The sequence below is a fragment of the Streptomyces sp. NPDC025784 genome (genome assembly GCF_055558435.1).
The window spans coordinates 113467-169181 of record NZ_JBVHMN010000015.1; the positions used below are offsets into that span (position 1 = coordinate 113467).

Genomic DNA, 55715 nt, shown 5'->3' on the forward strand with positions numbered 1-55715 from the left:
GCCGGTGACTTGCCGCCGAGTTCGAGGGCGACCGGGGTGAGGTGTTCGGCGGCGGCCCGCATGACGATGCGGCCGACCGTGCCGTTGCCGGTGTAGAAGATCTGGTCGAACCGCTCGGCCAGCAGGGCCGTCGTCCCGGGGACGCCGCCCTCGACGACGGCGACCGCGTCGGTGTCGAGGTGGCGCGGCAGCAGCCGCGCGAGCGCGGCGGAGGTGGCCGGCGCAAGTTCGCTGGGCTTGGCGACCACGGCGTTGCCCGCGGCCAGTGCGCCGAGCATCGGGGTCAGCAGGAGTTGCAGCGGATAGTTCCAGGGGGCGATGACCAGCACGACGCCGAGGGGGTCGTACTGCGTCCAGGCCGTGGCGTCGGCGCCGAGGTGCGCCAGGACCGGGGCGGATTCCGGCAGCAGCCAGCCGTCGAGGTGTTCGAGGGTGTGGTCGATCTCGCGCACGGTGAAGTCGATCTCGGTACGGAAGGCTTCGGTGGAGCTCTTGCCGAGGTCCTCGCGGAGGGCGGCGGCGAGGTCCTCGCCGTGCGAGGTGAGCATCTCGCGCAGTCGGCGCGCCTGGTCCGTGCGCCACGCGACGGGCTTGGTGCGGCCGGAGCGGAAGGTGGCGCGCAGCCGGGAGACGACGTCGGCGGGCTGTTCGGGGGTCGACTGGTTCACGGTGCCTCGCTGGTCGGGGCGCGGGCCGGCGGACCGGCCGCGCGAACGTGCTCGACGGTTGGATGTATAACCCAACCGTATCTGGATGTAATGGCCAACCTTTCCGGCTCGCGGAGAAATTCCGGGGGCGACGGACTACTTTCCGTCACCGGCCGTGATCGCCAGGTGGAGGGCGGGCCCGGCTACGCGTCCGGCAGGGCCCGTCGGCGGCGTTCGAGGTGTGCTCGCTCGGCGTCGTTCGCGGTGAGCGCGACGGCCGCCTCGTAGGCCTGCGCGGCTTCCGCCGTGCGGCCCAGCCGGCGCAGCAGCTCGGCCCGTACGGCGTGGTGGGCGTGGTAGCCGTCCAGGTCGAGCGCGTCGACGATCGCGAGGGCCGCCGCCGGGCCGTCGGTCTCCGCCACCGCGACGGCCCGGTTGAGGGCGACCACCGGGCCGGGCGCGACGACCGTCAGCTGGTCGTAGAGGCGGAGGATCTGGCCCCAGTCCGTGGCATCGGCGGTCGGGGCGTCGCTGTGCACGGCGTTGACCGCCGCCTGGATCTGGTACGGGCCCGGCCGGTTCAGGCGCAGACAGCGCCGTACCAGGGCCTGACCCTCGGCGATCAGGCCCCGGTCCCACAGGGAGCGGTCCTGGTCGGCGAGGAGGACCAGGTCGCCGTCCGCTGTCGCGCGGGCGGGCCGGCGTGCCTCGATGAGCAGGACCAGTGCGAGCAGACCGAGCGCCTCGGGCTCGTCCGGCATGAGCTCGACGAGCAGCCGCGCCAGGCGGACGGCCTCCGCGCAGAGGTCCTCCCGGCCGCCGTAGCCCTCGTTGTAGATCAGGTAGACGACGGCGAGCACTCCCTTGACGCGCTCCGGGAGGTCGGCGTCGCGCGGGACCCGGTACGGGATGCCCGCGTCGCGGATCTTCGCCTTCGCCCGGACCAGCCGCTGCGCCATGGTCGGCTCGGGGACCAGGAAGGCGCGCGCGATCTGCGGGGTGGTCAGACCACCCAGGAGTCTCAGGGTGAGCGCCACCTGGGCCGGGGTGGCGAGCGCGGGATGACAGCAGGTGAAGATCAGACGGAGCCGGTCGTCACGCACGGGTCCCTCCTCGGCGGGTGCCTCGGGTGCGTAGAGCCGGGCCGCCTCGGCGTGCCGCGCGTCCCGGGTGGACTCCCGGCGCAGCCGGTCGACGGCGCGGTTGCGGGCGGTGGTGATGATCCACCCGGCGGGGCTCGCCGGTGTGCCGGTCTCCGGCCACGTGCGCACGGCCGTGGCGAACGCGTCCTGCACCGCTTCCTCGGCGAGGTCGATGTCGCCGAGGAAGCGGATGAGGACGGCGACCGCGCGGCCGTACTCGGCGCGGAACACGGCTTCGATCTCCGCCGCGGTGGCGCTCACGCGCGCCGCCCCGCCGTGGAGACGGTCATACGTCCTCGGCCTCGTGCGTGAACGGCCGCACCTCGATGGGCAGCGTCGTCGCCAGCGTCGCCTTACGGCCCCAGGCGAGCGCCTCGTCCAGGTCGGGTGCCTTGATCAGGCAGATCCCTCCCAGATACTCCTTGCTCTCGGTGTAGGGGCCGTCGGTGACCAGGACGTCACCGTCCCGGGCGCGCAGCACGGTGGCCGTCTCCGGCCCGTGCAGGCCGCCGGCGAACACCCAGGCACCGGCCTCACGCAGCTCCGTGTGGAAGACGTCCAGGTTGTGCATGATCTCTTCCAGGGCCTCGGGCGCGGGCGGCTCGCCCACCGGCTGCATGACGCTCAAGAGGTAGTACTTCATGGTGTGGCCTCCTCGGTGGTCTCTCCTTGACTACACGAACGGGAGAGCGCCGGATCGACACGCGCCAGGAAAGAAGCGGGAGAAATCTTCGATGACCACCCCACCCCATCCGCTCGTCACCTCCGCCCGGCGGCTGGCGGCCGAGGTGCTGGCGCCCCGGGCGCAGCTCGTCGACCAGGAGGGCGTGCCGGCGGACAGCATCGAGGCCGTCAAGCGGTCGGGGCTGCTCGGGCTGAGCGCGCCGGTGGCGTACGGAGGGGCGGCGGCACCGGCTGCGGTGGTACGGGAGGTCGCGGAGATCCTGGCGGGGGCGTGCTGCTCGACCTGGTTCGTCCAGACGCAGCACCACACGCCGGTCACGACACTCGCTCAGTGCGAACGCCCCCTGCGGGAGCGCCTGTTGAGGCCGCTGGCGAGCGGTGAGCTGCTGTCGGGGGTCGCCTACGCGCAGTTGCGTGCCCATCCGCGCGTCCCCGTGCGCGTGTCACGGGAGCGCGACGGCTGGCGCTTCGACGGCACGGTGCCCTGGTACACGGGATGGGGACTCAACGACGTGATGCTGCTGGCCGGTGTGACGGACGCCGACGAGGCGCTGTTCGCGTTCACCGAAGCCCGCGAGCAGCCCGGTCTGCGCCCCTCGCCGCCGATGCGGCTCGCCGCGCTCACCGCGTCCCGGACGGTGTCGCTGGAACTGGACGGCCTCCTGCTGCCGGACGACGCCGTCGCCCTCCGGGTCCCCTACGCGACGTGGGCGGAGGGTGACCGTCCGAAGAACACCAACGCCTCCCCCGCCGTCTTCGGCATCACCGAAGCGGCGCTCGGCCTGCTCGACTCCCCGGACGGCGATCCGGCCGCGCGAGCCACCGCCCAGGAATTGCGCGCCCGCCTCGACGAGGTCAGGCGGGTGGCGTACGGGCTGGCCGACCATCCGGTGCCGGGCGAGCGGATCGAGGAGCGGCTGGCCGCCAAGACGCGGGCGTACGACGTGATGCGCGCGGCCACGACCGCCGCGGTGGTGGCCGGCGGCGGCCGGGCCATGGGTCTGGACAGTCCGGCGCAGCGGCTGGCGCGGGAGGGGATGTTCCTGCTGGTGCAGGGGCAGACGGCCGAGGTGCGCCGGGCGCACCTCGGCTCACTGGGATCGCCGGCGCCGCTCAGCCCGTGAAGGGGACCTGTGCCGCGGGCGCGGGCGTCGGCGCGAACGGGTGCCGCCAGAGGCCCTGTTCGGCCAGCCTCGGCAGGACGCCCTCGCCGAACCAGTACGCCTCCTCCAGATGCGGATAGCCGGAGAGCACGAACTCGTCGATGCCGAGCGCGTGGTACTCCCCGATCCGCTCGGCCACCTCGTCGTGGCTGCCGACCAGGGCGGTGCCCGCGCCGCCGCGGACCAGGCCGATCCCGGCCCACAGGTTGGGGTGGATCTCCAGTCCGTCGCCGCTGCCGCCGTGCAGTGCGAGCATGCGGCGCTGCCCCTCCGACTCGCTGCGGGCGAGTCCGGCCTGCACCGCACGCACCGTCCGCGGGTCGAATCCGTCGAGGAGCCGGCGCGCCTCGGCCCAGGCCTGCTCCGAGGTGTCGCGGGTGATGACGTGCAGCCGGACGCCGAACCGGAGGCGACGCCCCTGGTCCGCCGCGAGTCCGCGGATCCACGCGATCTTCTCGGCGACCTGGGCGGGCGGTTCGCCCCAGGTGAGGTAGACGTCGGCGTGCCGGGCGGCCACCTCACCGGCGACGGGTGAGGAGCCGCCGAAATAGACCTCGGGGGCCGGGTCGGGCACCCGGGCCAGCCGCGCGTCCTCGACGTGGAGGTGTTCGCCGGACAGATCGACGGTCTTGCCGTCCCACAAGTCCCGGACGATCCGCAGGAATTCGCCGGTACGGCGGTACCGGGCGTCCTTGTCGAGGAAGTCGCCGTAGGCGCGCTGCTCGTGGCTCTCGCCTCCGGTGACCACGTTCAGGAGGAGACGGCCGCCGCTCTGCCGCTGGAACGTGGACGCCATCTGCGCGGCGAGTGTCGGCGACACGAACCCCGGCCGGAAGGCGACCAGGAACTTGAGTCGCTCGGTGTCCCGGCTGACCATCGCGGTGGTCAGCCACGCGTCCTCGCACCAGGCGCCGGTGGGGGTGAGCGCGCCGACGAAGCCGAGATCCTCGGCAGCACGGGCGATCTGGCTCAGATAGCCGATCGTCGGCGGCCGGTCCCGGCCGGACGCGGTGGCGGGTGTGCCGTGGCCGCCGCCGACGACGTCGCGGCTGTCGCCGTTGGTGGGCAGGAACCAGTGGAAGGTGAGGGACACGGCGGCGGTTCTCCGATCGTGGGGCCCGGCGCGCGTCAGAGCAGGCCGTGGCGGGGCGGCTTGGCGCCGTCGAGTACGTGTCGGCCGAGGTGCTGGAGCTTCCAGCGGGCCGGGTCGTGCAGGTTGTCGTCCTCGGCGCGGGCCAGGACGGGTATCCAGTCGGCGAACAGCGCGCCGGTGCAGTAGTGCTTGACACCGCTCAGCAGGGAGGAGCCGTCGGGACGGGACGTGAGGCGGGTACGGATGTCCTGCACGTGCCGGGTGCCTGCCTCCGACCGGGCGTTGCCGAAGCGGCGCCCGGCCAGGACCTCCCCGAAGAAGAACTCCCGCTGTCGGTCGGTGCCCTGAGCGCGGATCACATTCACGTACACGAAGTGGTGCTGCGGGATCTGGGCGAGGCCGGCGTCCGCCGACGCCAGCCGTCGGAAGATCTCCGCGAGGGTCTCCTGGTGTACGTCCGCGCCGCCGTGCCCGGCCGGCACCGTGACGGCGAGCAGTCCGGAGCCGGACAGGCGATCCAACTCCGCGCGTGGCAGCCTGCGTTCGGCGTCCCTCGCCGTGGCTCCGGTGCGGAACTCTTCGGCGAACGCCGTGGCGACGGCGAGGGCCTCGGCGTCGTCGGCGATCACTTTCGCGGTCATGGTTCAGCTCGCCGCGGCCAGGACGGGCCTGCCCGTCAGGGCGGCCGAGAACTGGTCCACCACCTGGGCGAGGGCCTCGGCCGTGGCCGGTGCCACGGTGATGCTGCCGTCCTCGCCCCTGGTGATGTCCTTGTCGAGGGTGAACCACCCCTGGACGATGTGCGCCGCCCCCATGGAGTTCAGTACGGGGCGCAGTGCGTAGTCGAGGGCGAGGACGTGCGCGGTGCTGCCCCCGGTGACCAGCGGCAGCACGGTCTTGCCGGTGAGGGCGTACTGCGGGAGCAGATCGAGCAGTGCCTTGAGGACGCCCGAGTAGGCGGCCTTGTAGACGGGGGTGCCGATGACGACGCCGTCGGCGCGCGCGAAGAGCTCGGTCGCCTCGACGACGGCGGGGTGGCCGAAGTCGGCGCCGAGCAGGGCCTCGGCGGGGATCGTGCGGACGTCGAGCGGGATCACCTGGTGGCCCTGTGCGGCGAGCCGGGCGTCCAGGTGGCGCAGCAGTCCGGCCGTGCGGGAGGAGGCGGAGGGGCTGCCGGAGACGGACAGGACGAGGGACATGGGTCCTCTTTCGTGAGCGGAGTTCGTGATGAGCGGGTGCGGGGCGGGGTGCCGAGCCGGTGACGCGCGCCGGTTCCGTGTCAGACGTGCACGGGGACGGACCGGGCGCGCCGTCCGGCAGTCGGGCCTCCAGCTCGCGCACCAGGGGCAGTACGCGCCGGCCGAAGCCCTCGACGGCCTCGGTGTCGGCCTGGGCGACGATCTCCCGGAGGATCTCGCGCGCCTCGGCCTCGGTGTCGCGGGCGATGAATTCGACAGGTGGTCGGCCGTGGCGCCGAGCTTGGCGAGCACGCCCGGGTGCCGCAGGCCCGGATGGACGGCGGCGATCACCTTGAGGCGTTGGGTGGCGAGCAGCAGGGCGAGGCTGAAGCTGGTCGACTCGTGCTGGAACTCGGCCCCGTAACTGGCCCTGTAGCGGACCTGGCTGAGCGCGTGGTCGAAGCCGTTGTTCTCGGCGGGGACGGCGAGTTCGCGGTGGTAGTCGTTCCCCCAGTCGGTGCGCTGCTCGATGCGGCTGGTGACCGGTCCGCCGCTGACGTTCGGGACCCAATAGGCGAATCGGACGGGTTCGGCGACGCCCGTGACGGATTCTGTGGCGGGCACGGAGAACTCCCGGTGTGCTGAACGAAGGCATGACGCATTACGGGCGCGGCGATTCCGTGGGAAATGCGCGGAGTGAATGAGAAACGGCGGTCCCGGGGATCACAGGGGTGCGCCGGGAGGAATTCACCGGGTCGGACCGGGCCTGTGCGAAGGGGACCCTACCGTGGGGCCGTCAGGCTTCGTGGCGACAGAAGGAGCTGGAGACACGCGCGAGATCGACATGGCGTCGCCGCGTGAGGTCCAGTCGCATCTTCATGCCGTCGATCGTCGCAGCCCCCGGTCCGGGCCGTCAAGGAATCATCGGCCGGTCTCGCATCCCGGACCGCCGAATTTCACGAAGGCATGACAGGGAAACCCTTGAACCGCGCCGCGCGGGAGACGCATTCCGCCGCGGTGGGAATTGAGCAGCTGCAATACATCGCGGCGGTCACCCGGCTCGGCTCGGTTCGCCGCGCCGCCGAGGAACTCCATCTCTCCCAGCCCGCGTTGAGTGAGACCGTGCGGAATCTGGAGCGCGAGTCGGGCGTGGACCTGCTGGAACGCAAGCGTTCCGGGGCGCGGATGAGCGCCGAGGGCCGGGAACTGCTGCCGCACATCATCAACGTGCTGGACGCGGTGGACCGGCTGCGCGCCGCGGCGTCATCACCTGCCGGCCGCTCACCGACTCCACCACCCGGGTGCGGCTGATGCTCCAGCGCCGCAGGACCGGCTCCGTGCCGCGCGCCGCGGGCGACCTGCACGACACGTTCGTCCGCAGGTCCCAGGAGCTCGGGGGCGGCGTGACGCCGTCGCTGTGATCGGTCGACCACCGGGGCCACGGCCTCTGTGACCATCCGAAGAGTCACTCGTTCGAAGGATCGCCGTGCCATCACGGCAGCTTCTTCGGAGGGCATTTGCTCCATGCCCATCCCCCCACGCCCGCGGACCGTCCTGCACACCCGGGCCGGACTGGAACGGGCCGAGAGCGCCCTGGTCGAGGAGTATGGAGGTCTCGTACGCCTGGCGTACCTCACGCTGTCCCCTCACTGAGCAGGCACCGGCGTGTTCTGCTCGCCCATTCCCTGGTAAAGCGGTCCCTGCCGGGTTCCCGCGGAAGGTCCGCTCCCCGGGTTCCGGCACCACGGGGGACGAAGACACGGAGGACACGGCCGGCCGTCGCCGAGAAGGACCGGCTGCGCTCGCGCGTGGTGTGCTCCCCCCTGGCACACGCCCGGCCGCCCCGCGGCTGGCCCCCGCCGGCTGCCTCCGCCGCGCACCCTGCTGCCCGTGCTGCCCGCGGTGTGGGGGCTGCGGCTGTTTCCCCGCGCGGGCGGCGCCGACGAGATCGCCCTGGGGCAGGCGGTCGCCGGTACCACGGCCGCGGCGCGCACCGCGTTCGTGCTGCGCCAGGTGGACCGGCTGCCCGACGCGTCGATCGAGGCCCTGCCGCGCACCGCCGGTGTCGCCGACCCCGCGAGCGCCCTGCGGTCGGCGACCCGGCTCCAGGAGACCGTGGGGACGGCGGCGCGCACCCTGCTCGCATCGCGGGAGTTCGACGCCTGCTCGGTGCAGACGCGCCCCACCGACCTGCTGCGCCGCAGACGCCGCGTGCACCTGTTGTGGGCCGCGCTGACGGCCGTCGTCATCACGGCCGTACTCCTCGCGTTCTCCTGGACAGAATCCGGTCCGTCAGGGCCTCGCGACGACGTGCCCGCGGGACTTCCCCGCCCCGCGGACCTGGTCCGCACGACCGGGGACGCCTGGACCCGCACGGCGCGGATCGACTTCACCGCCTGGCCCGCGCGCAGCGACCGCACCCACGACGACGACCTCCTGACCCGGGCGCTGTCCGCATGGGCCCACCCTTCGCACGGCCGGTACGACACGACGGCCGGCACCCACGGACCCGCCCCCGCGGGCACCGCGACTGCTCTACGCGGGGGACGTCGACGGCACCACGGTGGTCTTGCTGCACGACGGCGAACGCGTGGTGCGCTACAGCGAGCCGCTCGGCGCACCCGGTGAGGGCACACTCGTCCTGGCGCGCGCCGACGACGCGGACGTGACGACCGCCGCGGCCGTGCTCGTCGCGCGCGACGCGAAGGGCGTCCGGCATCTGCTCGCCCCGTGGGTCGCCGAAGCGGGGACGCGCGATCTGCTCGACCCCGACTCGCCCGCACACCCGCTCGACGTGGCCCGGGACGGGATCACCGCGCCGGTGCCCGCCCCGACGGGCGGCACGGCCTGCGACCACCGTCCCGTCCTGTAGCTGCGTTCGTCCGCCCGTATCGCGGAGAAACACGCCTTCCTGCTGACCGACCTGGGTGAGCTGTCGCCCGTGCACCTCACGTACACCCCGCTGCCCGGGCACGGCAGCCCAGGGAGGCGACGGGCGCGACCGCCCTGCTCGCCTGGGCACACCTGGCCTGTGGGCTCGAGGACCTGCGCGGGAGCGGCGTACGGGCGGTCAACACCTGGGACTTCGCCGAGCAGTACCTGCCGGAGGGCGGGGGGCACGCGGTGTGGTCGTGCAGGCGGGCCACCGCCTGGCGCGGGCCACTGGTATCTCCTCGCGGCCGGCAGCCGCGCGGTCACCCGGATCGACGTCAGCGGGGATGTGACCGCCCGGGCGAACGGTCGGACGCTCGCGGTCCGCGCCGCGCGGGACGCCCGGACCCGGGTGACGGCACGCCTCGACACCGGCGCGTCGCTGGAACCGGTCGGCGACGGAGCGGGCCGCTGAGCCCGCCCCGTGCCCGCACGGGCGAGGTCAGTCCTCGTCCCCGGCGGGGACGACCACGAGGAACGCGTCCGTCTTCAGATCCATGACCACGGTCGCGGGGACGCCCTCGGTGCGGCGCCGGGCCGCGTACTCCTCCGCGGTCCAGGATCCACGCGGGGCTCCGGCAGGAAATCGCTCCAGCACCTTCGTACCCATACCGGCAGACACCTCCACCTGTGGCCTCGGACTCGGGCCGACGAGTCCCATGACCTCCGCTTGCCCGCGTTTTCCGCGGACATGTCCCATCGATCGTGCGAAGATCCGCCGTTCGCATCCGCCGGTGCCGCTCGCGTGGAAGAGATCGGTGGAGAGTGCGGAAGGGGGGCGGCGAGCCGGAGTGACGGAGGGACCCCATGAGCGACGACGACGCCCGCACCGGGCTGAACTGCCTGGTGACGGGCGCCACCGGCTACATCGGCGGACGACTGGTACCCGAGCTGCTGGCCGAGGGGCACCATGTGCGCTGCCTGGCCCGCTCTCCCGACAAGCTGCGTGACCACCCCTGGGCGGGCGACGTGGACGTCATGCGCGGCGACGTCACGAACGTCGGGTCCGTCGCCGAGGCGATGCGCGGCATCGACGTCGCGTACTACCTCGTGCACGCCATCGGTTCGAGCCGCGACTTCGAGGACACCGACCGCAAGGCGGCCCTGATCTTCGCCGAGCAGGCGCGTGCGGCCGGAGTGCGCCGCCTGGTCTACCTCGGTGGCCTCACGCCGGCGGGGGTGCCGGAGGAGGAGCTCTCCCCGCATCTCAGGTCCCGGGCCGAGGTCGGCCGCATCCTGCTGGAGTCGGGGGTGCCGACCACGGTGCTGCGCGCCGCGGTGATCATCGGCTCCGGCTCGGCCTCCTTCGAGATGCTGCGCTACCTCACGGAACGGCTGCCCATCATGGTCACGCCGAGCTGGGTGCACACCCGCATCCAGCCGATGGGCGTACGGGACGTGCTGCGCACCCTCGTCGGCAGCGCCCGGATGCCCTCCGACGTCAACCGTGCCTTCGACATCGGCGGTCCGGACGTCCTGACGTACCGGGACATGATGCGGCGGTACGCGGCCGTCGCCGGGCTCCCCCGCAGGATCATCCTTGCGGTGCCGGTGCTCACCCCCGGACTCTCCAGTCACTGGGTGGGGCTGGTCACGCCCGTGCCCGCGTCCATCGCGCGTCCGCTCACCGAGTCGCTGCGGCACGAGGTCGTGTGCCACGAGCACGACATCACCCGCTACGTGCCCGATCCGCCGGGCCGGCCGATCGGCTTCGACGAGGCGGTGGCACTGGCCCTGCAACGCGTGCAGGACGCCCAGGTCACCACCCGGTGGTCGTCGGCCTCCTATCCCGGTGCCCCCAGCGACCCGCTGCCCACCGACCCAGACTGGGCCGGCGGCAGCCTCTTCACCGACGAACGCGAACTCATCGTGGACGCGCCGCCCGAAGCGCTGTGGAAGGTCATCGAGGGGATCGGCGGCGACAACGGCTGGTACTCCTTCCCGCTCGCCTGGGCAGTGCGCGGCTGGATGGACCGGCTGGTCGGCGGCGTGGGCCTGCGGCGCGGGCGGCGGGACGCCACGCGACTGCGGGTCGGCGACTCGCTGGACTTCTGGCGCGTCGAGGAGATCGTGCCGGGCCGTCTGCTGCGGCTGCGCGCCGAGATGAGGCTGCCCGGCCTGGCCTGGCTGGAGATGTACGCGGAGGTGACCGACGACGGACGCACCCGGTACCGGCAGCGTGCCCTGTTCCACCCGCACGGCCTGCTCGGCCAGTTGTACTGGTGGAGCGTGTCGCCGTTCCACGCCGTCGTCTTCGCCGGCATGGCCCGCAACATCGCCAGGACGGCGGCCAAGGAGACTCCCTCGCGCAGGGGACACAGTGCGATGTCACGTTGACGGCCGCATCCGAGGACGTCGCCCGAACCGAAGCAGGTGAACGCCGAACCCCTCGCAGCCCCCACTCGGAGCAACGCCATGACCCTCTCCATCGTCCTGTTCACCTCGGACCTGCGGCTGCACGACCACCCGCCGCTGCGGGCGGCCCTCGACGGCTCGACCGCCGTGGTGCCGCTGTTCGTGCGCGACGAGGGCATCGCCGCGTCCGGGTTCACCGCCCCCAACCGGGCGGCGTTCCTGGCCGACTGTCTGGCCGACCTCGACACGGGGCTGCGCGAGCGCGGCGGCCGTCTGGTGGTGCGGTCGGGCGACGTGGTCGAGCAGGTGTGCTCGGTGGTCGCCGAGGCGGACGCCGACGAGGTGCACATGGCCGCGGGAGTCAGCGCGTACGCCCAGCGGAGGGAGGAGCGGCTGCGCGCCGCCCTGGAGGCGGAGGGGTGTCGTCTGCACGTCCACGACACGGTGATCACCGCGATCGCTCCCGGCGATGTCACTCCGGCCGCCTCCGACCACTTCGCCGTCTTCACGCCGTACTACCGTCACTGGTCGCAGCAGCATCTGCGGGAGGCTCTGGCCGCGCCCCGGGTGGTCCGGGTGCCGGACGGCGTCGGTTCCGAGGAGGTGCCCGCCCGCGAGAAGGTCGCCGGGGTGTCGGAAGGGCTGGCCGCGGGCGGCGAGGGCGAGGGCCGGCGGCGGCTGACGGCGTGGCTGCGCGGCGGCATCGGTTCGTACGACGACCGCCATGACGACCTGGCCGGCGACGCCACCTCGCGGCTCTCCCCGTACCTGCACTTCGGCACGCTCTCGCCGGTGGAACTCGTCCACCGGGCACGCGCGGCGGGCGGGCCCGGCGCCGCGGCCTTCGTGCGCCAGCTCGCCTGGCGGGACTTCCACCACCAGGTGCTGGCCGCCCGTCCGGCGGCGTCGGACGCGGACTACCGCACACAGCACGACCGTTGGCGGTCGGGGGCGCGCGCCGAGCAGGACATCGAGGCGTGGAAGCAGGGCCGCACCGGCTACCCGGTGGTCGACGCGGCGATGCGCCAACTGCGGCACGAGGGCTGGATGCACAATCGCGGGCGCCTGCTGACCGCGAGCTTCCTCACCAAGACGCTGTACGTGGACTGGCGGGTCGGCGCGCGGTACTTCCTGGAGCTGCTGGTCGACGGCGACGTCGCGAACAACCAGCTCAACTGGCAGTGGATGGCCGGGACGGGCACGGACACCCGCCCCAACCGGGTCCTCAACCCGGTGGTGCAGGGCAAGCGCTACGACCCGGACGGCACCTACGTACGCCGCTGGCTGCCCGAGCTGGAGGGCCTCACGGACGCCTCCGTGCACGAACCGTGGAGGCTGCGGGGCCTGGAGCGGGCCGCCTACGACTACCCGGACCCGGTGGTGGAACTCTCCGAGGGACTCGCCCGGTTCAAGAACGCCCGGGGCCGCCTCTGACCGGATCGGGGGACGGTCTTTACCGGGGGCAGAGGATTCCTTTCCGCAGCCGTCCGTACTGGTGGGCGACCGAACCACTCGTACCCGACCCGTCCGCACCGGACCGGTCCACGACGCGGCCGGCCGCGGTGTCCGGCTCCGGGCCGCCGCACCGGCCAGGAGGCTTCATGCGCATCGCACGGAACGTGGGAACCCTCTTCGTGACCGGCGCGCTGACCATGACCCTGGCCGCGCTGGCCTATCCCGCGGTGCTCGGCCTGCAGACGACGGCAGGCGACCAGAGCCGCGTCATCGCGAACACGGCGGCGGGGCCGCTGACCGAGGCCGACCGTGACTTCGTGGTGAAGGTGCGCGCGGCCGGTCTGTGGGAGTACCCCTCCGGGCAACTGGCCCTGCAGAAGGGCACCGTCCCGGCCGTCAGGACAGCGGGTCAGCACCTCGTCAGGGGCCACGCCGCGCTGGACGCCACCTGCCGCAAGGTCGCCGCCCAGCTCGGCATCACGCTGCCGAACAAGCCGTCCCCTCAGCAGCAGGGATTCGTCGCGACGCTGAGCGGCGACAGCGGCAAGCAGTTCGACACCGACCTGGCCAACATCCTGCGGGTGACGCACGGTCAGATCTTCCCGGTCATCGCGAAGATCCGGGCCACCACCCGGAACACGCTGGTACGGCAGCTCGCCGACCAGGCCAACGACACCGTGCTGGACCACATCACGGTGATGGAGAAGACCGGACTGGTGAACTTCGGCCAGGTGCTGGTCCAGGAGACCAGCCCTCCGAAGCTGCCCCAGCAGAACCTGACGCCCCCGGCGCCGCAGCCGGGCGAGCCGACCGTCGTGCTCACCCCGCCCGTGGGCGGCTCCCCGTCCTCCCCGGCGTCCCCGTCGGCCGCCGCCTCCCCGTCCCCCTCCCCGACGGTGGGGTGAGCGGCCGGCGGCAGGACGCCGGGGAACCGTGTCAGGGCACCGGCACCGGCCGGTTCTCGCCGGGCGCGGCGAAGGAGTCGTACAGGCTCGCGAGCGTGGCCAGCGCCTCGCTCAGTCCCTGCGGGCGAAGCGTCCCCGGCACCTGCCGGCCCGCCCAGCCCGGCCCGCCGAGCAGGACGGTGGGCCGGGACCGCGCGCCCTTGACGCCCCAGCTGGTGCTCGCGACATGCCGGGCCAGCGGATGGTCGGCCGTGGAGCGTGCCTGCGCCCACAGCACGACCGCCACCGGGCCGAGGCGCCGCACGGCCGCGGTGAGCGCCTCCGTGGGGACGGCCGCGCCGAACATCCGCGTGGGCAGGCCCAGTTCCGTGAGGCTCGCGTCGAGCGCCTCCAGCGGCAGGCTGTGCTGTTCGCCCGGGACGCAGGCCAGCAGCACGGGACCCACGCCCGGCGTCGCGGGTACCACCGTGGCGATGGCACGGTGCAGCGCGCGGGAGATGTGCCAGGACAGCAGATGCTCGACCTCCACGTAGCGGTCCCCGGAGGACTCCCACTTGCGGCCGACCGCGTGCAGGGTCGGCACCATCACCTCCTCCCACGCCACGACGAGGCCGTGCCGGGTGACGAGCCCGGTCAACTGGTCGTCCAGGGCGGGTGCGTCGAGCCGGACCGCGGCGCGCGCGAGGCCCTTGCACTCCTTGCGCGCGTCCCCCAGCGGCAGCGCGCCGGGAGCCCGCGACCGCGGCCGGGCGGCGTTCGCGCGGTCGGCCGGCGGGCGGTCGTGCTCGGACGGTGACCGGTCGACGCCTTCCAGGGCGGCCCGGGCCGCCTCGGCGGGCGGAACTCCGGCCGAGGTCAGCCGGCACATCTCCTCGAGCATCGCCACGTCCTGCGGCGTCCAGCGCCGATGGTGCCCGCCGGAGCGCGCCGCCGGTCCCACGCCGTACCTCCGGTCCCACGAGCGCAGGGTGGTGGGCGACACCCCGAGGCGGCGCGCCAGGGCGCCCGTGGTGAGTCCCGGTTCGGCGGGTTGTGCGGCCGGTCCGTGCCGGTCCGCCGGTGGCAGGTCACCCATGCGGCGACTATACGACGCAGAAACGACGCGAGTTGTGGGGATGGTCGTGGGCTTCACACGATGGGGATCCGGACGTACCGGGGGCAGCGGCCGGCACTCGCCGGCCCGTGCCGGACGGGTCCGGCCGTCCCGGCCGCGGCCGGGACCGACCCCGCACGACCGAGGAGCCCCGGCCATGACCGCAGATCCGATCCCGGAGCCGTGCGGTGCCCCGCCGATCGTGTCCGACGGGCGCCGCGACGTGGTTCCGCTTCCGCGCCCGCGGATCAACGGCATCGCCTCCGTGCCGGCACGCTCCGCGCCTGTCGTGGTGACCGACCTGGTCGCGGACGCGTCCATCGGTGCGCGCCTGGTGGCGGGTGACGAGGCCGGTCTGGCCGCCGCCTACCGTCGCTGGGGCACTCTGGTGCACACCCTCGCGTGGCGCTCGCTGGGCGACACACACGAGGCCGAGGACGTCACTCAACAGGTGTTCCTGGCGGCGTGGCGGGGCCGGCAGGGCTACCGGCCCGAGCGTGGCACCGTCGCCGGCTGGCTCGTCGGCATCACCCGCCGCAGGACCGCCGACGCGCTGGCCGCGCGCACCCGCCGCAGCGAACTGATCGCCGCTGCCGCCGGCTCGTTGCCGGCAGGCGCCGACGGCGCCTCGGCCCACCCGGAGGCCGTGCTGGACCGTGTCCTCGTGCAGGACGAGCTGGCGAAGCTGCCCCCTCCGCAGCAGCACGTGCTGCGCCTCGCGTTCTACGAGGACCTGACCCACACGCAGATCGCCCAGCGCACCGGCTGGCCGCTGGGCACCGTCAAGAGCCACTGCCGCCGCGGTCTGCACCAGCTGCGCCGCTGTCTGAGGCCGGAGACGCCCGGCTGACCGGACGCGCCCGGCCGCCCGGACGTCCCCGACGCCTGAGCCCCCTGTCACGGCCCGTCGGTGAACCCGTCGCAGCTTCGCGCCGATCCGGCCAATCCGTCCGCGTACCGGTTCCGGATCACGTACGTACCGTCGCGCTCACCCGTCCTGGAGGACCACCCCGTGAAGGAAGCCGTGGAGATCGGGAAGAACCCGGCTACGGAACCGAATCTGCCGGATCTGATGGCCGACGTCGCCCGCGGCGACACGGAGGCCTTCGCCACGCTCTACGACGTCGTGGCGGGCTCGGTCCTGGGGATCGTGCGGAGGGTGGTGCGGGACGGGGCCCAGTCGGAGGAGGTGGCCCAGGAAGTGCTCGTCGAAGTGTGGCGGACGGCCGCCCGGTACCGTCCCGAACGCGGCTCCGTGATGAACTGGGTCCTCACCCTCGCCCATCAGCGGGCCGTGGACCGGGTCCGCTCGGTCGAGGCGGCGGCCGCCCGGGAGCAGCGGGCCGCCCTGCTGGACCGCACGCCCGAGTTCGACGAGGTGACCGAACAGGTCGAGGCGCGTCTGGAGCACGAGCAGGTGCGGCGCTGTCTGCGCACGCTGACGGAGCTTCAGCGGCAGTCGGTGACGCTGGCCTACTACCGCGGGCTGACGTACCGCGAGGTGGCGGAGTTGCTGTCGCTGCCGCTCGGCACGGTCAAGACCCGGCTGCGCGACGGTCTCATCCGCCTGCGCGACTGCCTGGGGGTGGCGGCGTGAGGACGGCCGATCTGCACACTCTGACCGGCGCGTACGCGCTGCACGCCCTCGACGACGACGAGCGCGCGCGGTTCGAGGCGCATTCCGCGGACTGCGACGCCTGCACGCAGGAGGTCCTGGAGCTGCGCGCCGCCGCCGCGCGGCTGGCCCTCGCGGTCACGGTGTCCCCCGCCCCCGCGCTCAAGTCCGAGGTCATGCGGCGGATCACCGCCGTGCGACAGGAGGCTCCCCGCACGGTTCCGCTCGCGCGGCCCGGACGTCTCGCGGCCCGCGCGCACCGCATGTCGCGCTGGGTGCCGGCCGCCTGCCTGGCCGCCGCGGCCCTGTTCGGCGGTGTGGCGGTGTGGCAGCACGACCGCGCCGAGGAGGCGCTGGACCGGGCGCGGCGGTCGGAACGGCAGGGCGACGAGCTCGCCTCCGTGCTGGCCGCCCCGGATGCCCGGACACGGACGGCGAAGCTGGCTGACGGCGCGACGGGCACCGTGGTGGTGTCCAAGGGTCTCGACCGGGCCGTGTTCATCGCCTCGGGGATGGCTGCACCGCCGGACGGCAAGGTCTATCAGCTGTGGTTCGACGACGGGGGCGGCATGCGCTCGGCCGGGCTGATGGACCCGGGGCGCACCGACGAGGCGGTACTGATGCGCGGCCCCGTGGACGGGGCGTCCGGTCTGGGCGTCACCGTCGAACCGGCGGGCGGTTCGACCGAACCGACCTCCGCGCCGGTGGCGCTGCTGGACTTCCCCGCCTGACCGTCCCGTCCCCCTCCGGCCTCCGGGGGCGGGACGGTCTTCCCCGCGTCGCCCGTCGGCCCCCTTCCGGCGGGCGGCGCCCCCTGAGCGGGGCCGGCCGGCCGGAAGGGGCCCTGTCAGGTTGAACTCGGGGGCGTGGGCGCAGGCCCACGCCGCTTCGGCGGCAGGGGAAGGAATCCGCTGGTCCTCGCGGCGTACTCGGCGAATCCCGGGCGTTCGGCCATGTGCCGTTCGAGCATGGGCTTTCCGCTGCCCTTGATGAGCAGGCCGCTCATCGCCAGGGGGGACACGGCGGCCACCGCCGCCGACGCGCCGGAGTCGCAGGCGAGCAGGTACAGACCCCACCAGACGCAGAAGTCCCCGAAGTAGTTGGGATGCCGCGTCCAGCTCCAGAGCCCCTGGTCCATGATCCGGCCCCGGTTGGCCGGGTCGGCCTTGAACCGGGCCAATTGGGCGTCACCCACCGCCTCGAAGAACAGGCCGAGTGTCCACAGCGCGGTGCCGGCCCAGGCGAACGCGGTGAGCGGACCGGGCACGTACTGGGCCGCCTGCACGGGCAGCGAGACCAGCCAGACCAGGGCTCCCTGGAGCAGGTAGACCTTGTACAGCGCGTACAGGTCTCGGTTGCCCGGCGCCTTGGCGAGCATCGCCTCGTAACGGGGGTCCTCACCGTGGCCGCGGCCCCGCCGCCCGATGTGTACGGCGAGCCGCAGCCCCCACACCGAGGTCAGTGCGGTCACCAGGAACCGGCGTCCGTCGTCGCCCGTGCCTTGGGACGCGGCGAACGTCACGAGGGCGACGGCGGTGAAGCCGAGCCCCCAGGCGATGTCGACGATGCGGTGGACGCCCTTGCGGACGGCGACGGCGAAGGTGGCCAGCATGACGGCGAGCGCGGCGCCTGCCGCGAGGGCCAGATTCTGGGCGAAGGCGCCCCAGGGGAAGCCGGTCACGGCTCGACCGGTCCGGTGTACCAGGGCCGCGGGGTGGCGGGCAGTCCACTGCGTCCGTGGGCGGTGGGCCGCACGGCGAGGATCTGGTCGACGCCCATGCGGCGCTCCTCGAACGCCAGGGCTCCGCCGACCAGATACAGCCGCCACACCCGGGCCGTCTCCTCGCCCACGAGCCGCACGACGTCGTCCCAGCGGTCCTCCAGCGTGCGGTGCCAGGCCTCGACCGTGCGCACGTAGTGTTCGCGCAGCGACTCCGCGGACCGTACTTCGAGTCCGGCGTCCTCCAGCATGCCGACGGTCTGCCCGAGCGGGCGCATGTGCATGTCGGGGGCGATGAACGCCTCGATGAAGGCGCCGCCGCCGGGAGCGGTGGTCCCTCGCGACATCTGCTGGACGAGGACGCGTCCTTGGGGGCGGACCAGCCGGCGCAGGGCGGCGGCGAAGGCCGGGTACTCGGCGTCGCCGACGTGTTCGCCCATCTCCACGGTGGCGACGGCGTCGTAGGCGCCTCCGTCGATGTCACGGTAGTCCTGGCACACCACGTCCACCCGGTGCTCCAGGCCGCGTTCGCGGACCTGCTCACGGACGTACGTGGCCTGTTCGCCGGCCAGGGTGACGGCGGTGACCTGCGTCTTGTGCTGTTCGGCCGCGTACAGGGTGAGGGAGCCCCAGCCGCATCCGATGTCGAGCAGCCGGGCGCCGGGGACCAGGCCCAGCTTGCGGCAGATCAGTTCCAGTTTGGCCCGCTGGGCGTCGGCCGGGGTGAAGCCGGGTTCGTCGGAGGTCCAGTAGCCGCACGAGTAGGCCATCGTCTCGTCGAGGACGAGCCGGTAGAACGCGTTCGACAGGTCGTAGTGATGACTGATGGCGGCCCGGTCGCGGGCCCGGCTGTGCAGGCCTCCGTGCAGCCGTGCCTGGGACGCGGGTGCCGGGGGCGGCGGGCCCACGACTCCGAGGCGCAGGACGGCGGCTGCCGCACGCGCGCGGTCCCCGGCGGTGAGGCGGGGCGCGTGCACTCCGCGTTCGCGCGCGGCGCCCCACATTCTGCGCAGCCCGTCGGCGAGGTCGCCCTCGACGTCGAGCTCACCGGTCACGTACGCCTGCGCCAGGCCCAGTTCGCCGGGCTGCCACAGCAGCCGGCGCAGGGCGCGCCGCGAGCGGACGACCACCACGGGCGCGTCGGCGGGACCGGCCTCGCTGCCGTCCCAGGCGCGCAGCCGCATGGGCAGCGGGCCGCCGAGCGCGTCCTCGGCCAGCGCCGCCAGCCGCTGGGCGGTGCCCTCGTGGGCGGGGCGGACGGTAGTCATCGGTTGAGGTCCTCCTTGGTGAGCAGGTAGTGCTGGACGTCGAGGTAACCGGAGCGGAATCCGGCTTCGGAGTAGGCCAGGTAGAACGTCCACATGCGGCGGAAGGTCTCGTCGAAGCCCAGTGCGTCGACGTCGTCGGTGCGGGCGGTGAAGCGTTCGCGCCACAACCGGAGTGTCTCGGCGTAGTGCGCGCCGTAGGCGTCCCTGCGGGTGACGCGCAGCCGGGTGTGGTCACGGACCGTCTGCTCGACGGCTTCGACGGAGGGCAGCAGCCCGCCCGGGAAGATGTACTTCTGGATCCAGGTGTGGGTGTGCCGGCTGGCGAGCATCCGGTCGTGCGGCATGGTGATGGCCTGGAGGGCGGCGCGGCCTCCGGGGGCGAGCCGTTCGTCGAGGGTGCGGAAGTAGACGGGCCAGAACTCCTCGCCCACCGCCTCGATCATCTCGACGCTCACCACGGCGTCGTAGGTCCCCTCGGCCTCGCGGTAGTCGCACAGCCGGATGTCGACCCGGTCGTCGAGCCCGGCCCGTGTCACGCGTTCGAGGGCGAGGTCGCGCTGTTCGCGGGAGAGGGTGAGCGTGGTGACGTGGGCTCCGCGGGCGGCGGCGCGTATGGCGAGTTCGCCCCAGCCGGTGCCGATCTCCAGGAGCTGGGTGCCGTCGGTGACCCCGGCGAGGTCCAGCAGCCGGTCGATCTTGCGGTGTTGTGCGGCGGTCAGCGTCGGCCAGGTGGCGGGGAAGCCCCGGAAGAGGGCGGAGGAGTAGGTGAGCGTCTCGTCGAGGAAGACGGCGAACAGGTCGTTGGACAGGTCGTAGTGGTGGCTGATGTTGTCGCGGGATCCGCCCGGTGTGTTGCGCTGGGTGCCGGGCTGCTTCAGGGCCCACAGCCGGCGCAGTCGTTGCAGCGGGGCCGGGATCAGGTCGGCCGCGTGGCCGGCGAGCACGGTGAGGGCCTCGACCAGGTCGGGCGCGTCCCATTCGCCGGCCATGTAGGACTCGCCGAAGCCGACCAGGCCGTGCACGCCGATGCGGCGGTGGAAGGCGTCCGTGTCGTGGAGGTCGACGCGGGGTCCGCCCGTGCCCAGTCGCGTCCCGTCGTCGCATCGCACCTGGAGCGGGAGTCGTCCGAGCGCTCCGCGCAGGACGGCACGCGTGAGTGCGATCCGTGCCCGGGATGCCTCCGGTGGCGTCACCGGGCCCGGGTGGCCGCCACGGTCCGCGTCCTCGTGCCGCGTGGCGAGGGCACGGGGCTCGGCTGTCGTCATGTCGCTTTCTCCTGATCTCGGTGGCGGCGGGGCTGGATGGGCAGTCCCCGCAGGAAGAGCCGGATGCCGTGGAGGCGGATCGCCGCCGAGACGGCCACGGTGGACCACGGGCGCCGTAGCGCCTCGCCGAGCAGCGCGCGTGGCGTCGCCTCGCGTCGTGTGCCGCGCAGCGTCGCGGTGAAGGGGCGCCCGCCGGAGCGCTCCAGACGGATCGTCAGATCGAGGTGTGGGCCGGGCGGGGGCAGGCGCATGCGGTAGTCGCCGTCGACGGGGAAGAACGGCGACACGTAGAACTCCTTGCGCGTGTGCGCGATCCCGTCGCCGTCGGGGCGGAGCAGGTAGCAGTGCCGTTCGCCGTAGGTGTTGTGGACCTCGGCGACCACGCAGCGCGGTGTGCCGTCGGGGTCGTGACACCAGTACAGGGTCAGCGGGTTGAAGACGTGGCCGAGGACGCGGGCGTGGGTGAGCATCGCGACCGGCCCGCCGCGCAGGTCGATGCCGTGGGCGGCGAGGAAACGGTCCAGTCCGGCCCGGACGGTGGGCTGGTCGCCGTCGAAGTGGTCGCGGGCGTCGAATCGGGCCAACGGGCGCAGGAGGAAGGGAAGTTCGGGGGGATGGCCGGGGTCCGTGAGCCACATGTAGGTGCGGTGGCGCAGCGTGTAGCGGGTCGGTGCGGTGCGGACGTGGACGACCGTGCACGGGTAGAGCGCGGGGGTGCGGATCACCAGACCACCCCCAGCGCGGCGGCCGCGGTCACGCCGGAGCGGCAGCCGTCCTCGTGGAAGCCCCAGCCGTGGTAAGCGCCCGCGAACGCGGTCACCGCGGTGTTCAGGGCGGGCAGTTGCCGCTGGGCGGCGACGGACTCCGGGGTGAAGACCGGGTGTTCGTACTCCATGCGCGCGAGGACGCGGTCCGGGTCGACGCGGTCCTCGCCGCCGAGGGTGACGACGTAGGTCTCGGGGGCGTCGAGGCGCTGGAGCCGGTTCATGTCGTAGCTCACCCGGACCCGGTCCGCGGCGGCGGCGCAGGACGGCATCAGGTAGTTCCAGGAGGCGCGGGCGCGGCGGGCGCGCGGCAGCAGGGTGGTGTCGGTGTGCAGGAGGGTGGAGTTGCGGGAGTAGCGGAAGGCGCCGAGCACCTCGCGCTCCCGTTCGGTCGGGTCCGCGAGCAGGCGCAGGGCCTGGTCGGGATGGACGGCGACGACGACGGAGTCGTACGAGGCGGTGGTGCCGTCCTCCGTGGTGATCTCGACGCCGTCGGCGTGCCGGCGCACGGCACGGACCGGGGCCGAGGTGTGCACGGTGTCGAGCTGTTTGGCCAGCCGGTCGACGTAGGAGCGGGATCCGCCGGTGACCGTGCGCCAGACCGGTGAGCCGCCGACCGACAGCATGCCGTGGTGCTCCAGGAAGCGGAACAGATGTGCCGCCGGGTGGTCGAGCGCCGTGGTGGCGTCGCACGACCAGACCGCCGACACGAGCGGGGTCATGAAGTGTGCGACGAAGTAGGGCGAGAAGCGCTCGCGCGTCAGGAAGGCCCCCAGGGTGAGGGTGTCCCCCGCGTCCTCGGTCCCCTCGGCGAGCAGGCGGCGGGCCGCCCGGTGGAAGACCGGCACCTCGGCGAGCATGCGCAGGTAGGGGCCGCGCAGTGCGCTGCGCGGGCGGGCGAGGAGTCCGCCGGGCCCGCGGGCGCCCGCGTACTCCAGGCCGCACCCCTCGCACCGCACCGACATGCTCATCTCGGATTCCTGGGTGGCGACGTCGAGTTCGCGCAGCAGCCGCAACAGGTTCGGGTACGTGCGCCGGTTGTGCACGATGAATCCGGAGTCGACGCGGTGCACGCGCCCGTCGGACGAGGCGAGGTCGTGGGTGTGCGCGTGACCGCCGAGCCGGTCGTCCGCCTCGTAGAGGGCCACGCGTCGTACCCGGCTCAGCACGTGGGCGGCGGTGAGTCCGGCCACGCCCGAACCCACCACGGCCGTACGTCGCCGTATGTCGTGCCGTCCCCGCTCCGCGCTTCCCCCGCCCACGTCAGGGGCGTTCTTCGACGCTCGCCGCACTGTGTCCTCCCACCCGGCTCCGATCAGCGTTCACCCCTTGTTCCGGAGCTACGGCGCTTTCGGATTGCCCGAACGCGACCTTCCTCCGATCGGATGACGGCGAGCCGGGCGAGGGACGTCGCCGTCAGCCCGTGCAGCGGGCCAGTTCCCAGGGATCGTGGGCGCTGAAGACGTCGACCTCGTCGCCGTGCAGCCGCACGAGTTCGCGCAGCCGGGCGTGGTTGGCGAGGCGCAGCGGCCGGTCCACCTCGGTGATCTGCTGGAGGATGTCCATGCCGGGGTGCCCCTGTGGGGCGTCGGGGTCGATCTCGCGGTGGAAGTAGTAGGCGTCGCCGCAGTGCAGGAGCCGGCGGCCGGAGTCCTCCACGGCGATCGCGCAGTGGCCGCGGGTATGACCGCCGAGCGGCACGAGCAGGATGTCCGCGTCCAGCCCGGCCAGCGGCCGCACCGCGTCGAATCCGTACCAGGGGTCGCCCGAGGTCTGCGCGTACGTCACCCAGTGCGGCCGGTGGGCCCAGTGGGCCGGGCGGTAGCGGACACGGTCCTCGGGGTGGGCGCCGGGCGCCGCCATGGCCGCCCGGTGTTCGTCCTCGGAGAGATGGACCTTCGCCCAGGGGAAGTCCGGCAGGCCGCCCGCGTGGTCGAGGTCGAGATGGCTGAGCACGATGTGCCGGACGTCCTCGGGGCGGAAGCCGAGCGCGGCGACCTGGCGGACCGCGGTCTCGGCGGGGTCCAGGACGGGCTGGGCGCGGCCGAGGAAGTCGGCGCCGAGGTTCTCCTCGGGCCGCGCCACGTCGGCGGTGCCGATGCCGGTGTCGACGAGGACGAGACCGTCGCGGTCGGTCTCGACGAGCAGACAGTGGCACACCGCGGGCAGGCTCCCGTCGTCGGTGTCGATCGTCCGCATGGAGCCGCAGTTCAGGTGGTGGACCTTCACGATGAGTCCTTTCGGCCGCCCCGGACGCGTTCTCGCACGAAGGGCGTGGGGACGCCGCGGGCGTCACGGGGCGACGAGAATTGGGTAACGAACGTTCGTAAGCTAATAGCGAACGGTCGTTAGGTTAAAGTGATGTCATGAGCCCGCGCAAGTCCGTCGCCGAGACAGCCGCCACCCGTGACCGGATCATCGAGAGCGCCTTGACACTGGCCTCCGCCGAAGGGCTCGAAGGGCTCACCATCGGCCGCCTCGCGACCGAGCTGGAGATGAGCAAGGCCGGCGTGATCGGCCACTTCGGCAGCAAGGAAGGCCTCCAGCTCGCCGTACTGGACGCCGCGACGGAGCGCTTCCGGCTGCGGGTTCCGGCCCGGGCCGTCGGCGCACGGCCCGGCACGGAGCGGCTGACGCGCGCCTTCCACGAGTGGATCGACTACATGTCGCAGGACGAGGGGCACGGGGGCTGCTTCCTCACCTCGGCGGCCGGCGAGTTCGACGGCCGCCCCGGCACGGTCCGCGACCGCGTGCTCGACGCGCTCGACGCCTGGTCGGCGTATGTGACGGCGGAGCTGACCACGGCGGTCGAGAACCGCGAACTCCCCGAGCGCACCGATGTGGAGCAGCTCGCCTTCGAGCTCAACGGCGTGGCCCTGGCCGCGAACCAGTCGATCCAGCTGCACCACGATCCGCAGGCACCCACGCGGGCCCGACGCGCCGTCGCACGCCTGCTCATCGCCCCCTGAGACGGCTCTCCTCCCCCCGCCCGAGGGAGCCGAGAACATCACTCACGGCCCTCCAGACCCGCGAGCCCTACACATAAAGAGAAAATAAGCGCAGAATGGGCGAAACGGCACTTACCGCATGCGCACCGGACGCGGTCGGGCCGTGGGGATCGAGAGAGATCGAAGGAGACGAGTCATGGCCAACGTCTCGCATACCAGGGGTGACATCACCAGCCACCCCGACGTATCCGAAATGCGGGCTCGGTACGACCGCGTACTCGGTGGTCGCGATGTGGCGCTCGTGGACGGGCCGGTGTTCCTGCTCGGCCTGTACTGCGCGGTGTCCCCGTGGATACTCCACTACACGACGAATCAGCCGGCGCTGGCGGCCCACAACCTGATCCTGGGGATCGCGATAGCCGCGCTGGCCCTCGGATTCACCATGATGCCGGAAAGGATGTACGGACTGAGCTGGGCCATCTGCGCAATGGGCGCATGGCTGATCATCTCCCCGTGGGTGGTCGGCACCAACCCGGACGCCGGAGTGGTCATCAACAGCATCATCATGGGCGCGCTGGCCGTGGTGCTGGGCGCCGTGTGCGCGGCGACGACCACCAGGGCCAACACCAGGGCGTGACCCGGCGGTTGCGCGGTCCCGGGTGCGCCCCGGCGACGGATCCTTCTCGGGCACGACCCGACGGCAGCACCTTCTCGGGCACGACCCGACGGCGGCACGTTCCCGGACGCGCCCGGCGACGGGAGAGGAACGGAGGTCGGCCACGGACGATCAGGGGCCGGCCCGCACCGAGCGGGCCGGCCCCTCCGCGTCCGCACCGGTCGGCGTCAGGGCACCAGCCACGGCTCCTGCGGCAGCGGACTGCCGGTCTCCAGCAGGGACTTGAGGTTGGACAGGACCGCCGCCCAGCCCGAGGCGGCGTCGCGCAGTTCGGACTCGTCGGCGAGGTCCTCGTGGGTCACCGTGAGCCGGACGATGTCGGCGTGCGGCTGGATGTCGAAGGTGACCCGGGAGTACCGGTCCGCGTCGCCCTCGTCCTCGGGTGCGGCCCAGGTGGTCACGAGGCGTGTCGGGCGGTCGCTCTCCACGACGGTGCCGATCACGTCGGCGACCTCGGAGCCGTCGGTACGGCGGTGTTCCCAGCGGGATCCCGGCCGCCAGTCCGAGACGTTGCTGTGGCCCCAGTACCGGGCGGTCAGGTCGGCATCGGTGAGTGCGTCCCAGACCTTCTCCGGCGTGCTCCGGATGTAGGTGACGTACACGAAGTCGGGCTTGTCGGTCATGGCTTCCTCGGCCTTTCGTCTGAGGGCGCTCAGTGCGCGCAGGCGCGGGCGCTCGAACTTGTCGATCCACCGCTCCTGGATGTCGTGGAGCGGCACCGGATTGAGGTAGTGGAGCTTCTCCCGCCCCCGCCGCGCGGTGCTGACGAGGTTGGCGGCCTCCAGGACGGCGAGGTGCTGCGTCACCGACTGACGTGTCATGTCGATGTGCTCGCACAGCTCCCCTAGCGTCTGACCGCTGTGCTCGTGGAGCCGGTCGAGCAGTCGCCGCCGGGTCCCGTCGGCCAGCGCCTTGAAGACCTGATCCATTTCGGAGTCACTCTCTGATCGCACACTCAAAGTTATGCAGGCAAGTACTTGCATGTCAACTTGCGTCCTGATCCGCCCGCCCTGCGGGCACCCTCCTGACCACGGTGTGCGAGGTCCGGAGCACCCCCGCCGCGCGAGGCCTCTTGGCCGCGCCCCGCCCGGCGCGGCACGATCAGCCGATGGACAACCGACCTGCCTTCGACTTCCCCAGACCGCTGCTGATCGACGGGCTGGGGCTTCAGCTGCGCGAGTGGTCCGACGACGACGTGGTGGACCTCGTCGCGATCTACGACGATCCCGAGATCGACCGGTGGACGCCGGTCCCGTCACCGTTCGACGCGGTGGCCGCGAGCGCCTATCTCGCCGCCGCCGAACAGAAGGGGATCGAGGGGCGGACGGTGCAGCTCGCCATCACCACGGACGGCGGGCAGGCGCAGGGCGAGATCCTGCTGTTCCGCAACGCGGTCGACGAGCGGGACCTCGAACTCGCCTACGGGGTGGGGCCCGCCCACCGGGGCAGGGGTATCGCGACCCGCGCGGTGCGGCTCGCGGTGGACTTCGCCGGACGCCGGGTCGGTCCGCGGCGCATGGTGCTGTGCATCGAGAACGGGAACACCGCGAGCGAGGGCGTCGCCAAGGCGGCCGGCTTCTCGCTGACGAACGACCGGCCCGTGGTCCGGGAGGCCAAGGGACGCGAGGTCGTCCTGAGGACCTGGAGCCACGACGCGAGCGACACCTCCGGGAGCGCGAGCTCCTGATCCGGTCCGCGACGCGCCCCGGGTCTCAGCTGCCGACGGGGCCCGCGGGCCTCACTCGCGGGAGAGAGGGCGCGGGCCGGCCGCGAGGTCGAGGGTGAACGCCACCCGGTCGAGTCCGGGGCCGTCGCAGTCGGCCTTCACGGCCGACTCGGTGAAGCCGAGCCGGGTGTGGAAGGCCCGCGACGCGGTGTTCTGCGGGCTGGTGACGCAGTGCACGTGGCGGCGGCCTTGCGACCGCGCGAGGGCGAAGAAGGCCCGGTACAGGGCGCGGCCGATGCCCTGCCCGTGCAGGCACGGGTCGACGCCGACGAAGTGCACGTATCCGGCGTCGGGCTCGGTCTGCGAGAGGAGGCCGACCATGGAGGCGGCCACCTCGCCGCCGTCGCGTTCCACCAGGAAGCCGGTCGCGGTGAAGTGCTGGAAGTACAACCGCGGCAGCAGCAGGGCGCGTTCGAGCGCACCCGCCCGTCCCTTCAGGCCGCCCCACCACGCGTCCAGCACCCCGAGCACCCCGAGCACCCGCGCATGGTCCTCCTCGGCAGGGTGCCGCGCCGTCGGTCCGGCCGGAAGGTCGTCGATCATCCGCGCAGTCCGCCATCCGCCTCCGGCACCCCACCACGCCCGGTTCCGGCCGCCGGCGCGTCGCGTGTCCGGCCGCACGGAACGCCGGCCCGGCCCTCGCCGAGTCCGGCCCGGCCGCCACCTGCCGATCAGGCGTCGCGCTGACGGTGACCGCCGGGGCCACCGCTCCGGCGGTCACCGTGCGCCACGCCCCGACGGGCGCACCCTGCTTCACGCCCCGACGGGCGCGCCTTGCGTCAACGCGCCCACGGCCACCCTGGGTCCCACGGCGGCAGGCACGCCGTGGGTCACGCGCCGGCGGGTTCCGCGTCCGGTGCCGGCGCGGCCAGGTACTCCTCGCTCGTCTCCTTCGGGCCGAAGGGCCACACCTTCTCCAGGCGTGCCCAGACGACGAAGGCGACACAGCCCAGCGCCACCCAGGCCAGGGACCATTCGATCGGGTGGCGGCCCGGCGAGTTCTTGTCCGCGTAGCCGTAGATGGTGAGCCAGCCCGCCAGGGCGACGAAACTCGGTACCGGGTAGAGCCACATCCGGTACGGCCGGTGCAGGTCGGGCTGCCGTTTGCGCAGCACCGAGAGGGCGACCACCTGGGCCAGCGCCTGGACGATCACCATGACTGTGGTCAGCAACTGGATGAGGGTGGCCAGGTCCGTGTGCCGGCCGATGAGGAAGCCGATCGCGGTGACCACGCCCATGGTCGCGAGGCCGAGCATCGGGAAGCGGTGCTTGGGGTGCAACTTGGCGTAGGGGCGGAAGAACACGCCGTCGCGTGCGGCGTCGTAGGGCACACGCGAGCCGCCGAGCAGTCCGGTGAAGACCGAGGCGAACGCCGTGACGAGGATGAGGACGGTGACCGTGTCGGCGGCGCCCTTGCCCCAGGTCTTCTCCAGGACCGCCGAGGCCACGGAGGTGGAGGCGATGTCCGAGGGGTCGGTCATCCGGTGCCAGTCGATGACGCCCAGCGTACCGATCTGGAGCAGCAGGTAGATCGCCATGATGCCGAGGATCGAGAAGACGATCGAGCGGGGCAGGACGCGGCCCGGATCCTTGATCTCGGCACCCATGTAGGCGGTCGTGTTGTAGCCCAGGTAGTCGTAGATGCCGATGGTCAGGCCCGCGGCGAAGCCGAGCCAGAAGTGACTGCTGGTCAGTTCGAAGGCGTGGGCGGGGTAGGTGAACGCGAGGTGCGCGCTGAAGTCGGTGGCCGCGGCGAGGATCACCAGGACCACCGAGGTGATCATCACGGCCCACATGACGGCGGTGATCCGGGCGATGTGCTCGATCCCCCGCCACAGCAGGAGCACGACGAGCGCGACGATGCACAGGCCGATGAGGTCACCGGTGGTCTGCCCCATGCCGGGGGCCAGATAGCCCAGGTACTGGACGAAGCCGACCACACCGGTGGACATGATCAGCGGGATGAACAGCATCGCCGTCCACACGAACAGGAACGGCATCAGGCGGCCCGTGCGGTACTGGAAGGCCTGGCGCAGATAGACGTAACTGCCGCCGGAACCGGGCATCGAGGCGCCCAGCTCGGCCCAGACGAGACCGTCCGCCAGGGCCAGCAGTGCTCCGGCGACGAACCCGATGACCGCCTGCGGACCGCCGAACGCGGCGACCATCAAAGGGATCGTCACGAACGGCCCGATACCGCACATCTGGCTCATGTTGATGGCCGTGGCCTGGAACAGGCCGACGCGGCGGACGAATCCGCCGCTCGGCGGGGGGCTACCGGACATGGGTCCTCCTCGGACGAGGCACGGGAGAGAGACGGGGGCGGCCTCCTCGTCGGCGGCCGACGGAGCGGAGCGGATCAAGGACGGCGGATCGACGGGCGGATCGACGGGCGGGTCACCGGCCGGAGCCGGTTCTCCCGCCGACTCGCCCGGCGACGCTGACTGGGCGATAAAGTTAAGGAGCCTTACTAGATGCGTCAAGAGGGTGACCCGCATGCGTGAGAATGGTGCGATGCCCGCCCGTGACGTCGCAGAGCAGTCCGAACAGCCTTGGAACCGCAGGCGGTTGCGCAGTACCAACGAGCGCCTGCTGCTGGACCGGCTGCGCACCGGCGGCGCCGCCTCACGCGCCCAGCTCGCCCGCGAGACCGGCCTGTCGAAGCCGACGGTCTCCAGCGCGCTCGCGGCCCTCGCCGGGGCGGGCCTGGTCCACGAGGTCGGCACGCACGCACCCGAGCGCGGCCGGGTGGCCGTCCTCTACGCCCCGGACCCCTCGGCCGGTCACGCGCTCGGCATCGACATCGGTCGCGGGTGGCTGCGCGTCGCGGTCGCCGACCTGGACGGCACGGTGGTCGCACGGACCGACGTACGCAACCGGGCCCGCACCTCCGGCGCACTGGCCGACCTGGTGGTCGCCACCGCCCACCAGGTCGTCGCGGGCTCGGGCGTCGGCTCGGACGAGGTGGCCCACGCGGTGATGGGCACGCCAGGCGTGTACGACGAGACGCAGCGGCGGGTGCGCTACGCGATGCACCTGCCCGGGTGGGGCCGCGCCGGTCTGTTCGACCGGATGCGCGAGGACCTGGGCATCCCACTGGAGGTGCACAACGACGCCAACCTCGCGGCCCTGGGCGAGTACACCTACGGGGTCGGCGCGGGCAGCCGGCTGTTCGCGTACATCATGATCGGGACGGGTCTCGGGATGGGCGTCGTGAGTGAGGGGCGGCTGTTCACCGGGGCGCACGGCGGAGCGGGGGAGATCGGCTTCCTGCCCTGGCCGGGCCGGCAGAAGCCGGAGACGCTGGAGGACGCGGTGTCCGGCGTGGCCGTGGTCGAGGCCGCCAGGCACTTCGGCATGACCGGGCAGCTCACCGCGAAGGCGGTCTTCGACGCGGCGCGCGCGGGCAGTCCCGCCGCGGTCGACGCGGTCCGGCTGGAGGGCGAGCGGATCGCCCACACGGTGGCGGCCGCGGCGGCGGTGCTCGATCCCGATCTGGTGGTGCTGGGCGGCGGGGTGGGGCACAGCGTCGACCTGCTGCTGCGCCCCATACGCGAGACGCTGCGCACGCTGACACCGCTGCGGCCGCGGATCGTGCCCGGACGGCTGGGCGAGGACGCGGTGCTGCTGGGGGCCGTGGCGACGGCACTGGGCACCGCGCGCGACGTGGTGTTCGAGCGCCGCTCCGCCTCCTGAACGAGCTCGTCCCTCCGCGTACCCCGCCCGGCGGCAGGCTTCCTGACGGATCCCCACCCCTGGTGGACGGAGCTTCCCCCGTACGGACCAACCCTCCTGACGACGCATCATGTCCGGGGTCAGGCGCCTGCCTCGCTCTGGGCCCGCTTCCTGACGACGACTCACGTCCCCGTGGAGGCGCCTTCCTCCCGTCGGGCCCGCTGCCCGACGGCGATGCGCATGACGCGGGAGGCGCATTCCCCGCAGGTGGCCGCCCTGCTGACGGGGGTTCACCGGCACCGGCGGCGGTGGTCCGTCCGCCGGCCCGCGCTCCGCCGCCCGGACGGCACCGGACCTCGCGGTGATTGACATGAATTACTCACCGGCCTAGCTTGTGGGCGCAGTTAGTAAAGTTTCCTAACTTGAGCTGACTCTCGCAGTGTCGCAGCGCGGATGCTCCCCCACCCCCAAGGAGACCACCGTGTTCCACCGCCGTGCCGCAAGACGGCGCCTCGCCACGGCCACTGTCACCCTGTGTGCCCTGTGCGCCCTGTCCACGTGCGCGTGGGCCGAGGGCGACCGGCCGGCGATCGTGCGCCCCGCGCAGCGGTCTCCCGTGACGAAGGTGGCCTCCACCCCCGGCAGCGCCACCGCGCTCGGCGGCTACACGATCCGGTCCAGCGCCCAGGTCACCGACTCACCGGGGAAGGTGTCGAGCCCCGGCTATCCGACGAGCGGCTGGGTACCCGCGGGCCCGCGCTCGACGGTGCTCGCGGCGCTGCTCGCCGACGGGAGGTACGCCGATCCGTTCCACTCCACGAACCTCAAGAAGATCCCGAAGTCCGACTTCGCCGTGCCCTGGTGGTACCGCTCGGACTTCACCGTCGACGACACCTCCGAGCGCAGCTATCTGGACTTCAGCGGCGTGATCTCCGCGGCCGACGTGTACGTCAACGGCCGCCAGGTCGCCAAGACCTCCGACGTGAAGGGCGCGTACACGCACCACGAGCTCGACATCACCTCGCTCGTGCGGGCCGGCACCAACACCGTCGCCTTCCGGATCCAGCCCAACGACCCGACCAAGATGCTCACCATGGGCTGGCTCGACTGGCTGCAACCGCCGCCCGACCAGAACATGGGCATCGTCCGGGACGTCCTGGTCCGCCGCGGCGGACCGGTCGCGCTCCGCGACGCGCACGTGGTCACCGAGCTGGACGTGCCCTCGCTCGCCTCCGCGGACCTGACCGTGAAGGCGCAGGCACGCAACGAGACGGACAAGGCCGTGACCGCCACCGTCTCCGGCAGCATCGGCCCCGCGGTCTTCGCCCGGACGGTCCCGCTCGGCCCGCACGAGACGAGGACGGTCACCTTCACCCCGGCCGACTCCCCCGGCCTGCACCTGAAGGCACCCAAGGTGTGGTGGCCGGCCGGCATGGGCGGACAGCCCCTGTACGGCCTCGATCTGAGCGTCTCCGTCGCGGGCGAGCGCTCCGACCGCGCGCACGAGGACTTCGGCATCCGCGAGGTCAAGGCTCCCCTGAACCGCGACGGGGCGCGGCAGTACAGCATCAACGGCCGCAGACTGCTGATCAAGGGCGGCGGCTGGTCGCCGGACGAGTTCCTGCGCTGGGACCGGACCTACGTCGAGGACCGGCTGAAGTACGTGCTCGATCTGGGGCTCAACACGGTCCGGCTGGAGGGGCACATCGAGCCGGACGAGTTCTTCGACCTCGCCGACAAGTACGGCGTCCTCACGCTGCCCGGCTGGGAGTGCTGCACCAAGTGGGAGGGCAACGTCAACAGCGGCGAGGCCGGGGAGCCCTGGACGACCGCCGACTATCCCGTCGCCAAGGCGTCGATGGCCGCCGAGGCCGCGCGGCTGCGCTCCCATCCCAGCGTGATCTCCTTCCTCATCGGCAGCGACGCCGCGCCGGACGCCACGATCGAGAAGAACTACCTGGACGCGCTCCACTCGGCCGACTGGCCGACGCCCGTGGTCCCCGCAGCCAGCGACAAGTCCTCCCCCGTCACCGGCCGTTCGGGCATGAAGATGACCGGGCCCTACGAATGGATCCCGCCGAACTACTGGTACGCCAAGCGCGAGGGCGGCGCCACCGGCTTCAACTCCGAGACCGGCGCGGGCCCCGACATCCCGACCCTGGACACCTTGCGCCGCATGATGTCGCCCGCCGAACTGGACACGCTCTGGAAGGACCCGGGCGCCAAGCAGTACCACCGTTCGCCGTCGTCGACCTTCGCCACCCTGAAGATCTACGACAACGCCCTGGCCGGACGCTACGGCGCCCCCACCGGCCTGACCGACTACGTACGCAAGGCGCAACTCGCCCAGTACGAGAACGTGCGGGCCCAGTTCGAGGCGTACGGGCGCAACGCCACGGACGCCTCGAAGCCCTCGACCGGCGTCATCTACTGGATGCTCAACAGCGGGTGGACGTCACTGCACTGGCAGTTGATGGACCGTTATCTGGACCAGGGCGGCGCCTACTTCGGCGCGAAGAAGGCCAATGAGCCGCTGCACGTCCAGTACTCGTACGACGACCGCTCGGTCGTCGTGGTGAACAACCGGCACGAGCCGGCCTCCGGACTGACGGCCCGGGTCACGCTCTTCAACACCGACGGCACACAGAAGTACGACCGGACGGCGACCGATGTGGACGTGGCCGGCGACGGGGCGCGCAGCACCGCTCTCACGGTGCCGTCCTCGGTGAGCGGACTGTCCCCGACGTATCTCGCCCGGCTGGTCCTGACCGACTCCCGGGGCAAGGAGGTCAGCCGCAACGTCTATTGGCTGTCGACCAAGCCGGACACCCTCGACTGGGCCCGCACCGACTGGTACTACACGCCGACCACGAGCTACGCGGACCTCAAGGGCCTCGGCTCGATGGCGCAGGTCCCGGTCTCCGCGACGGCGTCCACCGAGACCGGGCCCGACGGCATCGCGACGACCAGGGTCACCCTGCGCAACACGGGGACGGGGAAGACCCCCTCGCTGCTCACCGATGCGCACCTGGTGGACGCCGAGGGCAGGCCGGTGCTGCCGGCCGAGTGGTCCGACAACCAGGTCAGCCTGTGGCCCGGCGAGTCCACGACACTCACGGTGACCTATCGGGCGGCCGATCTGCGGGGCTCGGCTCCGCGGGTCCGCGTCTCGGGCTGGAACACACCCGAGACCACGGTCCCGGCGACCTAGACGGGAAGCGCGGGAAGATCGCGAGAGGCGGAGGAGCAGGAGAAGGGCGGGCCCGGTGCCGCGGGCCCGCCCTTCCGTCCGCCGCGGATCAGCTCACGTTCAGGGCCGTGTCGTCGATGACGAACGACGTCTGGAGCATGGAGCCTTCGGTACCGGTGAACTTGATCGTGACCGTCTGCCCGGCGTACGCGGTGCCGAGGCCGAAGGTGCGCTGGGTGTACCCGGAGGCGGCGTTCAGGTTCGAGTACGTGGCCAGGGTCGACAGCACGGTTCCGCCGCTGTTCAGCACCTGGGCCTTGAGTGTGTCGTACGCCGTGCTGGTGGTCGTCTCGGCCGTGTCCACATGGAGGTGGAAGCTCAGGGTCGCCGAGCAGCCGGACGGGATGGTCACCGACTGGGAGAGGGTGTCGGTGTGCGCCGAGCCGTAGCCGTTCAGCCACGCCTTGTACGAGCCGGTACGGGCGGCCTCGCCGGTGTCGGTGGTGATCACACCGCTGCTCGCGCTCCAGGACGTGCTGCCGGACTCGAAGCCGGGGTTGGCGAGCAGCTGGGCGGCCGTGCAGGTGCCGCCGCCCCCGCCGCCGCTGCCGCTCGCGCCCGCGAGCCACTCGGTGGCGTTGAGGGCCAACGCGGCGTTCGTGGCTCCGGAGTCGTTCCAGCCGTCGTAGAGCGTGTTTCCGGACTGACCCGTACCGTCGTCGATGGGTGAGCTGTCTCCCCAGAACGCGACCCGGCCGCTGCCGAAGGTGCTCGTCGCGAAGAACGCGCCGGTGTTGCCGGAGTAACCCGTGCGGTAGAGCAGGCCCTTGACGGCGGGGTTGTCGGCGGGCTTGAGCGTCGCGGTGGTCCCGCTCGCGATCAGGCTCTTGCTGACGGTGCCGAACGAGCCGTGCAGGACGGCGTTCGTGCTGTCGGTGACGGCGCTCGGATGGTCGGAGCCGATGCTCAGCGAGTCGACGGAGAAGCCGAACGGGTCGGTGCTGTCGACGCTGTTCGTGGTCATCAGGTCGTTGAAGATCTCGACCGCGTCGTAGCCGTCGTTGTTGCGGTCGGCGCCCGTGTGGTCGGAGATCATGAACAGGCCGCCGCCGTTCTTCACGAACGTCATGATCGCGGTCTTCTCCGCCGTGGTGAACAGCGTGTTGGGCTCGGGCAGCACCAGTTCGTCGAAGTTCTTCAGGTCGGTCGCGGCGGAGCCGCCGTAGGTGAGGCTCGATCCCGAAGGCAGTGTCCTGAGGCTGTAGTCCCCCGTCTTCTGCAGGGCCACGCCCCATGAGGACAGCGCGCCGGTCCAGTCCGTCTCGGCGGACGGGGTGGAGTCCTGGCCGAGCGGGTCGGGCTGGCTGGTGGAGATGATCCAGTCGGCGTTGCCCGCCGTCTCGGCGTGGGCGTTGTCGAACAGGACGCGGTGGGGGGTGGCGGCCCGGGCGGGCGCGGCGCCGGCCGTCTGGACGGCGGCGCCCGTGACGAGGAGTCCGAACACGGCCAGCGCCGTGCTGATTCTGTGGCGGGAACGTCTGAGTCCGAGCATCCGGCGAACCTCCGAGTGGGGTGGGGAGAGGCGGTGCGGGCGCCAAGTCTGCGCGCGTAGAACGGTGGGTGGCCGTCCACCGCGCGACAGATTTTTGAACGGTACATGACTAGTCGGCCCGCCGAACAGGAACCTGGCGGAACCCGATCCGAGGCCGGCGGCACCGGAGCGGGACTGCCTCGGCCTCCAGGGGGCACTGGATAACCACAGGGAACCGACATAGAGGGGCGGAGATGGAGATCTCAGGCATCATCAGTGCCATAGTCATCGGCATCATCATCGGTGTGCTGGGACGGCTCGTCGTCCCGGGCCGCCAGCGCATCGGCATTCTGCTGACGATCGTCGTCGGCATCGTGGCGGCATTGATCGGCTCGGCGCTCGCCGCCGCCTTCGACGTCGCCGACACCAAGGGCGTCGACTGGATCGAATGGCTCATCCAGATCGGGCTCGCGGCGCTGGGCGTCGCGGCGCTGGACCGGTCGAGGGCACGCCGCTGACCGGCGAGGCCCTTGCTAGTGCCGTGGTGCGCGCTCAATTCCGTTGCGGAGCGCGCACCCGCAGGGCTAGTTTCTGCGGGCTTCGCACCGCACGCCCCGACACCACGGAGAGATCTTGCCGCCACGCGTCACACCGCTGACCGACCCCGCGACCACACCCTCCAGCCGACGCCTCGCATGGCTGGCCTCCGGCACCGACGGCGCTCCCCTCGGCTCGGCCTTCCTCCGGCTGTTCACCAAGGAGGGACAGTCCCACCTCGCCGAGCTGGAGCTCGCCGTGCACCCCGCCGAGCGGCGGCAGGGAGTGGGCAGCCGGCTCCTGGACGCGGCCGTCTCGGCGGCGCGTGAGGAAGGGCGGCGCTCGCTCGTCGCCCAGGCCGAGGCCGGCTCGCCCGGGGACCTGTTCCTGGCGGCGCGCGGATTCCGCCGGGTGCTCGCGCTGACGTACGCGCGACTCCCGCTGGCGGACGCGGATGTCGCGGGCATCACCGAGATCGCCGAACGTCCGCACTCCGGCTACGCGTTGACCCACTGGGAAGGCGTCGTGCCGTCCGGCCTCGCGCTGTCGTTCGCACACTCGCGGCGGGCGATGGACGACATGCCGATGGACGACACCGACTACGGAACCGTCGTGTGGGACGTGGATCGGGTCGTGTCGGCGGCCGAGGCGATCGCCAAGCGCGGCGAGTCGCTGCACACGGTGGCGGTGCTGGACCGCTCGGACGGCTCGGTCGTCGGCTTCTCCGAACTCGTCGTGCCCGGCGACGGCCGCGGCGATGCCCAGCACTATGGCACGGGTGTGCTCCCCGAGCACCGGGGCCACGGCCTCGGGCTCTGGATGAAGGCCGAGTCGATCCGCCTGGCCCGTCGGCACCACCCCGAACTCGGCGGACTGCTCACCGATACCGCGGACAGCAACGCGCCCATGCGCCGCATCAACGACGCACTCGGCTATCTGCCCACGCACAGTGCGGTGGAGTACCAGCTCGACCTCTGATCCGGTCGCGCACGTGGCGGCGGGGCGCCCGATCTGCGGCGCCCCGACCGGCCCCCGAAGGAGCGGCGCCTCACGGCCGGCGCCGGTCCGGCGGCCTACGCGGCCAGGTCCTCCAGCGCGGCGAGACCCACCTGGCTGGACGGATGGGCCGGAGTCCAGCCCAGTTCCCGTTCCGCCTTCGCGGAGGAGACCCGCATCGACGTCCCCGTCATCGTGTGCGCGTACGACATCGGCCTCATCACCCAGCGCGGCACGGTCGGCGGCGCGGGCAGGCCGAACCGTGCGGCGACGGCGCGGACATGGGCGGCGAAGCCCAGCGGGGTGCGGTCGGCGATGTTGTAGGCCTCGCCGGGGCGCCCACGCTCGACGGCCGCGACGACGGCGCCCGCCGCGTCCACGAGGTCGATCCACGGCAGGACGCGGTCCCGGTCGTCGGTGACGGGAAGCTGCCGCTTGCGCAGCATCGACACGATGCCGTCGGTGCCGCCGGGACCGTAGAAGAGACCGAAGCGCAGCGCGATGCCCTCCAGTCCCTCGGCCTCGAACGTGAGCCGTTCCTTGGTGCGCATCGCAGCGATGTGCCGTTCCAGTTGCGCGGTGGCACCGGGCGGTCCGAAGGGGACGTCCTCGGTGACGACCTGGTCGCCGTGGTCGCCGTATCCGTACCCGAAGATCATCGACTCGGCGACGAACCGCCGTGCACCGGTCACGCGCGCGGCCTCGACGAGGTGTGCGGTGCCCTCCGTGCGCAGCGCGTCGGTCGCGTACATGTCCCGGTGCCGCAGGGGTGCCTTGCGCAGAGCGGTCGCGGCGTGGACGACCGTGTCGAAGTGCCGGCCGTCGACGGCCCGCAGCAGCGTGTCGCGGTCCATCAGGTCGGCGCGGACGCCGTTGCCCGTGCCCCTGCCGAGACCGGTGACGTGGTGGCCCGCCTCGGTCAGGGCCTTGGTGATGTGCCGGCCGAGAACGCCGCTCGCGCCGGCCAGGAGGATGCTCTGGTTCGTCGTCATGCCCGTACGACGGAGGACGGCTGCCGGAATGTGACATCGCTCGGGGCGGCTCACCCGCACGGGCCTCGGGCGTCGCCCTCCGCGCACGGTGCGTCCGCCCCCGGAGCACCTCAGAGCGCGTACACGTACGGTGTGGTGGTGGTCAGCGGCTGGAAGCCCAGCCGGGCGAGGACGGGGCGGCTCTGGCCGGAGGCGTCGACCTGGACGTAGCGGTAGCCGCGATCGGCCGCCACCCGGGCGCGGTGGGCGACGAGCGCCCGGTAGATGCCCCGGCCGCGCCAGGCCTCTACGGTGCCGCCGCCCCACAGTCCGGCGAACCGGGTTCCGGGCAGCAGCTCCATGCGGGCCGCGCTGACCGGCACGTCGCCGGCGAGCGCCACGACGGCGACGACCGTGTCCGCCTCGCCGGTGAGCTGGGCGAGCAGTTGGTGGCGCAGCCGTGTGCCGTCCGTGCCGAAGGCCTGTTCGTGGACCTCGGCCACGAGGTCGACGCCCGCCCGGTCGGTGACGGGCAGCAGGCGTACGCCCTCCGGCGGTTCGGCGGCCGGCGCCAGGTCGCCCACTTCGGCGACCATCAAGGTCTCCTCGGGTTCCGCGGTGAAGCCTGCGGCGCGCAGCCGGGACCCCAGATCCTCCGGCTTGTCGTGCCCGTACAGCTTCCACTCGAACTCCCGCCCAAGTCCGGTGAAGTGGCGGATCTGGTCGGCGATCGCCGCGTCGGCCGTCGTCTCGTCCAGGTCCGACCAGACCACTCCGTTCCAGCCGTGCTCGGCTCCGGTCTGGCGCACCACCTTGCCGGCGCGTTCGACCCGCGCGCCCGGGGCGTCGGGCCGCGCCCCTTCCCGCATGTCCCGGTCGAACAGAGCCAGTACCGCAGCGTGATCCATGGGCTCACTCCAGCACCCGGGAGCCGCCCGGGGCAACGGGAATTTCACCTTGTGGGCGGCCGTCCCCGGCCCGAGGGCACGTACGCGCCCGGCCGGGGCCGTGGGACCCCGCCCGGACGCGCTCCCCCGCCCCTCCGGTCAGCCGGTGGCGGTCAGTTCCTGCCGGGTGCCGCTCGTGGCCGGGGGCTGGACGCGGCGCAGCCCGGTCAGACTGACGAACACCAGGGAGAACAGGCCCGCGGCGGCGAACGCGGTGAAGCCCGCGGTGGTCGAGCCGGTGGCGAGCAACTGGCCGCCGAGCCAGGGGCCGAAGACGGCGCCGAAGCGGCCCATGCCGGAGGTCCAGCCGACCGCGGTGGCGCGGTTGTCGTCGCTGGAGCGGGCGGCCACCGTGGCGTAGATCATGGCCTGGGCGCTGAAGAGGAACAGGCCGGTCAGGAAGACCACGGTGTAGGTGAGGGGCAGCGGCATGCGGACGCTGAGGGTGTAGACGCCGACGGCGGTGGCGCCGAACCAGATCGCGGCGATGCGCGGTCCGCCGAACCGGTCGGTGAGCCGCCCGCCGACGAGCATGCCGACGATGCCGCCGAGGTTGATGACGATGACGAAGCCGATCGAGGAGCCGAGGTTGTAGCCGTTGGCCTTCATCAGCGAGGGCAGCCACTGGGAGACGCCGTACACCAGGAGGAGGCCGCCGAAGGAGGCCAGCCAGAAGAGGAGGGTCTGGATCCACAGTCCACCGCGGAACAGGGCGGCGACCGCGCCGAAGCGGTCGGCCGCGGCCGGGCGTTCCCCGTCGGGCGCGGTGGGCTCGACGCCGTAGCGGTCGGCGAGTGCCAGGGCTTCCGCGTCACGGCCCTTGGCCTGGAGGAAGGCCATCGACTCAGGCAGGTACTTGGCGGCCAGCGGCACGCCGATGAAGAGCGGGATCACGCAGATCCAGAAGGAGACCCGCCAGTCGCCGGTCCACAGGGCCACGAATCCGGCGACGATGCCGCCGGCCTGGTGGGCGGTCATCAGGGAGCCCACGATCAGCGCGCCCCGGCCGCGCGGGGCGTACTCGGACACCAGCGTGATCGCGCTCGGCAGCAGGCCGCCGAGGCCGAGCCCGGCGAGGAACCGCCCGAGGCTGAAGACGCCGAGGCTGCCGGCGGCGGCGCAGACGGCGGAGGCCAGGGAGAAGACGGCGGTGGACGCGATGATCGTCTTCTTGCGGCCGACCCAGTCGCTGACGGTGCCGGAGGACAGGGCGCCGATCAGCATGCCGAAGGTGGCGTAGGAGCCGACGTCGCCGGCCTTGCCGGGGTCGATGCCGAGCGCCTTGGTCTCCAGCATGTGCGGGAGGACGGAGCCGTAGATGAACATGTCCAGGCCGTCGAAGAGGACGACCAGCCAGCAGAGGCCGACGACCAGCACGGCCAGTCTGCTGCCGCCGCGAGCGGGCAGGGCGAGGGAGGAGGACATCGTTGTTTCCTCTCGTCCAGGAGATGTGGGCCCTGGAAGGGGGATCGGTGAGGCGGGTCGACGCGGCTCGTGCGGCTGACCCGATGGTGCGCCAGACGCTAAGGACTGCACCCAGAAAGTGTCAACGCTTTTGTCAACAATCCAGAATTCGGCCACCGCGCGACCCTGTCACGGGCACCTGAGAAGCAGCTGAAGAGCCGGGTCACGACGTGAGCGGGCAGCACGAATCGGCGTGCCGCCCGCTCACGGACCCGGCCGGAACGAGGCACGGGACGGGACACGGAACGAGCCGTCCGACGGCCCGTCGCCCACGAGGCAACCCGCGGCGAGCGCTGGGCGCCCGCCGCTCAAGGGGTCAGTCGACCGGCGGGGTTCCGTGGGTGTGGAAGGACTCGATGGTCCTCAGACCCCAGGCCTGTCCCTTCTTCCGCTCGTCCTCGGTCCAGGTGATGAGCGGCCAGTCGGGCGCCAGCACCAGACGGGTCAGCGGGTTGCACAACTCGATCCGGTTGCCGCCCGGCTCGTACACGTACAGGAAGAAGGTCTGCTGGATGGCGTGCTTGTGCGGGCCCGTCTCGATGAACACGCCGGTGTCGATCGCCAGGTCGGCGGCGCGCAGGATGTCCTCGCGGGTGTCGGTGGCGAACGCGATGTGGTGCAGGCGCCCGTTCGAGCCCGTCCAGTCCTCGGTGTAGACGACGTCGTACGACTTGTTGCTGAACGTCAGCCACTGGGCGGCGATCCGCCCGCTGTCGAGCCGGATCTGCTCGGTGGGGCGGGCGCCGAGGACGTCGCGGACGAAATCCCCGTTGGACGCGACGTCCGCGGCGAGGTAGTTGACGTGGTCGAGGCGCCGTACGCCCACGCCGTGGCCCGGTTTGGCCTGCGGCTGGTTCTTCAGGGCCGGCCTCAGCTCGTCCGGCGCGCGGTACCACTCGCTCTCCCAGTACAGGGCGAGTTCGTGGCCGTCCGGATCGGTGGTCACGTACAGCGGGCCGATGCCCGGCTCGTCCTCCACCCAGCGGCCCCGGCGACCGCTGTTCTCGATCTCCTTGACCCGCCGGTGCAGGGCCTCCTCACCGGACGCCCGCAGCGCGGTACGGCGGATGCCGGGGGTCGTGTGTGCGGTGAGGGTCAGGCTGTGATGCTCGTAGTCGTCCCAGGTCCGCAGGTGGACGGAGTCTCCGGAGCGGCCGTTCTCGGTCAGGCCGAGGTAGTCGGTGAAGAAGCGGACGCTGGCGTCCAGGTCAGGAGTGAGCAGTTCGACGTGCCCGAGGTGGGCGATGTCTCCGAGGGGCGGCGCCATGCGGGCCTCCTTAAGGGTGTTGTGCGGCAACGGACGGCCGGGGGAAGACCGTGCCGTCGAAGATCTTGCGTGCGGTGCGGACGACGGCGGTGCGGCGGGCGACCGGTACGGCGCCGTCGCGGCCGTACTCGATGCCGGATTCGAGGTCGAGGAACCCGGTGGGGTGTTCGATGCGCAGCCGGTCCCCCGTCGCGGGCAGCCGTGCGACGTGCTGCCCGACACCGCCCTCCACGCGCAGCCCCGCGGCGACGCTCGCGGCGCCGAGGACACCGATGGAGGTGTGGCAGCGCACCGGGATGAACGTGCGGGTCATGACCGCGCCGCCGTGCCGGGGCGCGGCCAGCAGGGTCAGTTTCGGCACGGTGGCGGCCTCCACGTCGCCGAGGCCCATCAGCTTGCCCGCCGCCAGGCGGATCTCCAGGAGCCGGTCGGCGAGCGCGAGGTCCTCCTCCAGGTCCTTGGGTGTCTCGTAGCCGGTGACACCGACGGCCGAGGCGGCGATCAGTACGGTCGGCATGCCGTTGTCCACACAGGTCACGGAGGTGCCTGCGACGATGTCGCGGGCGTGGCCGGTGGGCAGCAGCGGACCGCCGCCCCCGGGGAACTCGATCACCACGGGCGCGGCCGTACCCGGCACCCCCGAGATCTCGGCGGGCCCGGAATAGACGACACGCCCGTCCTCGGTGGGAAAGGTGGCGACCGCCAGTCCCCCGCTGTTGACCATGCGGATGCGTACGCGGGTGCGGCCCTCCCCCGGCGCGACCAGTCCTCGTTCGACGGCGAACGGTCCCACCCCGGCGAGGATGTTGCCGCAGTTCTGACGGTCGCTCACCTCCGCCCGGTCCACGCCGACCTGGAGGAAGAGGTAGTCCACGTCGGCCGCGGGGTCCGCCGAGGCACGGACCACGGCGACCTTGCTGGTGAGGGGGTGCGCGCCGCCCAGGCCGTCGATCTGCCGCGGGTCGGGACTGCCCATGACCCGCAGCAGCAGTGCGTCGCGGGCAGCGGTGTCGGCGGGCAGGTCCTCGGCCAGGAAGTAGGCGCCCTTGGAGGTGCCGCCGCGCAGGAGCATGCAGCGCACCGCCTCGGGCGCGGTCATGGCCGGTCTCCGCCCTGCTCGGGCGTCGCGCCCCGGACGTGATCCTCGTAGGGCACGTAGCACACGCCCAGCCGTACGAGGGTCTCACGCAGGCCGTAGCGGTCCATGCCGAGCTGCCCCTCGGTGAAGGCGGCGCGGGCGGCGGCCTCCTTGTTCTCCCGCGCCTCGGACGCCTCGGCGGCACGGCGGGCGTCCTCGCGGGGCACGCACACCACGCCGTCGTCGTCGGCGAGGATCACGTCGCCGGCCCGGACGATCTGGCCGCCGATCGCCACCGGCACGTTGACCGAGCCGCCCGTCGCCTTCACCGTGCCCTGCGGGCTGACCGCCGCGGACCAGGCCGGGAAGCCCATCTCGCGCAGTTCGGCGGTGTCCCGGACACCGGCGTTGATGACGAGGCCGCGCACGCCGCGCCGCTGGAGCGCGGTGGCGAACAACTCACCGAACATGCCGTCGGTCGAGGGCGAGGTGGTGGTGACCACCAGGACGTCGCCCTCGCCGCACTGCTCGACGGCCGCGTGGATCATGAGGTTGTCGCCGGGCCACGAGAGGACGGTGACAGCGGTACCGGCGACGCGCGTGCCCTGCTGGATCGGGCGCAGGTGGGTGCCGAGCAGGCCGGTGCGGCCCATCGCCTCGTGCACGGTGGCCACACCGAACGCGGCGAGCGCCTCGACGTCCTCGGCGTCCGCCTTCGGCGGGTCGGTGACGATCACGCCGCTCATGCCAGCTCCTTCGCGATCTGCGGGTAGGGGCGCATGTACGCCTCGGCCATCGTCTGGTGGGCGAGGCCCAGGTTGGGCCCGGCGTTGCGCTTGAGCTGGACGCCGCGGCGGACGGCGAGGTCGGTGTAGTAGTCCCACAGGTGCTGCTGGGCGCCGAGACACTCCATGGCCTTGCGCTTGGTGTCCCACACCTCGGTGATGTCCAGGAGGACTTCGGGCCGGAAGCCGCTCATCTCGGGCTGGTGCGGTTCGAAGAAGAAGACCGGCGGTGCGCCGATGATCTCGCCGGGGCCGGGGTAGCCGATGGCCTGGGCGAGTACGCGGGCCTCCAGAGCCATGCGGTGGGCGGCCGGGTGGTCTCCGTTGTACGGATCCTCGGCCGGGTGCGTGAGGACGACGTCGGGCTGCGTGTCGCGGTAGACGGCCACCAGCAGGTCGGTCAGCTCCGCGGTGGGGGTCAGCGGGTAGTCACCGGCGTCGAAGAAGCGGACCTCGGCGCCGAGCGTGGCGGCGGCCCGCTCGGCCTCCGCCCGGCGTATCGACTTGATCTCCTCCAGCTTCTTTCCCTCGCGCCAGGCCTTGGCGGACTCGCCGCGCTCGCCGAAGGTCAGGCAGGCGACGGTGACCTTCTCCCCTCGCGAGGCGGCCAGGGCGATCGCTCCCCCGGCACGCCACACGAAGTCCCCGGCGTGCGCGGTGACGACCAGCGTCGATCGTGGCGGGGTTCCCCCGTGCTCCGGCGGAGCCGGAGGCTCGGGCGAGGCAGGCGCTGTGCCGTGCGTCATGGCAGAAATCTCCTTGGTGGACAGGTGCGCGCCCACCTCGGACCGTCCGCCGCACCGCGCGTCGGCCGCGCGCTGCGTCAGTCGCGCAGCGCGTCGATCACGCTGCCGAGGTGGACGCGGACGGCCGCTTCGGCCGCCTGCGGGTCCCTGGCCGAGATCGCCTCGATCATGGCCAGGTGTTCACTCAGGGACTGCTGGGCACGGCCCGGCCGCAGAGCCAACTGGAAGCGATGCCGCACCAGTTGGGCGTTGAGCCGCTCCAGGAGCCCCACGGCCACCTGCTGACCGGAGAACTCCCTGATGCGGGCGTGCACTTCATGATTGAGCTCGGAATAGGTCACCGGCTCGCCGTCGGCGACGGCCTTGGTCATCGCCGCGCCCAAGTCGGCCAGCTCGGCCAGCTGTTCGTCGCCGGCCTCGACGGCGGCCTTGGCCGCGCAGAGCCCTTCGAGCGCCATGCGGCACTCGGTGATGGCCACCGCTTCCTCGACCGTCACGACCCGGACCCGGGACCCGCGGTTGCGGATCCGCTCGACCAGTCCCTCCGACTCCAGCTCGATCAGCGCCGCCCGGACGCTGGCCCGGGTGACACCGAACTGCTCGGCGAGTTCGTTCTCCACCAGCCGCTGGGCCGGTGCCATCTCTCCGCGCAGAATCGCCTGCCGCAGCTGCACCAGTGCATGCTGCTTGGCCTGCTCGCCGGTGCCTGGACGGGCTTCCTTCTGCATTGCGCCCTCCCTGAGTGAGTGCCTGTCGAACGTAAATCTAGACCAACAAGATTGTCAACAATTTTGTTTCGCATCTTGCCGACCGTCTTGTCGGCGCAGCGTCCGGGCGCCTTGTCGACAAGGGACGTGCACGCCGAAGACGCCCGGCTCCGGCGGACCGGGCGGGCGTCTCGGGTGGAACACTTCGGGCCTGCGCCCGCCGTTCGGCTCGGGCGCGGGTCGGGTCGGCGCGGGCTCGGGTACGAGCCCGTCCGGCTCAGGTGGTCGCGGTCACGGGCGGCGTGATGCCGAACCGCTCGGCGCTCCGGGTGAGTTCGCGCCACACCTTTCCTGCCACAGGCACCCCTTCTTCGGCCCGGCGCACGGCGACCGATGAGCTGCGTGCGCCGGGACGGAATACCCCCTCGGCACCTTCCGCCGACGGCAGGCTCTTGAGTGTGCCCGGAGTGGTGCCGACGGCCGCGGCGAAGGTGTCCGCACCGCCGAAGGCCGCCGGGCCGATCACGATGAGCAGGGCGTTCTGGCGGCGCCTGCGGGGCCGGAGGGCCGGCCGGGCCACGGATCTCGTACGGTGATCATCGGCGACGGGCGGGTCGGTCCGGCGCCCCGCACGGGGGGACCTGGCTTGTGCGGTGCCGCCCGACATCCTTCGAGGAAGGTCTCGTACCGTGACAGCCAACGGTCCGCTCCCGCGTGCCCGTTCGGCGGTGCTGCGCGCCGTCGGAGCGCTTCCCTGCACCCTCGTCGTCTGCCGCGGCTGCTGCTGCGGCGATCCGCGCAAGTATCCGCAGAGCGATCACGCAGGCCAACTGGCGCGGCTGCGGGCCGGTGCCGAGGCCTCCGGGGGCCGGTTCACCGTGCGTACGACGGACTGCCTCGGCCCCTGCGACCAGGCGAACGTGATCGTGGTGCGGCCGTCGGCCGAGGGGCGGCGCAGCGGGGGCCGGGCCGCCTGGATCGGATTCGCCCTGGACGACGAGTGCACCGAGGAGCTGATCGGCTGGGCGACGGCCGGAGGCCCCGGCGTCGCCGAGCCACCGGCCGCGCTGGAGCTCCAGTTCGTCCGGCCGCCGCGCGGGACCCGGTCCCGGGGGCGCCGCTGACGCGGCCCGGGGCGTCACGACGCCCCGCCTCGCGACGCCCCGGGCCCTGACGTCCGAGGCGGAGCGGTCCTGCACCCGGCGTCGGGGCAGGACCGCTCCGCCCGTGTCACCGGACCGGCGTCTCGCGGGACGCCGTGCCCGGTGCGGGCGCGTGGCCGGTGGGCCGGGCGGTGAACACACCGCGGCCCTGGGTGCGGCTGCGCAACCGGGTGGCGTAGCCGAAGAGTTCGGCCAGCGGGACGGCGGCGATGATCACCGTCGCGTCCGCCCGTGTCAACGAGCCCGAGACCCGTCCGCGCCGCGCGGCCAGATCACCGAGCACCCCGCCCACCGCGTCGTCGGGCACGGTGACGGTGACCTCGGCCACCGGTTCCAGGAGCGCCATGGTGGCGGCCCGGAGCGCCTCGCGCAGCCCGAGGCGGCCGGCCGTGCGGAACGCCATCTCCGAGGAGTCCTTGGAGTGGGTCGCCCCGTCGGTCAGGGTGACCCGCAGCCCGGTCACGGGATGACCGCCCAACGGACCCTCCGCCAGGGCGTCCCGGCAACCGGCCTCCACCGCGCGCTCGTACTCGCGCGGCACGCGGCCGCCCACGACCGTCGAACGGAACTCGAAGCCCGTCGCGCTCGTGCCGCCGTCGCCCGGCGTGGCCTCCAGTGGTTCCACGTCGAGCACGACATGGGCGAACTGGCCGGCGCCGCCGTCCTGTTTGACGTGCCGGTAGACCAGACCGGACACCCCGCGCACGACGGTCTCCCGGTAGGCCACCTTGGGGCGGCCGACGGCGACCTCGATGCCGTGGGCCCGCCGGATCTTCTCCACCGCCACCTCCAGGTGCAGTTCCCCCACGCCCGACAGCGTCGTCTGACCGGTCTCCGGGTCGGTACGGACGACGAGCGAGGGGTCCTCCTCCGCGAGCCGCGCGAGCGCGGACACCAGACGGTCGGTGTCGACGGCACGGCGCGCCTCGACCGCGACCGACACCACGGGCTCGGCGACCGCGGGCGGTTCGAGCAGCAGCGGAGCCGTCGGAGCGCACAGAGTCGCCCCGGCGTGGGCGGACTTCGGCCCGATCAGCGCGACGATGTCGCCGGCGACGGCCGTGTCCAGCTCCGCGTACCGGTCGGCCCGGACCCGCAGGATGCGGCTGACCCGTTCGGTGCGCCGTGCGCCCACGTCCATCACTGTCTCTCCCTTCCGGATCGTTCCCGAGTACACCCGCGCGTACGTCAGCCTGCCCGTCGCCGTCGCGTTGACCTTGAACACCAGGGCGGCGAACGGCTCCTCGGGATCGGCGGCCCGTTCCCGCCCCGCGTCGTCGCCGGTCCCGCGTACGGCGGGCACGTCCAGCGGCGAGGGCAGATACGCCACGACGGCCTCCAGCAGCGGTTCGATACCGCGGTTGCGGTAGGCCGAGCCGCAGAGCACCACGACGCCCTCGCCGGTCCGGGTCAGGTCGCGCAGCGCCGAGGCCAGCGTGGAGGCGCGCACGGTGGAGTCGGTGCAGAACTCCTCCAGCGCGGCGGGGTGGAGTTCCGCCACCGCCTCTTCGAGGAGCCTTCTGCGCCGCCGTGCCTCGTCCAGCAGGCCTTCCGGCACGGGGCCCTCCTCGGCGGTGTCGACACCGTCGGCCCACACGAGGGAACGCATGCGCAGCAGGTCCACCACTCCGGTGAAGCCGTCCTCCGTACCGATCGGCAACTGCACGACGAGCGGTGCCGGATGGAGCCGCTGCCGGATCGACTCGACGGCCGCGTCGAGGTCGGCGCCGGCGCGGTCCAGCTTGTTCACGAAGGCGATCCTCGGGACGCCGTGCCGGGCCGCCCGCCGCCACACCGACTCGCTCTGCGGCTCGACACCGGCCACGGCGTCGAACACCGCGATCGCGCCGTCGAGAACCCGGAGCGAGCGCTCCACCTCGTCGGAGAAGTCGACATGGCCGGGTGTGTCGATCAGGTTGATCCGGTGGCCGTCCCACGCACAGCTCACGGCCGCGGCGAAGATGGTGATGCCGCGATCGCGTTCCTGGGAGTCGAAGTCGGTGACGGTGGTGCCGTCGTGCACCTCTCCGCGTTTGTGGGTGGTGCCGGTGGCGTAGAGGATCCGCTCGGTGACGGTGGTCTTGCCCGCGTCGACGTGGGCGAGGATGCCCAGATTGCGGACGGTGGACAGCGGGCTGGTCAGGTGACGGTGCAGGTCGGTGCGCACGGCGCATGGCCTTTCGGGTGATCCGGATCGGGTGGCGCGATTCCCGGACGGCGGCCCTTGGTCCGGGCCGTGGGAGATCTCCTGCGCACCGCGCCGTGATGCGGCGGGCGCATGCCGCCGCCTCGGCGCCGACGGACCGGGCCGTCGGCGGGCGCACACCTGGGCCGGCGGAAGGCTGCCGGCGTGCGCGCGGGACCGACGGGCGGTGACACCTGTCGGCGTGAAGGGCGAGGGGCGGGGATCAGACGGTCGTCTCGGGCCTCCGGTACCGGCCGCGCAGCGGGTACCGGGCCCACGAGGACACGAGGATCACCTCGTACAGCGACGGGGGAACCACGACAGCGGTGCGGTCACGCACGGCCCGGCTCCCCTCACTCGTCACGATGCGCGGCGCCGATGCGGCGGTGCGCGAATGTGTGAGGAGTCTAGGGAAGCGGGGACCCGGCCCGCACCGGAATATCCTCCGAAATGCGGTTGCCGCTCCACTGCGCGGGGCTCGTGCGGCGCGGGGCTCGCTGTGGTGGCCGTTTCGCCGTCTGTGCGGTGGGTGGGTCGGGGCCGTGCCGGTGATCCGCCCGTTGCAGCCCTCGTCTGGTCCGGTGTGTCGGTGCGGTGGGGTCGTGGCGCCGTCCGCAACGGGCATGTGATGCACCGGCACGGCCCCTTCGGTGAGTGGGCGACTGCGGGTGCGTCCATCGCGGGTTCCCGCCCGCCTCTGGGGACGGGGTCACCCTTCAGCCCGTCCGGTCACCTCTCCAGCCCGTCCGGCGGCAGCTCCCAGGCGGTCGTCGTCCGAGGCTGACTCCCGTCCCGTCCGACGGCAGCTCACGTCCGGCGCTGACTCCCGTCCTGTCCGACGGCAGCCCCCGTCCCGTCCCGCATTGAGGGCAGGGAACCACCCCTCAGCCCGTCCGGCGATCGAGGACGAGGCCGTCCAGGCCGATCTGGCCCGGTGCCGGGCGCCCTACGAGTGCCGGTGGGCCCCACCCCACCCGTCCCGCCCGGGAGCGGAGGGCGCACCTCCCAGCCCGTCCGGCGCTTGAGGACGAGGCCGTCCAGGCCGATCGGGGGGCCGGGGGACGGAGCCCCCCGGGGGCATGAGGTCGGCATCGGCACAGCCTGCCGGACACGTCCCGCACACCCCTGTCGGCGCTCGCGAGCGGTCGCGATAGCGTCGTTCCGGCACTGCGGCTCGGGCCGCGCACAGGTCTCACACGTCGGGATGGTCATGCGCGAGGATGCGATCGTCGAGGCTGCAGCAGGAGTGCACCTGGTGCACGGCAGCAACACGAACTGGGTGATTCTGAGCGACGGCGACGCCGCCACCCTGATCGACACCGGCTATCCCGGCGACCGCGGGGAACTCCTCGCCTCCCTCGAAGCGCTCGGCCACGCGCCCGAGGCCGTCCGTGCCGTCCTCGTCACGCACGCGCACAACGACCATCTCGGCTCCGCCGACCATCTGAACCGCACCTTCGGTGTCCCGGTCCTGATGCACGAGGCGGAAGTGCCGCACGCGCGCCGCGAGTTCCTGCATCAGGTGAGTGTGGGACAGGTGCTGCGCCAGGGGTGGCGACCCGGAGTGCTGCCGTGGGCGGTGCACGCCCTGCGGTCCGGCGGCAAGGCGGACGTACGGATGACGCAGCCCGAGGCGTTCCCCCAGGAGGGACCGCTGGATCTGCCCGGCCGTCCGGTTCCGGTGCACACCCCGGGCCACACACCGGGGCACTGCGTCTACCATCTGCCGGACGCCGGGATCGTGATCTCCGGTGACGCCCTCGTCACCGCCCATCCCACCGCACGGGGGCGCGGCCCGCAGCTGCTCCCGGCGATGTTCGACACCGATCGCGACGGCGCTCGTACGTCCCTCGCGCGCATCGAGTCCCTGGCCGCCGACGTCCTGCTGCCGGGCCACGGTCCCGTGCACCGCGGCGCGGTGGGCGATGCGGCACGTCGCGCCCGCGAACTCGCCGGCTGAGGGGCCGGTCCGACAGATCCCGCGGCGGACTAACCGAGTTCGAGCGTCGTCACTCCGTAGACGCGCTCTGTGGCGAACGGCCTGACGGGCCCCGTGTACATGCGGGCCGTCTCGAAGGAGGGCGTCAGGCCGAGTTCCTCAGCGAGGGCGACCCCCGTGGTGTTCGTCCGGGGCACGTCCACCGCGATCGGACGCCCGGCGGCGTCGTCGGCCAGCGCGGCGATCAGAGCCCGGGCGTCGTCGGCGGTGTCGGCGAACAGCGGGCCGACGCGCAGGGAGTCACGGGCCGGACGGATCACGGCGTACCCCGAGAGGTGCCCGTCCGCGGCGGTGCGGACGAAAGTGCGGTGGCCCGGGCCGGTCAGCCACGAGTCCAGGAAAACCGGCCGGTCGGCCGGGTAGCAGGCGCTGTCGTACGCCGTGACGGCCGCACGGTCCGCGTCCGTGGCGGCCCTGACTCCCTCGGGTACCTCGCCCGCGGGGACGATCCCGCCGAACCGGGCCGTGCGGTGGGCGAGTTCGAAGCCTGACCGGCGGTAGTTGTCCTGCTGCGCCACCACGCCGTCGAGGCCGACGGTACGGTCGCCGGCGTGCGCGAGGGCCGTCTTCCAGGTGGTGAGGCCGTAGCCGCGGCCGCGCAGGTCGGGCCGTACCAGATAGAAGCCCAGGAAGGCGTAGTCGGCTCCGTAGTTGACGACCGAGACGGCCGAGACGAGCTCGCCGCCGATGCGTCCGATGAAGAAGCCCTCGGGGTCCTGGGCGAAGAAGCTCGCACTGTCCGACAGCCCGGGATTCCACCCCTCGTCCGCCGCCCACTCCCCGACCACCTTCCAGTCGTCGATCGAGGCCTGGGCGACGACGAGATGCTCCGGTCCCGGAGAGGTCATGTGGGCGCTCCATTCCGTACGGGGTCGCTTCGGTGCGGTGCTCTGCCGCACGCGCAGCATCCTTCCCGATCTCCGTACCGATCGCAGCCGCAACCGTCCCGCGCCGGGAGAGATTCGGCCAGTCCGGCGAACGACACCCGTGGGCCCGGGCAACGGCGTCAACCCGGTCTGTTCCCAGGGATGTTGTCCCACGGACAGCCTAGGGTTGCCGTCATGAGTGTCGAACACGTGACCCTGCGCCCGGTGGCCGAGGACGATCTCCCCGTCCTGGAACGGTTCTTGACGGAGCCCGAGGTGTCGGCCCCCTTCCAGTGGTTCGGCTGGTGGGACATCCGGCGCTGGCGGCGACAGTGGGCGGACACCGGCCTCATCACCGAGGACGGGGGCCATCTCATGGTGGTGCGGGAGTCCGAGCGGCTGGGATTCGTCGCCTGGCGGAAGATCGCCTCCAGCCGGACCACGCACTACTGGAACATGGGCATCGCCCTGCTGCCGAACGCGCGCGGCAAAGGCATGGGGACCGAGGCCCAGCGGCAGCTCGTCCGCTACCTCTTCGCCCACACGCTCGTGAAGCGCATCGAGGCCGACACCGAGGCGGAGAACATCGCCGAGCAACGCGCCCTGGAGAAGGCGGGATTCACCCGCGAGGGGGTGCTCCGCAGCGTCGTGTTCCGCGACGGACGGTGGCGTGACGGCGTCCGGTACAGCATCCTCCGCGAGGAAGTCGCGCCCGACGGTTCGCCCGCCACCACCTCCATTGACGCGGCCACGTCACGAGACTAGCTTCCGGGAGCGCTCTCTTCCCCACCTCCCGAACGGAGGCCGATCGTGCCGACAACGTTGTCGCGGCATCTGCGGAGAGCCGTGCCCGTCCTCCTCGCCCTCGCGGCGGGCATCACCCCGCCCTCGTCGTCCGCCGCCGCTGCCGGGCCGCCGCACGCACTCGCCGCGGCCGTCTGCAACAAGTACTGCGACGCCCGCGACCCCGCCCTGTCCCCGCAGGACCGGACCCCGGTCTCCACCACCCTCTTCTCCCGCTCGATGACCCTGCACTTCGACGACGCCGACGCCATGGGATGGGCGTCGCTGGACAACGGCAGCCCCGGGGACGAGGTCTGGCTCGACCGCTCCTTCGACGGCGGCCGCACCTGGAGCTCCGGCAGCAGGCTCGGCGACACCACCGTGCCCGCGGGGCAGCGGGGGTGGCGCACCCTGATGTACAACGTGGACGACTGGAACGCCCGTGGTGTCGGCGCACTGCGGGCCTGCGGAAAGGCCGGTGACCGCGGCGACATCGCGTGCACCGCGTGGGCGCGCACGACATGGAACGCGGGCGAGCGCCGCACTGCCGCGGCCACGGCCGAGATGATGTTCTACGACAACGCGACCGGGCTCTTCGCCACCACCGGCTGGTGGAACTCGGCGAACGCGCTCACCGCCGTGATCGACAACATACGGGCGACCGGCATGGGCAGCTACCGCTACGCCGTCGCCACCACCTACGACCGCCAGCTGAACGCCCAGGGCGGACAGTTCCGCAACGACTACATCGACGACACCGGCTGGTGGGGGCTCGCCTGGGTGGCGGCGTACGACCTGACCGGGGACACCCGCTATCTCGCCACCGCGCGGGCCGACGCCGACCACATGGCCGCCTACTGGGACACGACGTGCGGCGGCGGGGTGTGGTGGAGCACCGCGAAGACCTACAAGAACGCGATCGCCAATTCGCTCTACATCCAGCTCAACGCCGCCCTGCACAACCGTCTCCCCGGCGACACCGCCCACCTCTCGCGCGCACGGGCGGGCTGGACGTGGTTCCGCTCGACGGGAATGGTGAACTCCGCGCACCTGGTGAACGACGGCATCAGCCTGTCCACCTGCCGCAACAACGGCGGCACCGTGTGGTCCTACAACCAGGGCGTCCTGCTGGGCGCGCTCACCGAGCTGAACCGCGCGACCGGTGACGGCGCGGTCCTGAGCGCGGCGCGGCAGATCGCGGACGCCGCCACCACGTCCCCCGAGCTCAACACCGCGGACGGGATACTGCGGGACCCGTGCGAGAGCGGGGACTGCGGGGCGGACGGCCCCTCGTTCAAGGGCGCCCACGTGCGTGGCCTGGGCAGGCTGGACGCGGCGCTGCCCGACCATCCGTACACCGCCTATCTGCGCAGGCAGGCGGACGCCGCGTTCCGCGGGGACCGCAATGCTCTCGACCAGTACGGGCTGCGCTGGACCGGGCCGCAGGACCGTGTCGACGCGGCACGGCAGCAGAGCGCGCTCGACCTGCTGAACGCCACGCCCTGAGGAGCACGCGGGGCATCCGGTCCGCCGGACTCCGCTCGGGCCCCACCGGTCACGGATCCGGTGGGGCCTTCCGTCGGTGACCGTGGATCAGCGCACCGCGACAGGCCGGAAGCGCCGGTACAGGACGGCTCCGCCCAGCAGCAGTGCGGCGCCCGCGGCGATGGTCGGTACCGTCTGGTCCGCGCCGGTGCTGGCGAGGGCGGGCACCGGCTGCCCCGGGACCTGCTGGGGCACCACGGGGCGGGGGTGCGCCTTGGGCGGGGGCGGCGTCGGCGTGGCCGGCTGCTCGGGACGGCCGCCGGAGGTGTTCGTCGACTCGTTGCCCACGGCAGCGTTGCCCACCCCGACGACGTTCACGGAATTGCCGCTGACGTTCACGGGCAGGTCCACCGGGAGCTGCACGCCGTTGCCCGACAGCAGCCCCGGCGAATCCTTCGCGCCGCCCTCGGCGGCCGCGCCGCCGTGTGTCGAGCTCGCCCCCGTCTCGTTCGCCGCTCCCCCGTCACTCCTGGTGGCGCAACTGTTGCCCGTCGCGGGGTTGAGCAGTCCGACCACGTTCACGGTGTTCCCGCACGCGTTCACGGGAACGTGCACCGGGAGCTGGACGGTGTTGCCGGAGATCAGTCCCGGCGACCCGGCCGCGGTGCCGTCCGCCGCGGAGTCGGCGTGCGCCGGCATCGTCACGGCGAGCGCACCCGAGGCGGCGGCCGCGGCGATCAACCCATTTCGGGTAGCCCGTTTCATAGGTTTCCTGCCTTCCAGACATCGTCGCGGGCACTCACCCGCATCGCGTAAAACGCAGGAGAACCATCCGAGTTATGGCTTATCGGTCTTTCACTCCATCGAGCGTCACCGTTATCGAACGCCCGCGTGCCGGGTCGTGACGGATTACGACAGGAGCGGTCGCGAAGGGTAAGGCACCTCGGCCCGCGGCGCTCGCCGGGAGGCGTGCCCCCGGGGCCACGCTTATCGTGATCGAGGGGGTGTCGCCGGTCCACCGCGGGGCGAGCCTGGAGGCATGCATGCTGTCCGTGCACCAACGAGGCACGGTCGCCGGAGCCGCGGCCGCGACGCTCGCGCTGCTCGCGGCGAGCCTCCCCACGGTGGCTGCTGCCGCGGACCAGCCCGACCTGTCGCGTTTCTACCAGCAGAAGGTCAAGTGGGCCGCCTGCACGGGCTCCGGAATGCCCCACGACATGCAGTGCGGCAAGGTGACCGTGCCGCTGGACTACGCGCGGCCCGGTGACGGCACCCTCGACGTGGCACTCGCCCGTTATCGGGCGACCGGTGCGTCGCGCGGGTCGGTGGTGCTGAACTTCGGCGGCCCGGGGGGCGCCGGGATATCCCAGCTCGCCGCCGACAGCAAGGATTTCATGGGGCTCACCAACGGCTACGACGTGGTGACCTTCGATCCCCGGGGTGTCGGCCGGTCCTCGCCCGTCAGCTGCGGCACGGGAGCTGAGGACGTCTCCGCCACCACGGACCCCACCGCCGAGGCGGGCGACCCCAAGGCCGCGCTCAGGACGGTGGAACAGTACGCCAAGCAGTGCGTCAAGCACTCCGGCCCGGTGCTCCAGCACATAGGCACGGTCAACGCCTCCCGGGACATGGACGTCATACGCCAGGCGCTCGGCGACAAGAAGCTCAACTACCTCGGCTTCTCCTACGGCACCCGGCTGGGCGCGGTGTACGCCGCGCAGTTCCCCGACAAGACCGGCCGGATGACGCTCGACGGGGTGGACACGCTCACCGAACCGCTCACGGAGCAGTCCCTGGTGAGCGCGCAGGGGCAGCAGACCGCGCTGGACGACTTCCTCACCTGGTGCGTCAAGGACATGGCCTGCCCCTTCGGCCAGGACGCGCGCGGCGCGCGGAAGCAGGTCGTCCAGCTCGTCGACTCACTCGACCGGGACCCCATCACGTCGGCCTTCGGGGACCGGTTCACCGGCCAGGACCTGGTGGGCGCGATCAGCCAGGCGCTCTACAGCGAGTCGCTGTGGCCCTCGCTGGAACAGGCCCTCGCCGCCCTGATCCAGGACGGCGACACGCATGCCCTGTCCCAGCTGTCGGGCGGTATCGCGATGCCCGGAGCGCCCGCGGCGGGCCGGAAGGACGGCGGGCTGGTGGGTGACGAGGACGTCCCCGTCGACAATCTGCTGGCCGCCCTGATGGCGATCAACTGCGCGGACGACCCCGACCGGCCCACCGCCGCCCAGCTCACGAACGACATGAGCCGGCTGCGCGCCACCTTCGAGGAGGCCTCCCCCGTCTTCGGCCCGTTCCGGCTCAACCAGGTGATGCTGTGCTACGGCCGGCCCAAGGGCACCGACTTCATCCGCGAGCACGTGCGCGACGTCCACTCCCCGAAGATGCTGCTCGTCGGCACCCGTGGTGACCCCGCGACCCCTTACCGGTGGACCGTCGAGACCGCCGCGCGGCTGGGTCCGTCGGCCGTGGTGCTCGACAACAAGGGTGAGGGGCACACCGGCTACACGTCGTCGAAGTGCGTGCACCAGAAGGTCGACGACTTCCTGCTGTACGGCTCGCTGCCGGGCAGCGGCAGCTCCTGCGGGACCGACGACGACAAGGCACGCTGACGGCGGGTCCGGCGGTGACACGGCCGGGCGACACGGACGAGCCGGCTACAACCTCTCGTATGCCGTGGTGGTCACACTGGGCAGGGCGCCGCCC

52 protein-coding genes and 3 pseudogenes (1 of these 55 running past the window's edge) are annotated in these 55715 nt (G+C 72.4%); 23 read left to right on the forward strand and 32 right to left on the reverse strand.

The window, feature by feature from the left end; translation table 11 throughout:
- From ACZ4IF_RS30005 to ACZ4IF_RS30015, 3 genes are all read right to left on the reverse strand, one after another.
- A protein-coding gene (locus ACZ4IF_RS30005; RefSeq protein WP_467568330.1) for an aldehyde dehydrogenase family protein crosses the window boundary here: on the reverse strand, positions 1-668 show its 5' portion. The gene continues 655 nt to the left of window position 1, outside the view; 668 of the gene's 1323 nt are visible here — the first part of the coding sequence; its start codon is at positions 666-668; the stop codon falls past the left edge of the window.
- 182 nt (positions 669-850) lie between these two features.
- Positions 851-2050, reverse strand: coding sequence for an RNA polymerase sigma factor (locus tag ACZ4IF_RS30010; protein WP_467568332.1), 1200 nt, complete (start codon positions 2048-2050; stop codon positions 851-853).
- A 25-nt stretch (positions 2051-2075) separates the two neighbouring features.
- Complete coding sequence (locus ACZ4IF_RS30015) at positions 2076-2432, reverse strand: YciI family protein (RefSeq protein WP_467568334.1); 357 nt, start codon at positions 2430-2432, stop codon at positions 2076-2078.
- Between the two features lie 91 nt (positions 2433-2523).
- Here ACZ4IF_RS30015 and ACZ4IF_RS30020 point away from each other — a divergent pair, with 91 nt between their 5' ends.
- Positions 2524-3597 (forward strand): acyl-CoA dehydrogenase family protein, encoded by a 1074-nt coding sequence (locus ACZ4IF_RS30020; RefSeq protein WP_467568336.1) that lies wholly within the window; start codon positions 2524-2526, stop codon positions 3595-3597.
- On the opposite strand, the gene ACZ4IF_RS30025 is transcribed toward ACZ4IF_RS30020, so the two are convergent.
- The 5 genes and pseudogenes from ACZ4IF_RS30025 to ACZ4IF_RS30045 all read right to left on the reverse strand — a co-directional run bounded on the left by ACZ4IF_RS30025 (position 3587) and on the right by ACZ4IF_RS30045 (position 6787).
- A complete protein-coding gene (locus ACZ4IF_RS30025; protein WP_467568338.1) occupies positions 3587-4729 on the reverse strand; it encodes an LLM class flavin-dependent oxidoreductase in 1143 nt (380 codons plus the stop codon). The two genes, ACZ4IF_RS30020 and ACZ4IF_RS30025, sit on opposite strands and share 11 nt — an antisense overlap.
- A 116-nt stretch (positions 4730-4845) precedes the next feature.
- Positions 4846-5370: pseudogene (locus ACZ4IF_RS30030) on the reverse strand (acyl-CoA dehydrogenase family protein); the annotation flags it as partial.
- A gap of 3 nt (positions 5371-5373) precedes the next feature.
- On the reverse strand, positions 5374-5928 hold the full coding sequence (ssuE, locus tag ACZ4IF_RS30035; protein ID WP_467568571.1) for an NADPH-dependent FMN reductase: 555 nt from the start codon (positions 5926-5928) through the stop codon (positions 5374-5376).
- Positions 5929-6189: 261 nt separating this feature from the next.
- Positions 6190-6531 (reverse strand): annotated as a pseudogene (locus ACZ4IF_RS30040) (LLM class flavin-dependent oxidoreductase); the annotation flags it as partial.
- Positions 6532-6703: 172 nt separating this feature from the next.
- Positions 6704-6787, reverse strand: a complete 84-nt coding sequence (locus ACZ4IF_RS30045) for a putative leader peptide (RefSeq protein ID WP_467568573.1) — start codon at positions 6785-6787, stop codon at positions 6704-6706.
- Positions 6788-6924: 137 nt separating this feature from the next.
- Here ACZ4IF_RS30045 and ACZ4IF_RS30050 point away from each other — a divergent pair.
- The 4 genes and pseudogenes from ACZ4IF_RS30050 to ACZ4IF_RS30065 form a co-directional block, all read left to right on the forward strand.
- A pseudogene (locus tag ACZ4IF_RS30050) lies at positions 6925-7170 on the forward strand (LysR family transcriptional regulator); the annotation flags it as partial.
- A 261-nt stretch (positions 7171-7431) separates the two neighbouring features.
- Entirely contained in the window at positions 7432-7560 is a 129-nt protein-coding gene (locus ACZ4IF_RS30055; RefSeq protein ID WP_467568341.1) for a hypothetical protein, read from the forward strand.
- A gap of 237 nt (positions 7561-7797) precedes the next feature.
- Positions 7798-8535, forward strand: a complete 738-nt coding sequence (locus tag ACZ4IF_RS30060) for a hypothetical protein (protein ID WP_467568343.1) — start codon at positions 7798-7800, stop codon at positions 8533-8535.
- On the forward strand, positions 8498-8779 hold the full coding sequence (locus tag ACZ4IF_RS30065) for a hypothetical protein (RefSeq protein ID WP_467568345.1): 282 nt from the start codon (positions 8498-8500) through the stop codon (positions 8777-8779). The genes ACZ4IF_RS30060 and ACZ4IF_RS30065 overlap by 38 nt, the downstream gene beginning before the upstream one ends.
- Positions 8780-9280: 501 nt before the next feature.
- On the opposite strand, the gene ACZ4IF_RS30070 is transcribed toward ACZ4IF_RS30065, so the two are convergent.
- On the reverse strand, positions 9281-9448 hold the full coding sequence (locus ACZ4IF_RS30070; RefSeq protein WP_179332286.1) for a hypothetical protein: 168 nt from the start codon (positions 9446-9448) through the stop codon (positions 9281-9283).
- A 197-nt stretch (positions 9449-9645) separates the two neighbouring features.
- Between ACZ4IF_RS30070 and ACZ4IF_RS30075 the strand changes: the two genes are divergently transcribed.
- From ACZ4IF_RS30075 to ACZ4IF_RS30085, 3 genes are all read left to right on the forward strand, one after another.
- Positions 9646-11175 (forward strand): SDR family oxidoreductase, encoded by a 1530-nt coding sequence (locus ACZ4IF_RS30075; protein ID WP_467568348.1) that lies wholly within the window; start codon positions 9646-9648, stop codon positions 11173-11175.
- Positions 11176-11253: 78 nt separating this feature from the next.
- Positions 11254-12627 carry a cryptochrome/photolyase family protein gene (locus ACZ4IF_RS30080; protein WP_467568350.1) on the forward strand — a complete coding sequence of 458 codons (1374 nt, stop codon included), beginning with the start codon at positions 11254-11256 and terminating at the stop codon, positions 12625-12627.
- Between the two features lie 167 nt (positions 12628-12794).
- Positions 12795-13553, forward strand: coding sequence for a DUF4142 domain-containing protein (locus ACZ4IF_RS30085; protein WP_467568352.1), 759 nt, complete (start codon positions 12795-12797; stop codon positions 13551-13553).
- A gap of 31 nt (positions 13554-13584) precedes the next feature.
- Here the strand turns inward: ACZ4IF_RS30085 and ACZ4IF_RS30090 are convergent, their stop codons facing one another.
- A complete protein-coding gene (locus ACZ4IF_RS30090; RefSeq protein ID WP_467568354.1) occupies positions 13585-14628 on the reverse strand; it encodes a MerR family transcriptional regulator in 1044 nt (347 codons plus the stop codon).
- Positions 14629-14803: 175 nt separating this feature from the next.
- On the opposite strand from ACZ4IF_RS30090, the gene ACZ4IF_RS30095 reads away from it, so the two are divergent.
- The 3 genes from ACZ4IF_RS30095 (at position 14804) to ACZ4IF_RS30105 (ending at position 16992) form a co-directional block, all read left to right on the forward strand.
- On the forward strand, positions 14804-15496 hold the full coding sequence (locus tag ACZ4IF_RS30095) for a sigma-70 family RNA polymerase sigma factor (RefSeq protein ID WP_467568356.1): 693 nt from the start codon (positions 14804-14806) through the stop codon (positions 15494-15496).
- 162 nt (positions 15497-15658) lie between these two features.
- The gene (locus ACZ4IF_RS30100) at positions 15659-16243 is read left to right on the forward strand and encodes a sigma-70 family RNA polymerase sigma factor (protein ID WP_467568575.1); all 585 of its coding nucleotides are present in this window, start codon (positions 15659-15661) and stop codon (positions 16241-16243) included.
- Positions 16240-16992 (forward strand): anti-sigma factor, encoded by a 753-nt coding sequence (locus ACZ4IF_RS30105; protein WP_467568358.1) that lies wholly within the window; start codon positions 16240-16242, stop codon positions 16990-16992. Before ACZ4IF_RS30100 ends, ACZ4IF_RS30105 begins: the two co-directional genes overlap by 4 nt.
- Positions 16993-17108: 116 nt before the next feature.
- Here the strand turns inward: ACZ4IF_RS30105 and ACZ4IF_RS30110 are convergent, their stop codons facing one another.
- The 6 genes from ACZ4IF_RS30110 to ACZ4IF_RS30135 all read right to left on the reverse strand — a co-directional run bounded on the left by ACZ4IF_RS30110 (position 17109) and on the right by ACZ4IF_RS30135 (position 23507).
- On the reverse strand, positions 17109-17942 hold the full coding sequence (locus tag ACZ4IF_RS30110; RefSeq protein ID WP_467568360.1) for a DUF1295 domain-containing protein: 834 nt from the start codon (positions 17940-17942) through the stop codon (positions 17109-17111).
- Positions 17939-19249 (reverse strand): class I SAM-dependent methyltransferase, encoded by a 1311-nt coding sequence (locus ACZ4IF_RS30115; RefSeq protein WP_467568362.1) that lies wholly within the window; start codon positions 19247-19249, stop codon positions 17939-17941. The genes ACZ4IF_RS30110 and ACZ4IF_RS30115 overlap by 4 nt, the downstream gene beginning before the upstream one ends.
- On the reverse strand, positions 19246-20514 hold the full coding sequence (locus ACZ4IF_RS30120) for a class I SAM-dependent methyltransferase (RefSeq protein ID WP_467568364.1): 1269 nt from the start codon (positions 20512-20514) through the stop codon (positions 19246-19248). Before ACZ4IF_RS30120 ends, ACZ4IF_RS30115 begins: the two co-directional genes overlap by 4 nt.
- Positions 20511-21239 (reverse strand): DUF1365 domain-containing protein, encoded by a 729-nt coding sequence (locus ACZ4IF_RS30125; protein WP_467568366.1) that lies wholly within the window; start codon positions 21237-21239, stop codon positions 20511-20513. The genes ACZ4IF_RS30120 and ACZ4IF_RS30125 overlap by 4 nt, the downstream gene beginning before the upstream one ends.
- A complete protein-coding gene (locus ACZ4IF_RS30130; RefSeq protein WP_467568577.1) occupies positions 21236-22540 on the reverse strand; it encodes an NAD(P)/FAD-dependent oxidoreductase in 1305 nt (434 codons plus the stop codon). Before ACZ4IF_RS30130 ends, ACZ4IF_RS30125 begins: the two co-directional genes overlap by 4 nt.
- Positions 22541-22694: 154 nt before the next feature.
- Positions 22695-23507: an MBL fold metallo-hydrolase gene (locus tag ACZ4IF_RS30135; RefSeq protein ID WP_467568368.1), complete on the reverse strand. Its 813-nt coding sequence runs from the start codon at positions 23505-23507 to the stop codon at positions 22695-22697.
- A gap of 137 nt (positions 23508-23644) precedes the next feature.
- Here ACZ4IF_RS30135 and ACZ4IF_RS30140 point away from each other — a divergent pair, with 137 nt between their 5' ends.
- Both ACZ4IF_RS30140 and ACZ4IF_RS30145 read left to right on the forward strand, forming a co-directional pair.
- Positions 23645-24247: a TetR/AcrR family transcriptional regulator gene (locus ACZ4IF_RS30140; protein WP_467568370.1), complete on the forward strand. Its 603-nt coding sequence runs from the start codon at positions 23645-23647 to the stop codon at positions 24245-24247.
- A gap of 175 nt (positions 24248-24422) precedes the next feature.
- On the forward strand, positions 24423-24863 hold the full coding sequence (locus ACZ4IF_RS30145; RefSeq protein ID WP_359490410.1) for an SPW repeat protein: 441 nt from the start codon (positions 24423-24425) through the stop codon (positions 24861-24863).
- Between the two features lie 206 nt (positions 24864-25069).
- On the opposite strand, the gene ACZ4IF_RS30150 is transcribed toward ACZ4IF_RS30145, so the two are convergent.
- Complete coding sequence (locus ACZ4IF_RS30150) at positions 25070-25831, reverse strand: ArsR/SmtB family transcription factor (protein ID WP_467568372.1); 762 nt, start codon at positions 25829-25831, stop codon at positions 25070-25072.
- Between the two features lie 179 nt (positions 25832-26010).
- Here ACZ4IF_RS30150 and ACZ4IF_RS30155 point away from each other — a divergent pair, with 179 nt between their 5' ends.
- A complete protein-coding gene (locus tag ACZ4IF_RS30155; protein ID WP_467568374.1) occupies positions 26011-26589 on the forward strand; it encodes a GNAT family N-acetyltransferase in 579 nt (192 codons plus the stop codon).
- Between the two features lie 51 nt (positions 26590-26640).
- Here the strand turns inward: ACZ4IF_RS30155 and ACZ4IF_RS30160 are convergent, their stop codons facing one another.
- Complete coding sequence (locus ACZ4IF_RS30160) at positions 26641-27171, reverse strand: GNAT family N-acetyltransferase (RefSeq protein ID WP_467568376.1); 531 nt, start codon at positions 27169-27171, stop codon at positions 26641-26643.
- A gap of 287 nt (positions 27172-27458) precedes the next feature.
- Positions 27459-28913 (reverse strand): APC family permease, encoded by a 1455-nt coding sequence (locus ACZ4IF_RS30165; RefSeq protein ID WP_467568378.1) that lies wholly within the window; start codon positions 28911-28913, stop codon positions 27459-27461.
- 211 nt (positions 28914-29124) lie between these two features.
- Here ACZ4IF_RS30165 and ACZ4IF_RS30170 point away from each other — a divergent pair, with 211 nt between their 5' ends.
- Positions 29125-30324 (forward strand): ROK family protein, encoded by a 1200-nt coding sequence (locus tag ACZ4IF_RS30170; protein ID WP_467568380.1) that lies wholly within the window; start codon positions 29125-29127, stop codon positions 30322-30324.
- Positions 30325-30784: 460 nt separating this feature from the next.
- Positions 30785-33514, forward strand: a complete 2730-nt coding sequence (locus tag ACZ4IF_RS30175; RefSeq protein ID WP_467568382.1) for a glycoside hydrolase family 2 protein — start codon at positions 30785-30787, stop codon at positions 33512-33514.
- 88 nt (positions 33515-33602) lie between these two features.
- On the opposite strand, the gene ACZ4IF_RS30180 is transcribed toward ACZ4IF_RS30175, so the two are convergent.
- On the reverse strand, positions 33603-35045 hold the full coding sequence (locus tag ACZ4IF_RS30180) for a hydrolase (RefSeq protein WP_467568384.1): 1443 nt from the start codon (positions 35043-35045) through the stop codon (positions 33603-33605).
- Positions 35046-35278: 233 nt separating this feature from the next.
- On the opposite strand from ACZ4IF_RS30180, the gene ACZ4IF_RS30185 reads away from it, so the two are divergent.
- Together ACZ4IF_RS30185 and ACZ4IF_RS30190 are read left to right on the forward strand one after the other, a co-directional pair.
- Positions 35279-35542: a GlsB/YeaQ/YmgE family stress response membrane protein gene (locus tag ACZ4IF_RS30185; RefSeq protein WP_359490424.1), complete on the forward strand. Its 264-nt coding sequence runs from the start codon at positions 35279-35281 to the stop codon at positions 35540-35542.
- A 115-nt stretch (positions 35543-35657) separates the two neighbouring features.
- Positions 35658-36539, forward strand: coding sequence for a GNAT family N-acetyltransferase (locus tag ACZ4IF_RS30190; protein WP_467568386.1), 882 nt, complete (start codon positions 35658-35660; stop codon positions 36537-36539).
- Positions 36540-36634: 95 nt separating this feature from the next.
- On the opposite strand, the gene ACZ4IF_RS30195 is transcribed toward ACZ4IF_RS30190, so the two are convergent.
- The 9 genes from ACZ4IF_RS30195 to ACZ4IF_RS30235 form a co-directional block, all read right to left on the reverse strand.
- Positions 36635-37549, reverse strand: coding sequence for an NAD-dependent epimerase/dehydratase family protein (locus ACZ4IF_RS30195; protein ID WP_467568388.1), 915 nt, complete (start codon positions 37547-37549; stop codon positions 36635-36637).
- 110 nt (positions 37550-37659) lie between these two features.
- Positions 37660-38436: a GNAT family N-acetyltransferase gene (locus ACZ4IF_RS30200; RefSeq protein WP_467568390.1), complete on the reverse strand. Its 777-nt coding sequence runs from the start codon at positions 38434-38436 to the stop codon at positions 37660-37662.
- Between the two features lie 138 nt (positions 38437-38574).
- A complete protein-coding gene (locus tag ACZ4IF_RS30205) occupies positions 38575-39900 on the reverse strand; it encodes an MFS transporter (RefSeq protein ID WP_467568392.1) in 1326 nt (441 codons plus the stop codon).
- Between the two features lie 355 nt (positions 39901-40255).
- Positions 40256-41206 (reverse strand): catechol 2,3-dioxygenase, encoded by a 951-nt coding sequence (locus ACZ4IF_RS30210; RefSeq protein WP_467568394.1) that lies wholly within the window; start codon positions 41204-41206, stop codon positions 40256-40258.
- A 10-nt stretch (positions 41207-41216) separates the two neighbouring features.
- Positions 41217-42305: a 4-oxalomesaconate tautomerase gene (locus ACZ4IF_RS30215; RefSeq protein ID WP_467568396.1), complete on the reverse strand. Its 1089-nt coding sequence runs from the start codon at positions 42303-42305 to the stop codon at positions 41217-41219.
- Positions 42302-43030, reverse strand: a complete 729-nt coding sequence (locus tag ACZ4IF_RS30220) for a 4-carboxy-4-hydroxy-2-oxoadipate aldolase/oxaloacetate decarboxylase (protein WP_467568398.1) — start codon at positions 43028-43030, stop codon at positions 42302-42304. Before ACZ4IF_RS30220 ends, ACZ4IF_RS30215 begins: the two co-directional genes overlap by 4 nt.
- Positions 43027-43815: a PIG-L deacetylase family protein gene (locus ACZ4IF_RS30225; protein WP_467568400.1), complete on the reverse strand. Its 789-nt coding sequence runs from the start codon at positions 43813-43815 to the stop codon at positions 43027-43029. Before ACZ4IF_RS30225 ends, ACZ4IF_RS30220 begins: the two co-directional genes overlap by 4 nt.
- 77 nt (positions 43816-43892) lie before the next feature.
- Positions 43893-44543 carry a GntR family transcriptional regulator gene (locus ACZ4IF_RS30230; protein WP_467568402.1) on the reverse strand — a complete coding sequence of 217 codons (651 nt, stop codon included), beginning with the start codon at positions 44541-44543 and terminating at the stop codon, positions 43893-43895.
- A gap of 256 nt (positions 44544-44799) precedes the next feature.
- A complete protein-coding gene (locus tag ACZ4IF_RS30235; RefSeq protein WP_467568404.1) occupies positions 44800-45102 on the reverse strand; it encodes an Ldh family oxidoreductase in 303 nt (100 codons plus the stop codon).
- A gap of 109 nt (positions 45103-45211) precedes the next feature.
- Here ACZ4IF_RS30235 and ACZ4IF_RS30240 point away from each other — a divergent pair, with 109 nt between their 5' ends.
- On the forward strand, positions 45212-45646 hold the full coding sequence (locus ACZ4IF_RS30240) for a (2Fe-2S) ferredoxin domain-containing protein (RefSeq protein ID WP_467568406.1): 435 nt from the start codon (positions 45212-45214) through the stop codon (positions 45644-45646).
- Between the two features lie 106 nt (positions 45647-45752).
- Here ACZ4IF_RS30240 and fusA read toward each other — a convergent pair whose 3' ends face one another.
- Positions 45753-47852 carry an elongation factor G gene (gene fusA, locus ACZ4IF_RS30245; RefSeq protein WP_467568408.1) on the reverse strand — a complete coding sequence of 700 codons (2100 nt, stop codon included), beginning with the start codon at positions 47850-47852 and terminating at the stop codon, positions 45753-45755.
- Positions 47853-49080: 1228 nt separating this feature from the next.
- Between fusA and ACZ4IF_RS30250 the strand changes: the two genes are divergently transcribed.
- A complete protein-coding gene (locus ACZ4IF_RS30250; RefSeq protein ID WP_467568411.1) occupies positions 49081-49830 on the forward strand; it encodes an MBL fold metallo-hydrolase in 750 nt (249 codons plus the stop codon).
- 29 nt (positions 49831-49859) lie between these two features.
- On the opposite strand, the gene ACZ4IF_RS30255 is transcribed toward ACZ4IF_RS30250, so the two are convergent.
- Positions 49860-50717 (reverse strand): GNAT family N-acetyltransferase, encoded by an 858-nt coding sequence (locus tag ACZ4IF_RS30255; RefSeq protein WP_467568413.1) that lies wholly within the window; start codon positions 50715-50717, stop codon positions 49860-49862.
- A gap of 213 nt (positions 50718-50930) precedes the next feature.
- Here ACZ4IF_RS30255 and ACZ4IF_RS30260 point away from each other — a divergent pair, with 213 nt between their 5' ends.
- Together ACZ4IF_RS30260 and ACZ4IF_RS30265 are read left to right on the forward strand one after the other, a co-directional pair.
- Complete coding sequence (locus tag ACZ4IF_RS30260) at positions 50931-51500, forward strand: GNAT family N-acetyltransferase (RefSeq protein WP_467568415.1); 570 nt, start codon at positions 50931-50933, stop codon at positions 51498-51500.
- Positions 51501-51545: 45 nt separating this feature from the next.
- Complete coding sequence (locus tag ACZ4IF_RS30265) at positions 51546-53024, forward strand: glycoside hydrolase family 76 protein (RefSeq protein WP_467568417.1); 1479 nt, start codon at positions 51546-51548, stop codon at positions 53022-53024.
- A gap of 87 nt (positions 53025-53111) precedes the next feature.
- On the opposite strand, the gene ACZ4IF_RS30270 is transcribed toward ACZ4IF_RS30265, so the two are convergent.
- The gene (locus ACZ4IF_RS30270; RefSeq protein WP_467568419.1) at positions 53112-53768 is read right to left on the reverse strand and encodes a chaplin; all 657 of its coding nucleotides are present in this window, start codon (positions 53766-53768) and stop codon (positions 53112-53114) included.
- Positions 53769-54046: 278 nt separating this feature from the next.
- Here ACZ4IF_RS30270 and ACZ4IF_RS30275 point away from each other — a divergent pair, with 278 nt between their 5' ends.
- Positions 54047-55621, forward strand: a complete 1575-nt coding sequence (locus ACZ4IF_RS30275; protein WP_467568421.1) for an alpha/beta hydrolase — start codon at positions 54047-54049, stop codon at positions 55619-55621.
- Positions 55622-55715: the final 94 nt, after the last annotated feature.

Bases quoted from the DNA above. Each gene is read 5' to 3' on its own strand.
- ACZ4IF_RS30015 (WP_467568334.1), bottom strand. From the start codon at position 2,432: ATGAAGTACTACCTCTTGAGCGTCATGCAGCCGGTGGGCGAGCCGCCC.
- ACZ4IF_RS30020 (WP_467568336.1), top strand. From the start codon at position 2,524: ATGACCACCCCACCCCATCCGCTCGTCACCTCCGCCCGGCGGCTGGCG.
- ssuE (WP_467568571.1), bottom strand. From the start codon at position 5,928: ATGTCCCTCGTCCTGTCCGTCTCCGGCAGCCCCTCCGCCTCCTCCCGC.
- ACZ4IF_RS30045 (WP_467568573.1), bottom strand. From the start codon at position 6,787: ATGAAGATGCGACTGGACCTCACGCGGCGACGCCATGTCGATCTCGCG.
- ACZ4IF_RS30055 (WP_467568341.1), top strand. From the start codon at position 7,432: ATGCCCATCCCCCCACGCCCGCGGACCGTCCTGCACACCCGGGCCGGA.
- ACZ4IF_RS30070 (WP_179332286.1), bottom strand. From the start codon at position 9,448: ATGGGTACGAAGGTGCTGGAGCGATTTCCTGCCGGAGCCCCGCGTGGA.
- ACZ4IF_RS30075 (WP_467568348.1), top strand. From the start codon at position 9,646: ATGAGCGACGACGACGCCCGCACCGGGCTGAACTGCCTGGTGACGGGC.
- ACZ4IF_RS30080 (WP_467568350.1), top strand. From the start codon at position 11,254: ATGACCCTCTCCATCGTCCTGTTCACCTCGGACCTGCGGCTGCACGAC.
- ACZ4IF_RS30085 (WP_467568352.1), top strand. From the start codon at position 12,795: ATGCGCATCGCACGGAACGTGGGAACCCTCTTCGTGACCGGCGCGCTG.
- ACZ4IF_RS30090 (WP_467568354.1), bottom strand. From the start codon at position 14,628: ATGGGTGACCTGCCACCGGCGGACCGGCACGGACCGGCCGCACAACCC.
- ACZ4IF_RS30095 (WP_467568356.1), top strand. From the start codon at position 14,804: ATGACCGCAGATCCGATCCCGGAGCCGTGCGGTGCCCCGCCGATCGTG.
- ACZ4IF_RS30115 (WP_467568362.1), bottom strand. From the start codon at position 19,249: ATGACTACCGTCCGCCCCGCCCACGAGGGCACCGCCCAGCGGCTGGCG.
- ACZ4IF_RS30120 (WP_467568364.1), bottom strand. From the start codon at position 20,514: ATGACGACAGCCGAGCCCCGTGCCCTCGCCACGCGGCACGAGGACGCG.
- ACZ4IF_RS30140 (WP_467568370.1), top strand. From the start codon at position 23,645: ATGAGCCCGCGCAAGTCCGTCGCCGAGACAGCCGCCACCCGTGACCGG.
- ACZ4IF_RS30145 (WP_359490410.1), top strand. From the start codon at position 24,423: ATGGCCAACGTCTCGCATACCAGGGGTGACATCACCAGCCACCCCGAC.
- ACZ4IF_RS30150 (WP_467568372.1), bottom strand. From the start codon at position 25,831: ATGGATCAGGTCTTCAAGGCGCTGGCCGACGGGACCCGGCGGCGACTG.
- ACZ4IF_RS30155 (WP_467568374.1), top strand. From the start codon at position 26,011: ATGGACAACCGACCTGCCTTCGACTTCCCCAGACCGCTGCTGATCGAC.
- ACZ4IF_RS30160 (WP_467568376.1), bottom strand. From the start codon at position 27,171: ATGATCGACGACCTTCCGGCCGGACCGACGGCGCGGCACCCTGCCGAG.
- ACZ4IF_RS30165 (WP_467568378.1), bottom strand. From the start codon at position 28,913: ATGTCCGGTAGCCCCCCGCCGAGCGGCGGATTCGTCCGCCGCGTCGGC.
- ACZ4IF_RS30170 (WP_467568380.1), top strand. From the start codon at position 29,125: ATGCGTGAGAATGGTGCGATGCCCGCCCGTGACGTCGCAGAGCAGTCC.
- ACZ4IF_RS30180 (WP_467568384.1), bottom strand. From the start codon at position 35,045: ATGCTCGGACTCAGACGTTCCCGCCACAGAATCAGCACGGCGCTGGCC.
- ACZ4IF_RS30185 (WP_359490424.1), top strand. From the start codon at position 35,279: ATGGAGATCTCAGGCATCATCAGTGCCATAGTCATCGGCATCATCATC.
- ACZ4IF_RS30195 (WP_467568388.1), bottom strand. From the start codon at position 37,549: ATGACGACGAACCAGAGCATCCTCCTGGCCGGCGCGAGCGGCGTTCTC.
- ACZ4IF_RS30200 (WP_467568390.1), bottom strand. From the start codon at position 38,436: ATGGATCACGCTGCGGTACTGGCTCTGTTCGACCGGGACATGCGGGAA.
- ACZ4IF_RS30205 (WP_467568392.1), bottom strand. From the start codon at position 39,900: ATGTCCTCCTCCCTCGCCCTGCCCGCTCGCGGCGGCAGCAGACTGGCC.
- ACZ4IF_RS30210 (WP_467568394.1), bottom strand. From the start codon at position 41,206: ATGGCGCCGCCCCTCGGAGACATCGCCCACCTCGGGCACGTCGAACTG.
- ACZ4IF_RS30215 (WP_467568396.1), bottom strand. From the start codon at position 42,305: ATGACCGCGCCCGAGGCGGTGCGCTGCATGCTCCTGCGCGGCGGCACC.
- ACZ4IF_RS30220 (WP_467568398.1), bottom strand. From the start codon at position 43,030: ATGAGCGGCGTGATCGTCACCGACCCGCCGAAGGCGGACGCCGAGGAC.
- ACZ4IF_RS30225 (WP_467568400.1), bottom strand. From the start codon at position 43,815: ATGACGCACGGCACAGCGCCTGCCTCGCCCGAGCCTCCGGCTCCGCCG.
- ACZ4IF_RS30230 (WP_467568402.1), bottom strand. From the start codon at position 44,543: ATGCAGAAGGAAGCCCGTCCAGGCACCGGCGAGCAGGCCAAGCAGCAT.
- ACZ4IF_RS30250 (WP_467568411.1), top strand. From the start codon at position 49,081: ATGCGCGAGGATGCGATCGTCGAGGCTGCAGCAGGAGTGCACCTGGTG.
- ACZ4IF_RS30255 (WP_467568413.1), bottom strand. From the start codon at position 50,717: ATGACCTCTCCGGGACCGGAGCATCTCGTCGTCGCCCAGGCCTCGATC.
- ACZ4IF_RS30260 (WP_467568415.1), top strand. From the start codon at position 50,931: ATGAGTGTCGAACACGTGACCCTGCGCCCGGTGGCCGAGGACGATCTC.
- ACZ4IF_RS30270 (WP_467568419.1), bottom strand. From the start codon at position 53,768: ATGAAACGGGCTACCCGAAATGGGTTGATCGCCGCGGCCGCCGCCTCG.
- ACZ4IF_RS30275 (WP_467568421.1), top strand. From the start codon at position 54,047: ATGCTGTCCGTGCACCAACGAGGCACGGTCGCCGGAGCCGCGGCCGCG.